65 protein-coding genes and 5 tRNA genes (1 of these 70 cut by a window edge) are annotated in these 57,046 nt (G+C 38.9%); 59 read left to right on the top strand and 11 right to left on the bottom strand.

Annotated elements, in window-relative coordinates:
- Positions 1–132: 132 nt before the first annotated feature.
- From SCALIN_RS16740 to SCALIN_RS16770, 7 genes are all read left to right on the top strand, one after another.
- Positions 133–1,167 (top strand): IS630 family transposase, encoded by a 1,035-nt coding sequence (locus SCALIN_RS16740; RefSeq protein ID WP_096893873.1) that lies wholly within the window; start codon positions 133–135, stop codon positions 1,165–1,167.
- Between the two features lie 313 nt (positions 1,168–1,480).
- Positions 1,481–3,061, top strand: a complete 1,581-nt coding sequence (locus SCALIN_RS16745; protein ID WP_096895611.1) for a B12-binding domain-containing radical SAM protein — start codon at positions 1,481–1,483, stop codon at positions 3,059–3,061.
- A 143-nt stretch (positions 3,062–3,204) separates the two neighbouring features.
- Positions 3,205–4,803, top strand: a complete 1,599-nt coding sequence (locus SCALIN_RS16750; RefSeq protein ID WP_096895612.1) for a B12-binding domain-containing radical SAM protein — start codon at positions 3,205–3,207, stop codon at positions 4,801–4,803.
- Between the two features lie 72 nt (positions 4,804–4,875).
- Positions 4,876–5,151, top strand: coding sequence for an acyl carrier protein (locus SCALIN_RS16755; RefSeq protein WP_096895613.1), 276 nt, complete (start codon positions 4,876–4,878; stop codon positions 5,149–5,151).
- An 18-nt stretch (positions 5,152–5,169) separates the two neighbouring features.
- Positions 5,170–6,165 carry an ABC transporter substrate-binding protein gene (locus SCALIN_RS16760; protein ID WP_096895614.1) on the top strand — a complete coding sequence of 332 codons (996 nt, stop codon included), beginning with the start codon at positions 5,170–5,172 and terminating at the stop codon, positions 6,163–6,165.
- Positions 6,166–6,177: 12 nt separating this feature from the next.
- Complete coding sequence (locus tag SCALIN_RS16765; RefSeq protein WP_096895615.1) at positions 6,178–6,633, top strand: acyl-CoA thioesterase; 456 nt, start codon at positions 6,178–6,180, stop codon at positions 6,631–6,633.
- Positions 6,630–8,264: an AMP-binding protein gene (locus SCALIN_RS16770; protein ID WP_162532379.1), complete on the top strand. Its 1,635-nt coding sequence runs from the start codon at positions 6,630–6,632 to the stop codon at positions 8,262–8,264. Before SCALIN_RS16765 ends, SCALIN_RS16770 begins: the two co-directional genes overlap by 4 nt.
- Before the next feature lie 119 nt (positions 8,265–8,383).
- Here SCALIN_RS16770 and SCALIN_RS16775 read toward each other — a convergent pair whose 3' ends face one another.
- Both SCALIN_RS16775 and SCALIN_RS16780 read right to left on the bottom strand, forming a co-directional pair.
- Positions 8,384–9,727, bottom strand: a complete 1,344-nt coding sequence (locus tag SCALIN_RS16775; RefSeq protein ID WP_096895617.1) for a B12-binding domain-containing radical SAM protein — start codon at positions 9,725–9,727, stop codon at positions 8,384–8,386.
- A 260-nt stretch (positions 9,728–9,987) separates the two neighbouring features.
- Positions 9,988–10,686 (bottom strand): DUF445 domain-containing protein, encoded by a 699-nt coding sequence (locus tag SCALIN_RS16780; protein ID WP_096895618.1) that lies wholly within the window; start codon positions 10,684–10,686, stop codon positions 9,988–9,990.
- A 228-nt stretch (positions 10,687–10,914) separates the two neighbouring features.
- Between SCALIN_RS16780 and SCALIN_RS16785 the strand changes: the two genes are divergently transcribed.
- Entirely contained in the window at positions 10,915–11,481 is a 567-nt protein-coding gene (locus tag SCALIN_RS16785; RefSeq protein WP_162532381.1) for a Maf family protein, read from the top strand.
- 38 nt (positions 11,482–11,519) lie between these two features.
- On the opposite strand, the gene SCALIN_RS16790 is transcribed toward SCALIN_RS16785, so the two are convergent.
- The 5 genes from SCALIN_RS16790 to thiE form a co-directional block, all read right to left on the bottom strand.
- Positions 11,520–11,783, bottom strand: coding sequence for a hypothetical protein (locus tag SCALIN_RS16790; protein WP_096895620.1), 264 nt, complete (start codon positions 11,781–11,783; stop codon positions 11,520–11,522).
- Positions 11,784–11,847: 64 nt separating this feature from the next.
- Positions 11,848–13,095, bottom strand: a complete 1,248-nt coding sequence (locus SCALIN_RS16795; RefSeq protein WP_203415548.1) for a cation:proton antiporter domain-containing protein — start codon at positions 13,093–13,095, stop codon at positions 11,848–11,850.
- Between the two features lie 21 nt (positions 13,096–13,116).
- On the bottom strand, positions 13,117–13,650 hold the full coding sequence (locus SCALIN_RS16800) for a hypothetical protein (protein ID WP_096895622.1): 534 nt from the start codon (positions 13,648–13,650) through the stop codon (positions 13,117–13,119).
- 166 nt (positions 13,651–13,816) lie between these two features.
- Positions 13,817–15,436 (bottom strand): murein biosynthesis integral membrane protein MurJ, encoded by a 1,620-nt coding sequence (gene murJ / locus SCALIN_RS16805; protein WP_096895623.1) that lies wholly within the window; start codon positions 15,434–15,436, stop codon positions 13,817–13,819.
- Between the two features lie 10 nt (positions 15,437–15,446).
- Entirely contained in the window at positions 15,447–16,091 is a 645-nt protein-coding gene (thiE, locus tag SCALIN_RS16810; protein WP_096895624.1) for a thiamine phosphate synthase, read from the bottom strand.
- A gap of 163 nt (positions 16,092–16,254) precedes the next feature.
- On the opposite strand from thiE, the gene purF reads away from it, so the two are divergent.
- Together purF and purM are read left to right on the top strand one after the other, a co-directional pair.
- Positions 16,255–17,670, top strand: a complete 1,416-nt coding sequence (gene purF / locus SCALIN_RS16815) for an amidophosphoribosyltransferase (RefSeq protein WP_096895625.1) — start codon at positions 16,255–16,257, stop codon at positions 17,668–17,670.
- Positions 17,667–18,734 (top strand): phosphoribosylformylglycinamidine cyclo-ligase, encoded by a 1,068-nt coding sequence (gene purM / locus SCALIN_RS16820; protein ID WP_420885441.1) that lies wholly within the window; start codon positions 17,667–17,669, stop codon positions 18,732–18,734. The genes purF and purM overlap by 4 nt, the downstream gene beginning before the upstream one ends.
- Before the next feature lie 131 nt (positions 18,735–18,865).
- Here the strand turns inward: purM and SCALIN_RS16825 are convergent, their stop codons facing one another.
- Positions 18,866–19,612 carry a CDP-alcohol phosphatidyltransferase family protein gene (locus tag SCALIN_RS16825; RefSeq protein WP_162532382.1) on the bottom strand — a complete coding sequence of 249 codons (747 nt, stop codon included), beginning with the start codon at positions 19,610–19,612 and terminating at the stop codon, positions 18,866–18,868.
- Between the two features lie 313 nt (positions 19,613–19,925).
- Here SCALIN_RS16825 and SCALIN_RS16830 point away from each other — a divergent pair, with 313 nt between their 5' ends.
- Positions 19,926–20,573 carry an endonuclease III domain-containing protein gene (locus SCALIN_RS16830; RefSeq protein WP_203415541.1) on the top strand — a complete coding sequence of 216 codons (648 nt, stop codon included), beginning with the start codon at positions 19,926–19,928 and terminating at the stop codon, positions 20,571–20,573.
- Between the two features lie 78 nt (positions 20,574–20,651).
- Here the strand turns inward: SCALIN_RS16830 and SCALIN_RS16835 are convergent, their stop codons facing one another.
- The 3 genes from SCALIN_RS16835 to SCALIN_RS16845 all read right to left on the bottom strand — a co-directional run bounded on the left by SCALIN_RS16835 (position 20,652) and on the right by SCALIN_RS16845 (position 23,959).
- Positions 20,652–21,554, bottom strand: coding sequence for a phosphoribosylaminoimidazolesuccinocarboxamide synthase (locus SCALIN_RS16835; RefSeq protein WP_096895628.1), 903 nt, complete (start codon positions 21,552–21,554; stop codon positions 20,652–20,654).
- Between the two features lie 21 nt (positions 21,555–21,575).
- Positions 21,576–22,403: a J domain-containing protein gene (locus tag SCALIN_RS16840; protein ID WP_162532383.1), complete on the bottom strand. Its 828-nt coding sequence runs from the start codon at positions 22,401–22,403 to the stop codon at positions 21,576–21,578.
- 299 nt (positions 22,404–22,702) lie between these two features.
- Entirely contained in the window at positions 22,703–23,959 is a 1,257-nt protein-coding gene (locus SCALIN_RS16845; RefSeq protein ID WP_096895630.1) for an ABC transporter permease, read from the bottom strand.
- A gap of 203 nt (positions 23,960–24,162) precedes the next feature.
- Here SCALIN_RS16845 and aroC point away from each other — a divergent pair, with 203 nt between their 5' ends.
- The 48 genes from aroC to rpsK all read left to right on the top strand — a co-directional run.
- Entirely contained in the window at positions 24,163–25,293 is a 1,131-nt protein-coding gene (gene aroC, locus SCALIN_RS16850; protein ID WP_096895631.1) for a chorismate synthase, read from the top strand.
- Positions 25,294–25,357: 64 nt separating this feature from the next.
- Positions 25,358–25,429 (top strand) — tRNA-Thr (locus tag SCALIN_RS16855).
- Between the two features lie 55 nt (positions 25,430–25,484).
- Positions 25,485–25,566, top strand: a tRNA-Tyr gene (locus tag SCALIN_RS16860).
- Positions 25,567–25,766: 200 nt separating this feature from the next.
- Positions 25,767–25,837, top strand: a tRNA-Gly gene (locus SCALIN_RS16865).
- Between the two features lie 183 nt (positions 25,838–26,020).
- Positions 26,021–26,092, top strand: a tRNA-Thr gene (locus SCALIN_RS16870).
- A 101-nt stretch (positions 26,093–26,193) separates the two neighbouring features.
- Positions 26,194–27,396: an elongation factor Tu gene (tuf, locus tag SCALIN_RS16875; protein WP_096895632.1), complete on the top strand. Its 1,203-nt coding sequence runs from the start codon at positions 26,194–26,196 to the stop codon at positions 27,394–27,396.
- A gap of 21 nt (positions 27,397–27,417) precedes the next feature.
- Entirely contained in the window at positions 27,418–27,567 is a 150-nt protein-coding gene (gene rpmG, locus SCALIN_RS16880) for a 50S ribosomal protein L33 (protein WP_096895633.1), read from the top strand.
- Positions 27,568–27,575: 8 nt separating this feature from the next.
- Positions 27,576–27,653 (top strand) — tRNA-Trp (locus SCALIN_RS16885).
- Between the two features lie 33 nt (positions 27,654–27,686).
- Positions 27,687–28,145: a preprotein translocase subunit SecE gene (gene secE, locus SCALIN_RS22870; RefSeq protein WP_203415542.1), complete on the top strand. Its 459-nt coding sequence runs from the start codon at positions 27,687–27,689 to the stop codon at positions 28,143–28,145.
- 181 nt (positions 28,146–28,326) lie between these two features.
- The gene (gene nusG / locus SCALIN_RS16895; protein WP_096895634.1) at positions 28,327–28,875 is read left to right on the top strand and encodes a transcription termination/antitermination protein NusG; all 549 of its coding nucleotides are present in this window, start codon (positions 28,327–28,329) and stop codon (positions 28,873–28,875) included.
- A 28-nt stretch (positions 28,876–28,903) separates the two neighbouring features.
- Complete coding sequence (gene rplK, locus SCALIN_RS16900) at positions 28,904–29,329, top strand: 50S ribosomal protein L11 (RefSeq protein ID WP_096895635.1); 426 nt, start codon at positions 28,904–28,906, stop codon at positions 29,327–29,329.
- Positions 29,330–29,359: 30 nt separating this feature from the next.
- Positions 29,360–30,049, top strand: coding sequence for a 50S ribosomal protein L1 (rplA, locus tag SCALIN_RS16905; protein ID WP_096895636.1), 690 nt, complete (start codon positions 29,360–29,362; stop codon positions 30,047–30,049).
- A 29-nt stretch (positions 30,050–30,078) separates the two neighbouring features.
- Positions 30,079–30,600, top strand: a complete 522-nt coding sequence (gene rplJ, locus SCALIN_RS16910) for a 50S ribosomal protein L10 (protein WP_096895637.1) — start codon at positions 30,079–30,081, stop codon at positions 30,598–30,600.
- Positions 30,601–30,636: 36 nt separating this feature from the next.
- Positions 30,637–31,056 carry a 50S ribosomal protein L7/L12 gene (gene rplL / locus SCALIN_RS16915; protein WP_096895638.1) on the top strand — a complete coding sequence of 140 codons (420 nt, stop codon included), beginning with the start codon at positions 30,637–30,639 and terminating at the stop codon, positions 31,054–31,056.
- Between the two features lie 45 nt (positions 31,057–31,101).
- Positions 31,102–34,779: a DNA-directed RNA polymerase subunit beta gene (rpoB, locus tag SCALIN_RS16920; protein WP_096895744.1), complete on the top strand. Its 3,678-nt coding sequence runs from the start codon at positions 31,102–31,104 to the stop codon at positions 34,777–34,779.
- A gap of 91 nt (positions 34,780–34,870) precedes the next feature.
- Entirely contained in the window at positions 34,871–38,989 is a 4,119-nt protein-coding gene (rpoC, locus tag SCALIN_RS16925) for a DNA-directed RNA polymerase subunit beta' (RefSeq protein ID WP_096895639.1), read from the top strand.
- A 16-nt stretch (positions 38,990–39,005) separates the two neighbouring features.
- On the top strand, positions 39,006–39,377 hold the full coding sequence (rpsL, locus tag SCALIN_RS16930) for a 30S ribosomal protein S12 (RefSeq protein WP_096895640.1): 372 nt from the start codon (positions 39,006–39,008) through the stop codon (positions 39,375–39,377).
- A gap of 42 nt (positions 39,378–39,419) precedes the next feature.
- On the top strand, positions 39,420–39,893 hold the full coding sequence (rpsG, locus tag SCALIN_RS16935) for a 30S ribosomal protein S7 (RefSeq protein WP_096895641.1): 474 nt from the start codon (positions 39,420–39,422) through the stop codon (positions 39,891–39,893).
- An 18-nt stretch (positions 39,894–39,911) separates the two neighbouring features.
- Complete coding sequence (gene fusA / locus SCALIN_RS16940; RefSeq protein ID WP_096895642.1) at positions 39,912–41,975, top strand: elongation factor G; 2,064 nt, start codon at positions 39,912–39,914, stop codon at positions 41,973–41,975.
- A gap of 41 nt (positions 41,976–42,016) precedes the next feature.
- Positions 42,017–43,219 carry an elongation factor Tu gene (gene tuf / locus SCALIN_RS16945; RefSeq protein WP_096895643.1) on the top strand — a complete coding sequence of 401 codons (1,203 nt, stop codon included), beginning with the start codon at positions 42,017–42,019 and terminating at the stop codon, positions 43,217–43,219.
- A gap of 15 nt (positions 43,220–43,234) precedes the next feature.
- The gene (rpsJ, locus tag SCALIN_RS16950; protein ID WP_096895644.1) at positions 43,235–43,552 is read left to right on the top strand and encodes a 30S ribosomal protein S10; all 318 of its coding nucleotides are present in this window, start codon (positions 43,235–43,237) and stop codon (positions 43,550–43,552) included.
- Between the two features lie 55 nt (positions 43,553–43,607).
- Positions 43,608–44,243, top strand: a complete 636-nt coding sequence (gene rplC / locus SCALIN_RS16955; RefSeq protein ID WP_096895645.1) for a 50S ribosomal protein L3 — start codon at positions 43,608–43,610, stop codon at positions 44,241–44,243.
- Positions 44,240–44,857 (top strand): 50S ribosomal protein L4, encoded by a 618-nt coding sequence (gene rplD / locus SCALIN_RS16960; RefSeq protein WP_230406646.1) that lies wholly within the window; start codon positions 44,240–44,242, stop codon positions 44,855–44,857. The genes rplC and rplD overlap by 4 nt, the downstream gene beginning before the upstream one ends.
- 32 nt (positions 44,858–44,889) lie before the next feature.
- Complete coding sequence (locus SCALIN_RS16965; protein WP_096895646.1) at positions 44,890–45,171, top strand: 50S ribosomal protein L23; 282 nt, start codon at positions 44,890–44,892, stop codon at positions 45,169–45,171.
- A 31-nt stretch (positions 45,172–45,202) separates the two neighbouring features.
- Positions 45,203–46,039, top strand: coding sequence for a 50S ribosomal protein L2 (rplB, locus tag SCALIN_RS16970; RefSeq protein WP_096895647.1), 837 nt, complete (start codon positions 45,203–45,205; stop codon positions 46,037–46,039).
- A 38-nt stretch (positions 46,040–46,077) separates the two neighbouring features.
- Positions 46,078–46,347, top strand: a complete 270-nt coding sequence (rpsS, locus tag SCALIN_RS16975) for a 30S ribosomal protein S19 (protein ID WP_096895648.1) — start codon at positions 46,078–46,080, stop codon at positions 46,345–46,347.
- 44 nt (positions 46,348–46,391) lie between these two features.
- Entirely contained in the window at positions 46,392–46,730 is a 339-nt protein-coding gene (gene rplV / locus SCALIN_RS16980; protein WP_096895649.1) for a 50S ribosomal protein L22, read from the top strand.
- 79 nt (positions 46,731–46,809) lie between these two features.
- A complete protein-coding gene (rpsC, locus tag SCALIN_RS16985; protein WP_096895650.1) occupies positions 46,810–47,481 on the top strand; it encodes a 30S ribosomal protein S3 in 672 nt (223 codons plus the stop codon).
- Positions 47,456–47,875, top strand: coding sequence for a 50S ribosomal protein L16 (gene rplP / locus SCALIN_RS16990; protein ID WP_096895651.1), 420 nt, complete (start codon positions 47,456–47,458; stop codon positions 47,873–47,875). The genes rpsC and rplP overlap by 26 nt, the downstream gene beginning before the upstream one ends.
- On the top strand, positions 47,872–48,096 hold the full coding sequence (gene rpmC / locus SCALIN_RS16995; protein WP_096895652.1) for a 50S ribosomal protein L29: 225 nt from the start codon (positions 47,872–47,874) through the stop codon (positions 48,094–48,096). Before rplP ends, rpmC begins: the two co-directional genes overlap by 4 nt.
- Positions 48,097–48,105: 9 nt before the next feature.
- Positions 48,106–48,363: a 30S ribosomal protein S17 gene (rpsQ, locus tag SCALIN_RS17000; protein ID WP_096895653.1), complete on the top strand. Its 258-nt coding sequence runs from the start codon at positions 48,106–48,108 to the stop codon at positions 48,361–48,363.
- 19 nt (positions 48,364–48,382) lie between these two features.
- A complete protein-coding gene (gene rplN / locus SCALIN_RS17005) occupies positions 48,383–48,751 on the top strand; it encodes a 50S ribosomal protein L14 (RefSeq protein WP_096895654.1) in 369 nt (122 codons plus the stop codon).
- 33 nt (positions 48,752–48,784) lie between these two features.
- Positions 48,785–49,120, top strand: a complete 336-nt coding sequence (gene rplX / locus SCALIN_RS17010) for a 50S ribosomal protein L24 (protein ID WP_096895655.1) — start codon at positions 48,785–48,787, stop codon at positions 49,118–49,120.
- 28 nt (positions 49,121–49,148) lie between these two features.
- Positions 49,149–49,688 carry a 50S ribosomal protein L5 gene (rplE, locus tag SCALIN_RS17015; RefSeq protein WP_096895656.1) on the top strand — a complete coding sequence of 180 codons (540 nt, stop codon included), beginning with the start codon at positions 49,149–49,151 and terminating at the stop codon, positions 49,686–49,688.
- 52 nt (positions 49,689–49,740) lie between these two features.
- Positions 49,741–49,926: a type Z 30S ribosomal protein S14 gene (locus SCALIN_RS17020; RefSeq protein ID WP_096895657.1), complete on the top strand. Its 186-nt coding sequence runs from the start codon at positions 49,741–49,743 to the stop codon at positions 49,924–49,926.
- Positions 49,927–49,972: 46 nt separating this feature from the next.
- Positions 49,973–50,371: a 30S ribosomal protein S8 gene (rpsH, locus tag SCALIN_RS17025; RefSeq protein WP_096895658.1), complete on the top strand. Its 399-nt coding sequence runs from the start codon at positions 49,973–49,975 to the stop codon at positions 50,369–50,371.
- A 79-nt stretch (positions 50,372–50,450) separates the two neighbouring features.
- Positions 50,451–51,011: a 50S ribosomal protein L6 gene (gene rplF / locus SCALIN_RS17030; protein WP_096895659.1), complete on the top strand. Its 561-nt coding sequence runs from the start codon at positions 50,451–50,453 to the stop codon at positions 51,009–51,011.
- Between the two features lie 32 nt (positions 51,012–51,043).
- Positions 51,044–51,412, top strand: coding sequence for a 50S ribosomal protein L18 (gene rplR / locus SCALIN_RS17035; protein ID WP_320410427.1), 369 nt, complete (start codon positions 51,044–51,046; stop codon positions 51,410–51,412).
- Positions 51,413–51,453: 41 nt separating this feature from the next.
- Positions 51,454–51,939 carry a 30S ribosomal protein S5 gene (gene rpsE / locus SCALIN_RS17040; RefSeq protein WP_096895660.1) on the top strand — a complete coding sequence of 162 codons (486 nt, stop codon included), beginning with the start codon at positions 51,454–51,456 and terminating at the stop codon, positions 51,937–51,939.
- Positions 51,936–52,379, top strand: coding sequence for a 50S ribosomal protein L15 (gene rplO, locus SCALIN_RS17045; RefSeq protein ID WP_096895661.1), 444 nt, complete (start codon positions 51,936–51,938; stop codon positions 52,377–52,379). The genes rpsE and rplO overlap by 4 nt, the downstream gene beginning before the upstream one ends.
- A complete protein-coding gene (gene secY / locus SCALIN_RS17050; RefSeq protein WP_096895662.1) occupies positions 52,376–53,758 on the top strand; it encodes a preprotein translocase subunit SecY in 1,383 nt (460 codons plus the stop codon). The genes rplO and secY overlap by 4 nt, the downstream gene beginning before the upstream one ends.
- Complete coding sequence (locus tag SCALIN_RS17055; protein ID WP_096895663.1) at positions 53,755–54,426, top strand: adenylate kinase; 672 nt, start codon at positions 53,755–53,757, stop codon at positions 54,424–54,426. The genes secY and SCALIN_RS17055 overlap by 4 nt, the downstream gene beginning before the upstream one ends.
- A 6-nt stretch (positions 54,427–54,432) precedes the next feature.
- On the top strand, positions 54,433–55,185 hold the full coding sequence (map, locus tag SCALIN_RS17060; protein WP_096895747.1) for a type I methionyl aminopeptidase: 753 nt from the start codon (positions 54,433–54,435) through the stop codon (positions 55,183–55,185).
- A gap of 48 nt (positions 55,186–55,233) precedes the next feature.
- Positions 55,234–55,452, top strand: coding sequence for a translation initiation factor IF-1 (infA, locus tag SCALIN_RS17065; protein ID WP_096895664.1), 219 nt, complete (start codon positions 55,234–55,236; stop codon positions 55,450–55,452).
- 14 nt (positions 55,453–55,466) lie between these two features.
- Positions 55,467–55,583 carry a 50S ribosomal protein L36 gene (gene rpmJ / locus SCALIN_RS17070; RefSeq protein WP_096895748.1) on the top strand — a complete coding sequence of 39 codons (117 nt, stop codon included), beginning with the start codon at positions 55,467–55,469 and terminating at the stop codon, positions 55,581–55,583.
- Between the two features lie 60 nt (positions 55,584–55,643).
- Positions 55,644–56,030, top strand: coding sequence for a 30S ribosomal protein S13 (gene rpsM, locus SCALIN_RS17075; RefSeq protein WP_096895665.1), 387 nt, complete (start codon positions 55,644–55,646; stop codon positions 56,028–56,030).
- A gap of 18 nt (positions 56,031–56,048) precedes the next feature.
- Positions 56,049–56,885: a class I SAM-dependent methyltransferase gene (locus SCALIN_RS17080; RefSeq protein WP_096895666.1), complete on the top strand. Its 837-nt coding sequence runs from the start codon at positions 56,049–56,051 to the stop codon at positions 56,883–56,885.
- A 50-nt stretch (positions 56,886–56,935) separates the two neighbouring features.
- Positions 56,936–57,046, top strand: partial view of a 30S ribosomal protein S11 gene (rpsK, locus tag SCALIN_RS17085; RefSeq protein WP_096895667.1) — the beginning only. 264 nt of this gene lie beyond the right edge of the window; the window shows 111 of its 375 coding nt (coding positions 1–111); it begins with the start codon at positions 56,936–56,938; its stop codon lies off the right edge, out of view.

Raw genomic sequence — 57,046 nt, forward strand, 5'->3', positions numbered from 1 at the left:
CCATTGAGGGGTACTCATAAGATCATTATGCATTTATCCAGTGGATTGCGCAGTTTTTTCGTAATGTACTGGACAAGATTAACCGGCAATTAAATACATTGAAATTTTCTCTGGATATGTTATAATTGCTGCATGGAAAATATCGATGCACGAAAACTTTCAACAGAAACCCAGCAACAGATACGTAACCAATCAATTCGACTCAGAAAGTCTGGAAAAACTTACAGAGAAATATCAGAGATTACCGGTATTCATCTAAATACTATTGCCAGATGGTGTAAAGCTTATCAGCGTAAAGGTGCTAAAGCTATTCAAATTAAGAGAAGGGGTAGACGAGTGGGTAACTGCCGAACATTGACCCCGGAGCGAGAAAGAGAAATCCAGAAAATTATTTATGAGAAGTGTCCTGATCAGCTTAAATTTTCTTTTGCATTGTGGACTCGTAAAGCAGTTCAGCAGTTAATCAAACAACTCTGTTGCTTTGATATGCCGGTACGAACTGTAGGTGAATATTTAAAACGATGGGGTTTTACGCCTCAAAAGCCATTACGCAGAGCTTACAAGCAGAATTCTAAAGCCGTTAATGAATGGCTGGATAAAGAGTATCCTGCAATTGCACAAAAAGCTAAAAAAGAAAAAGCAGAAATCCACTGGGGAGATGAAACGGGACTTTGTAATGACAGTTATCACGGCAGAAGCTATGCACCACGAGGGCAAACACCCGCGATTCGCCTTCACCCCAGGTGCAAACGGGTGAATTTGATTTCTACAGTTACGAATCAAGGCAAGGTAAGATTTATGGTATATAAGGATAAAATGAATTCTAGTACTCTTATAAAATTTATGAAACGCCTTATCAAAGATTCAACAAGAAAGATATTTCTGGTTCTTGATAATTTAAAGGTTCATCATAGTCACATTGTAAGGAATTGGCGACAAAAGCATAAAGAGCAAATAGAGGTTTTCTTTTTACCCTCTTACTCCCCGGAGTTAAATCCAGATGAGTATTTAAATTGTGATTTAAAAGCAGGTGTACATTCCAAAACGCCTGCAAGAACAAAAGAGCAACTCAAGAATAAGGCAATATCTCATCTGAGAAAACTTCAAAAGTCTCCGGGCAGAGTAAGGAAATACTTTAAACATCCAAAAATTGCGTATGCTGCATAGTCAATCTATTTAATTGCCGGGTTAATAAGTGTAATGTTTGTATTATTACGAAACTTTCGAGAGAATTATTCTGTGTTGCATGTTTAGCGTTGACACAACTCCCCTTTCAAACTATACAATTCGCTTAAAATTGGTTTTTCATAAAGTTAAAGTAAAAATGAATCTGCCTGTTCCGTATTAATCTTCATTTTTACTTTGGTATTTCTATGGCTATATGGTATTTTTTACTCAAATATTAAACATAGATATACTTGACAAGAATGGGAGAAAATGAGAAACTTCTTTTTGGATTGTTATTCTTTCTAAATATTACATGAATTCTGATATTAAAAACAGTTTATTAGTTAATCCTCTTTATACCCCTGTTTCATTTTCCAACCACTACAAAACCTGTAAGATGTTTGGGGCTCGCTATCTAACCCCTCCTCTTGGGTTAATTACCGTAGCATCATTATTACCTGATAACTGGAATGTGAGACTTATTGATTGTAATGTCAGTTCACTTACTACTGCGGATATCGAATGGTCAGACATTGTATTCAGTAGTGGAATGGTGACACAGCAAGATGATCATCTTGCGCTAATTAAACAAGTTAAAGATCTCAATAAGTTTCACGTAATTGGTGGCCCTGATCCTACTGCCCGTCCGGATGTATATGAAAACTGCGATTCTTTAGTCCTTGGAGAAGCGGAAGTCAGTCTGCCTTTATTCCTGAAAGATTATTTTTATTCTACTCCAGAATCTATTTACAAATCTTCTAACCTACAGGCAGATATGAAGAAGAGCCCCGCACCAAGATTCGATCTTCTAGAATTTGAAAGATACTTGTATTTGAACATTCAGACTTCAAGAGGCTGTCCTTTTTCATGTGAATATTGCAATATCTCAATGTTAAATGGAGTTGGACATCGGGCAAAAAGTATTAAACAGGTTTTGTTAGAGCTTCAACAAATATATGATTTGGGATATAGGGGGGTTATGCACGTGGTAGACAGCAATTTTATTGGAAATGAGCAACATGCCAAGGAAATCCTTTTGGGACTTAAAGATTGGCAGGATGCGAGACGCAGGCCTTACCTGTTTAGTACAGATGTTTCTATAAATCTTGCGGATGATAAGGAATTGCTTATAATGATGCGTGAAGCCGGTTTTAATAGCGTAAATATTGGAATAGAAACGCCCAATAGAAAGACATTACTCTCTTCGTACAAAAAGGTTAACGTAAATCGCTCTATGCCTCAAAATATTCGTGAAATTTATAAAAACGGAATAAGTGTTATACCTTATTACGTTTTAGGATTTGATAATGACGATAAAGATGCTTTTGTAGAGATTATGGATTGTATAGAAAAATCAGATACACCTCTTAATTATATAAGACTTTTAGTGGCTATTCCGGAAACAGCTCTTGCCGAGAGACTAAAGAAGGAGGGACGTCTGCATAAAAATTTTGATGTCTTTCCTGAGAATGGAGATGTTCTGGATTACTTCTTGAACTTTGAAACACTTAGACCAAGGGAAGAGATTCTGGAAGAGTATATGAGTTTATTTAAAAAAGTGTATAGCCCTGCCAATTTCTTCAGGAGGTTGAGAAATTCAGTGACAATGTTAGGATTTTTTCAGAAGGCCCCCAGGTTGCCTAAGAAAAAGATGTTCCTTTTTCTCAAAGGAGCTATACAAATGTTTGCTATTTCTGGCATTCTTTCCTCTTACAAGTACGAGTACTGGAAGACTCTTTTCTATTGCTCTTTTGTAAACTACAGGGCATTGCCTTATACGATTGGGCTTATAGCGTGTTACCATCAAATAAAATTATTCGAGAGTTTAATGTCAGAACGATTTAATAATGAAATTTTTCTTTTAAAAAAGGAAATGAAAAGTCTTGCTAATTGACTATTAATAATCAATATCAATGTACAAGGTAAGCGTAAAATATTATCATCTCTACAAGCAGGAGAAGCCCGATAGAAAATTTATTATTTACTACTATATACGATCCAACACCCCTGCTTGATAGATGGGCGGCGACAGATCAGATGGCATATCGACTCACACGTGGCCAGGGTATTTTTACCCTTCAGGAACATGCCCACTCTTATCCATTACATATTCTTGCACAGAACATAGACAACCCTTCGGTTGTTCTTGAATGGCCTAGTTTGGATGGGTTAATAAATGAGTTGAAAAGTGGGAACTATGATTATGTTTGTATTACTTTCATGACCAGGGATTTAAACAAACTTCGTGAGATGTCTGAGCTTATCAGGGAATATTCTCCAGAATCAAAAATAGTTATAGGTGGTTATGGTGTTGTCTGTATGGTTGACGAAGTGGAAAAAGAGTTTGAAGATACTTATGATTATATTTGCCGTGAAGAAGGTATCTTGTATATGCGTAACTTGTTAAAAGAAAAAACAGATGCACCTGTCTGTTGCCGTTTACCGCAGGGAGGCAGCACTATTCCCTGGCTTTCCGCTCGTTCACGAGGAAATATAGGAGCCTTGCTTGCCGGTTTAGGTTGTACAAATCGTTGCCCTTTCTGTATTACAAGCTTTTATACAAAAGGCAACTATGTCCCGGTAATGAATGTTGATCAACTTTACAAGGGTATGGTTAAGTATTGGGAAACAAATCCATTTACGATCTCTGTAAATATATATGGCGAGAATTTTCTGGATTATAAGGAAGACGTTAAAAAGTTGGGACGACTGATTAGGGATGATAATAAATTTGGTCTCAAGAGGCTCAATTATTTTACTTTTGGTACTGTCAACGCCATCAGCAAATTTGACCCTGAAGAGTTACTATTAAATGGTTTGGATACGGTATGGATTGGTGTAGAATCACTCTATGCTAACCTGGAAAAGCTTAATGGATACGATGTGAAAAAAGTGTTTCAAGGCATGAACGAGATTGGAATCAAGACTATTGGCTCATGGATGTGTGGCCTTGAAACTCAAGATCAAAATAACATAGCAAATGATGAAGATTATCTCATCTCGCTTAATCCATCATTTCAACAAATATCTATCTTGACAGACGAGACAAGTATGCCCTGGGTAAACAAAAACAATCAAAACAGTGGAAGATCGTATCCCTGGGAAAACTTCCATTTATATGGCAAAACATTTGAACCAAAAAATTTTTCTTATGAACAGTTACTGGATAGGATTGAAAACGTTTATGACAAGATGTATAAAGTGAATGGGCCCTCAATAATGCGTATGTTGAAAACTAACATGAACGGTTACAAATTCTGTAAAAAATCCAAACATACACTTTTGAAAAATGACAAAGCTAGTTTTTTTCGACAGAGGGTTAACGCCTATTCGTCACTATTAAAGGCATGTATGGAATTTGCGCCAAGTGAGCGTGTAAAGAATTTGTTAGCAGAATTGGAGTCTGAAATTGTTGAACACTTTGGGCCTTTTACCATTAGGCAAAAAGAGTTTAATGAGCTTATATTACGAAAAGCAGTACGAGAACAGAAGGTGAGAGAAAACGATGAACATTCAATTAAAGCAGATGATTTTCGCCGTTATGTTTATCCCTCAGGATCAAAAAACCGTTTTAGGAAAAAGCCTTATACGGTTGCCTATCCTGATCTTAAATTAACCGCTCCATCTCTCGTTTAGTGGATAGAGTATGGAAAATTAATATATCATTAAAAGAACAGTTCCAGCCAGTCATTAGAAAGGAAAGCACATTTGGACAAGTCTGAAATATGCGATAAAATTTACAGGGTATTACGAGAAGTTAATCCAAATCTGGAGCAGTCGAAGATTTCGGAAGAAGCATCTTTTTTTGACTATGACATTGACTCGCTTAAACTTATAGAGCTAGGCCTGCGAATTGAGTCAGAATTCGATCAAGAGTTAAACCTTGACGACTGGGTAGACTGGGAATCACAAAAGGAAAACAGTGCTTTTTCTATTTCTTCTTTCATTGAGTATGTTCAGAATACCGTTGATAGAGAAAAGTAGTTTTATGTGTAAAGAAACATGAATAATATAAGGGTTGTCAGTTCATATCTTGAAGAACAGAGGAGTGTGGCTTATGCGGATTTTGTCGGTAAGAAATGGATTAAAGGGTTTGTTTCTACCTTAATCAAAAATGGATATAGTTTAAACGATTTTGATTTTCAATTTATTGAATTGCCTGACTCTATAAATGATACAGAAACTTTATTTCAAGAATTTGTTAATGATAATGTTCAATTAATTATATGTGCGGGTAATGATTCTGTTTACCGTCTGGCAGCAATTAATAGAACAATCCCAATGCTATATTTTGGAACACACCCGGAAAATAACGGATTGGAAATTATAGATAAGCAAAACATTTCGGGTGTCAGATTAAACCTGCCGTTAATATGGAGCTTGAAAAATTTTTCAATATTAAAGAGATTACTCCCTGATTTAGAGGAAATCTATATACCAATTTATCTGTTATCGGAGTTTGATACTCCTAACGTCCGGGTAAATCATGAACTCTTTCGCGCCCAAAAGAAAGGTTTTTGGATTCCCGGGCATTCAAGCTATATCGGTTATAAAAGCATACATTTCCTGTCAGAAAGTTTAGGCTGTCGATATTACGAATGTCCATATATTACACGGGATGAATTAGAAACATGCCTTGGTCAGATCAATCCTGAAAAAACCGCCCTGATTGGGTTTAACGATACTACGTTATTAAAAGGAGGAGTCGATCTGGTTCTAAATAATACGCGTAGAAATGGGATTCCAGTTTTTTGGGTAAACAATTTTTCAATAGTTAAAGCTGGAGGAGTAGCGGATTTCTCCAGTGATTTTGAAAGAGTGGGAAAACTGATTGGTTCGATGAGTTTACAATTATTACGTGATAATATCCCAATTGAAAAGATAATGTTTAGAGAAGATCCGGCTGAAAAATTTAGCCTAAACCTGAAAACCTGTAGGGAGATGTCTATTCACGTTTCTCAGGAAATTTTAGATAGTTTTCATGTGATTGAGGAATAAGGATTAAATTGAATGGATACAATGCTGGGCTACCACGAAACACCTGTTCGTGTTCAATTCAAAGACATTGACCGATATGGCCAGCTTTGGCATGGCCATGCCGCTTCTTATTTCGAGATTGGACGCGTGGATATTGTTAGAAAATTTGATTTATCTGTATCTGCCCTATTAAAAGAAAAGGTTATGGCGCCAATAATTGAATTGTCGTGTGAATATAAAAGCCCTGCTTTTGATGACGAGTTGCTTATCGTTCAAACAACGTTATTAAAACCCGAGAAACCCTTGCCATACTTAACATTCCATTATCATATTGTAAAAAACGGTAATGATATAATATTAACCGGCAAAACGAAGCAGGTTATTGTACGAAATGATGGACAAATACGTTTTCGTATACCCTCAACAATCCAGGAAAGGCTTGAAAGGATTTGGGAATATCTTGCGGAGCAGAAAAGTTGGAAAGAGTGAAGACTGAGAACAAGTTACTCTACCAATTTAATGAGCTTGCCCAGAGTCATCCGGATGACCTTGCGGTTCGCTTTTACAACTCCTCCACAAACATTCAGGAAGTTACTTATGGGTGGCTATATAGAGAAGCTGCCAGAGTATCAAATACATTGACAAATAAATATAGATTGCCTTCCGGGGAGGGAGTAGGAATATTTTTAGAAACATCTCTCAGTGCTATTTCGTCAATCTATGGTATATGGCTTGCGCATGGTGTTATCGTTTCCCTTCCTCTTCCAACTCGAAAAAATGATTTAGATTATTACCTGTTCAGATTAAGAACAATAATAAACCAGACTAATCTCCGTTTTATTATTGCCGGTAATGTAAGTGAGCGGATGTTAAGTAAACTGGACGTTAAGGTGACGGTAATTCAAAGTGACCAGATGGTCAAAAAAAACAAAATATTGGTAAATAACAATTATATAAATAATAGCGATGAAGTATCACTGATTCAATACACTTCAGGAAGTACATCATCTCCAAAGGGCGTCCGGCTTTCCCATAATGCTGTTGCCAATAATGTTGAAAGTATCAAAGAATGTTTGGACTTAAATAATAAATCAAAAGCATTAGGCTGGTTGCCATTGTCCCATGACATGGGGTTAATAGGAACAGTGTTATTACCTGTATATTCAAAGTGCGAGGTGACACTTTTCCCCCCAATGAGATTTATCTTGAACCCGAAAATATGGGTGCAGCTTCTTTCTAAATATAAAATTACCGTTACCATCGGGCCAAATTTTGCTTACAATTTATGCGCGCGTAAGTTTCCTGAAGAGCTTCTTTCAACGATTGATCTTCGTTCATTGCAACATTGTTTGGTAGGTTCGGAGCCTGTCAAAAGTAAAACCTTGGAAGATTTTATCCATAAGTTTAAAAAAGCAGGATTAAGGGCCGAGTCATTGAAACCGTGTTATGGGTTAGCAGAAAATGTTGTTGCCGTGTCAATATTTAAACAAGAGTGTGCTTTTATAGAAGAACCCCACCCAGGCAGTAACGGAAATGGAAACCGAAATCAATTTGTATCAATGGGAAAGCCCCTGCAGGGTATCTTAGTGGCAATTATGGATAATTCAGGTAAGCTACTTTCAGATAACCAGCTTGGTGAAATTGCTATTAAGGGCCATAGTCTTATGAGTGGATATGTTGGAAAAAACCCTGAATATACATTTACTAAAGACGGCTGGTACCTGACTGGTGATCTTGGATGGAAGATCAACGGACAACTCTATATTGCGGGAAGAAAAAGTGATGTAATAATTCGTAGCGGTGTCAATTATTATGCTCATGATATTGAAAACGAGTTAAATGATCTGGAAGGCTTACGACAGGGAGGTATTGTCTGTTTTGGTGTAACAGATGATGAGATCGGAACAGAGCGAATAATTATATGGGTTGAAATTCATTTGTCCAGAAAAGCAGGTAAATATGAGTTAGAAAATGAAATAAACAATCGCGTGTTTAAACGTTTTGGCTTTAAACCAGATAGAATTGAAATTTTCCATAAACGTGTTATACCAAAAACATCCAGTGGGAAAATTAGAAGGTTTCATTGTAAAGATATTTATTTGAAAAACCAACGTACATAGATTTTGTTAAAAAATACCAATTTAGGCGTGTCTGGACTCAACATCTGCATAGTTTGTCAACCCGGCAGGTTTTCATACAATGAGATAAGGAGTAAATTTTTCTTCTATACGTAAAATTCTTATAAAATTCTGTCACTTCCTCCTGAGTAGGGATGCTCTAACGTCATAACTTTTTTTCGTGAATACAGCTGAGAAATAAGGCTAAGCAAAAAAGCATCCACTGGTTTTTTGGAAATCGAGACATTGCGGAATATACGAATTGCAATGTTGACAAGTGAAAAATATTTTTCATAACACTTCCAATAGACCAGCCTCAGTTCTTCTGGGCTATACCCATTGGGTTCAAAAACAACATTGCTCATATCATACAGTGACCAATCATTGTTCAATATCCTTCCCTCTTTTTCCATTTCAGCGTACGTATCAGTTCCTGGAAGAGGAGTCAGAATAGAAAAAAGGGCTAGCCCCGCCTTGATTTTATCAAGAAACTCTAAAGTAACCTGGAATTGATCAAGAGGGTCTTCGTCAAAGCCAATAATGATAGCAGCCATAGGTACAATTCCAGCCCCTCGGAGTTGTCTGAAAAGTTCTTCATAATCATCAACATTGTTGAAGTCTTTGCGAGCTGATTTCAGGCTACGACGATTGATAGATTCTATGCCAATATACAATCCCGTACATCCAGCGTGAGCGGCCAATCCTATAAGTTCCGGATTCTTCAAAATTCTTGTGCTAACCTGTGAAAGCCATTGAATGTTATAGGGCTTCAGAGCCTTGAATAGCTCCTTACAGTAATCTGGATTGACCGTAATATTATCATCAACAAAAAAGAAAAAATTATTTGGAGCAGCTTCAATTTCTGCTAATACATTAGAAATTGGTTTTAACCTGAAAGTTTTTCCAAAATATTTTGTGACGGAGCAGAACTTGCATCCATATGGACAACCTCGTGTTGTAAATAGAGGTACTACGGGTTTCCCTCCCTGTCCATAGATTTTCATATTCATGTTGTTCCATTTGGGAATTACCAATGTTTGTAGGTCTGGTGGGGCAGTATCCTGATATAGTTTCTGAAGCTTACCCATTTCAACATCTTGCAAGATTTTGGCCCATATATTTTCCGCTTCTCCCACAACCACAGCATCTGAATGTTGTAAAACTTCCTGTGGAAGTACTGTCGCATGCATTCCTCCAATCATAACCTTAACACCCATCTCTCGAAACGTCTGTGCAATTTGATAAGCCCTTAAGCTTTGATTAGTAAGAGCGGTAATTGCAACCAAATCATAATTACTTGAAAACGGGATTTCCTCTACCAAATCATTAACTACAGTAACTTTGTGCCTGTCCGGCGTTAGACTATTTAAAATAGCCAATGACAAAGGTGGAAATAATGCCCTTTTGTATTTGACAGGCTTATTGTTTTTATCAAGCTTGGTCGGAAATATCATCAAAATATTCATCACTTAACCATCCTGCCTATATGTTGGTATTTATAAGTTAAAATATAATTGTAGGAGTAATATTTTTTACTACTCTTAATTGATTTTTTTTTACAAAAATTTGAATATGGTAGTAGCACAAAAAGAATGCCTAATTTTTACCTTAAAAGCATAGGGGGGCTTTAAACACCTAAACAACAAAGAAATAAACAATAGTTAAACCAGTATCGATAGTGAATTGTTATAAATCAATAGCATTTACCGGTAGTAACACCTTTTCATCACAATAATAAAGTGCTGAGAAAACCGATAAATGCTCCAAATACTCCTCCCCAGACGACCAGCCAGCCAAGGTGCTGGCGAATCATATCTTCAATAATACTCTTTACATGCTTTGGTGTCAGTTCGTCCAGCCTGGTATCTACCATATCTCCTATCTTGGACTTGAATGTCTTAAAATCCGTTTCCCGCTGTAGGACTGAAGATATATCAATATTTTGTAATATACCGGATATCCGCTTTTCGAATTCTTTTTTAAACGGGTCTCTCAGAGGTTCAAGAGCTTCTGTCCCTCCAAACATATCCAACATGCCGCCAAAGGGAGAAGCTTTGACTACCGATATAAAACCATCAAACATCTTGTCAAGGTCTATCTTGCCCATAACCAGATCCGGATCTATCTCATGAGGCAATGCTTCCTTAGAAACTTTGGCAAAATTCTCTTCCGTAAAAAAATTTTCCATAATTAAAGAACGGATACCTGCCTTAAATTCCTCAAACCTCAATGTGATTATGCCGGAACCGTAAAACCCCGGAATCTTTTCAAATAACATATGAACTGCAAGCCAGTTAGTCAGTGCACCTGAAAGCGCGAACAAACCGGATAAAAAAAGTGCCTGCTTACCGGTAAACTCAGGGCATGCATAAGTACCCCCGCACACGGCAGCGGCTATTAAATTGGTTAATAAACTTTTATTCATCATTGTCCTCAATTCATTTTCATAAAATGCAAAGTAAAAGCTTTACAAATATACCGTCTACTTAAAAGGTTGTAAAGATACAAAAACGTGTTTGATCAAATACAAAAAACATCATTGCCAGCGCAGTTGTTTGAATATAAAATTACTACTTCTTTACAAGTAAATAGTTTTGTTAAATAACTATAGTCCTGAAGGGGCGAGAAAAACTGAAAAAATTGATTTATGAACATGAGAAATATATGTCTTGCATCTTCCTCACCGAGAAGGCAACAAATTTTAAAAGAGATGGGGTTGGATTTTATAGTCTGCTATCCTGAGAAATATAAAGAAATAATTTGTGGTTTAGATCCGGAGGTACTGGTCTGTCATAATGCTCTTGGTAAAGCAAAAGAAGTAGGAGAAAAGTATAAAGGTTTAATCATAATCGGTTGTGATACCATAGTGGTATTTAATAATGAAATTTTTGGAAAGCCATTAACTCCTGATAATGCAAATGCAATGCTAACGAAACTGAGTGGTAATTATCATACGGTTATTTCCGGTTTGGCGGTCATTGATATACAAAAAAACAGAAAATTAGTTGGATACGATAAAACGGAAGTTAAGTTTAAAGATGTGTCAGAAAAAGAGATAAATGATTATGTTGCATCAGGTGAGCCTCTGGATAAAGCAGGAGCGTATGGAATACAGGGGTCCGGCGGGGTGTTTGTTAAAAGTATTAAGGGTTGTTTCTCAAATGTGGTTGGTCTGCCAAAAGAGCTGCTGAAAAAATTTCTTGAGGAACTCACAAATTAAGAGAGCCTTAAGGCTCCAATTCGAACAAGAGGGTGTCTTTAACTGCAAGTAGAAACAGTAATACCGTGTTCTTCCAGAAACACCTTTGTCTTGCTGCAGACGGGGGCTGATGTTTTTAAGCTTACTTTTGCATCTGTGACATGATGTGTGATTTTGTTTGCCTTTGCCAGTATGCCTTCACTGTCTTTCATGATAATGCGACTTTTACGTTGAATGACAATGTCAAACTGATTGATACCTGTCTGTTTTAATTTTGTAGAAGGAGGTAAACCATACAGTTTTGGATCAATAAACTTGTTCATTTTATGAATAATAGAGTTTTTGAAAAAGTTAAAAAAGAATTACAACTTTAGCTCAATTCAAACTCTAGGCACTTTCAAATTTCCTTGACGTTGCCAGTCGTTCAATTGTCAAGCCCTGCACAAGTATAGAAAATACTACAATAATGTAAGTGATGGTTAATAGCGCTTCTCTTTCCGGTCCAGTTGGAATGGAAAGGGCAAGTGCAACTGAGATGCCTCCTCGTAAACCTCCCCATGTCATGATTTTTACGGCATCAGGGCTGAAATCCCTTACACGTCGCATGAAGGTGACAGGTATGCCGACACTAATGAAACGCGCAAACAGCACAACCGGTATCATCGCGAGGCCGGCGATTAAATATCTTTCCTTAATAGTAAGGACTAATACCTCCAGGCCAATTAGCAGAAAAAGGACGGCATTTAATATTTCGTCCATTAGTTCCCAGAAGGAATCCAGGTGTTTCCTGGTCTCTTCACTCATGGCAAAAAGACGTCCTCTGTTGCCGATAAACATCCCGGCAACTACCATGGCAATCGGGCCGGAGACGTGAATGGCGCGTGCGAGAGAGTAACCGCCCATGACCAGTGCTAAAGTCAGAAGTACTTCAACCTGATAATTGTCTAAACTCTTCAGCATCAGGTAAGTCAGCCAGCCAATGAGGAGTCCGAAAAATATCCCACCTATTGCTTCTTCAATAAACAGGAACATTATGTGTTCGGCTGTGACGTCATGACCCCCTGCGGCAATACCAGTAATAACCAGAAACACAACAACGGCGACACCATCATTAAAAAGACTTTCACCAGTAATTTTAGTCTCAAGGCTCTTAGGTACTCCCGCTTTATTAAGAATTCCAATTACAGCTATTGGATCAGTTGGTGCTATAAGACTTCCAAATAACAAGCAGTAAATAAATGGTAATTTGATGCCAACTATTAAGAAAACAACCCAGGCAGAACCGCCCACGATTAAAGTGCTAAATATCACACCGAATGTTGCCAGTGTGCTGATGATCCATTTGTGTTTGGCCAGGTCGTCTAGATTTACATGTAAGGCCCCGGAGAACAGGAGGAAGCTTAGCATGCCGTGCATCAGGGTTTTGTTGAAATCGATTCCTTCCAGAGTTACCGTTGCTCTGTTCTGAATGCCTTCAAAGCCACAATGGCCCAGTATTACCAGGCTCACAGAGATAAACATTGCGATCAGCATTATCCCGATAGTAGTCGGTAACTTGATAAATCGGAAATTTAGATAACTGAAAATCGCTGCCAGGCTTAAGAGCAGGGCGGAAAGATCAAGGATTTCGATAATTTACTCCATGTTTATTAGATATCACATATTTATTTCTTTTGGCTTAAGCCACATTTCATACATTGGTATAGATATAAATGCAACAAAGCAAATACCGAGAAGAAAATATGATGCAATTATGGATATTGAAAACACGTCTGATGTGAATCTTACCAGCAATGGGCCTGAAAGGTTCATTATTATTCCTGTGAAGGCAGTGCCATAAATCGTTATTTTTATCCAGTCACGTATCTGTGTCATGGAAAGTATGCGAGACATTACGAATATGATCAGTGGAATTGTAAACGCGTGTACATGAGTTATATCCAGGAGTTCTCTATACGATTTAGGGAAGTAAAATCCCTCCTGTAAAAGAGTCTCGTCGTACTCGTAATTTTCTTTATTCTCAGATTCTTCTTCATCACCACAGTAATGACGCACGGTGTATCCGGTGGTAAAATTTGTCCTTTCGTGAAAGCCTACACATGAGATGTAAAATGCAAACCCCATGAGTAAAAGGAAAAAAGTTACAGATAATTTGTTACTCGTTGGAGATTTTGAAAGACCTCTGGCCATTTTTTATAAGATTTTCCTGATTATTTAATACGTTAAATTGCAAAAAATAGTAATAAGGATTATATACAAATAGCTTACTAAAAAGAAGAATAAAAATATTCAGATATGGGCAGGGTTCTTGTGAGAGTGCCATGGACAAGCTTATTTGACCCTGTCTTCAACCGTACTATTCTTTTTTTCTCCTGAACGAAGCGTAGAGATACCTTAATTCTTCTGATTTAAGTAGAAGTGATACGGTAAAAAATGTTATGAGCGCAGAAGCTAATGGAATAAGGAGCCGCATGAGTTTTATCATAAGTTTGCCATTACTGTCTGGCATTGCCTTCAGCATTATCCAACATGTGACGTACATCAGAAAGGTTGCAATTAATGTCTTGAAAGCTGATGTGATGATCTGTTTGTGTCCGGTAATATTGAGTTTCTTATGGAGCAGGATAAACATGATTATTATCTGAATTGTTGCGCTGATTGCTGTTGCCAGTGCAAGTCCACCTTCATGAAGAAACCAGATTAGAGTTAGATTGAGAACGAGGTTCAGGCTCACCATACTCGCGCCGACTTTTACCGGTGTTTTTGTGTCCTGAATAGAGTAGAAAGCCCTTATAATTACGTGAGAGGCTGAGTATGCCCATACGCCAATAGAGTAGAAGAGTATAACTGTAGCGGTTCTAAAGGTTGATTCTGCCGTAAAAGCGTTTCTTTCGTAAAATAACTCAACAAGCGGCCTTCGTAATAATATTAAGCCTGCAGATGCTGGTATTCCAATAAATAATACAACCCTTACCGCCTGATTAAATGTGTTGGTGAAATTTGTCCAATCTTTTCGGGCGGCATATGTAGAAAAGAACGGAAATACTGCAGTTGCCATTGCAATTCCAAAGACGCCCAGGGGAAATTGAATCAACCTGTCACCATAATATAACACTGACGCAGCGCCTGTTTCCAGCGGATATGGTATTGTCATTCCCGCAAAAGAGAAACTCTCATTACCTCCAGGATGTTTCGCAAATGCAATTGCAATAAAACTGTCCATGAGTACATTGATCTGGACAACTGCCAGGCCGAATATAATGGGAAGCATCAGTGCCATGATACGTTTGAGGCCTGGATGTGAAAAGCTGAATGAAGGTTTGAAAGTTATTCCCTCTTTTTTTAAAACAGGTATCTGCATTGCCAATTGGACCATACCTCCGATGAGAATTGCTGCCGCAAGCCCAAAAATCTTTTTCTCCAATGTATTTCCGAAAATGGGAGTAAGTAAGAATACCCCCATTATCCAGCAGATGTTCAGCATGACAGGAGCAAGAGCAGGCGTAAGGAAGTGTTTGAGCGAATTCAGGACTGCCATTGCAAGCGCAACCATACAAATAAAAAGTACGTATGGGAAGGTTATAAGCAGCAGATTTAATACTAAATCCCATTTGTGATTCAGGGATACGACTGAGGGTACAACGGAGAATGATATCTCTGCCAGTACAACCAGGCTTCCAAGGATTATAAACAGCAATGTTCCTGTTATATTTACTAGTTCCCATGCATCTTTTCTGTCTTTGGTTTCAAGATATTCTGTAAATACGGGAATAAAGGCGGCACTCAATGCACCTTCACCAAAAAGCCGCCTGAAGAGATTCGGTATCTTGAAGGCCACTACAAAGGCGTCCCAGGCCAGACTGGTGCCGAAATAGCTTGCGCATATTATGTCTCGTGCCAGTCCCAATGCCCTACTCATCAGTGTGCATAGGCTGACTGTCTTCGCAGATTTTAGGAAACTTTCTTTTTTTTGCATAGCATATAAATTAACTCTCTTCAGTTGTTAATTTATTATTAAATTGCTTTGTAGTTGAAAGGATATCTTGTGCACATATAATTGCAGAACAAATTGCTACTCTTGGTGCTCCGGCTTTTAGTACTTCATTGAGGTTCTCCAGGGTTATGGCACCTATGGCAATAATTGGGATATTTACTGCTCCCGAGATTTTTGGAATAGCGTCAATTCCTATTGATGGTTCATACTCTTTTGTCTTAGTTGGATAGATCGGGCCAATTGCAATATAATCTGCGCCATCTTTTTGTGCTTGCATTGCTTGTATAATGCTATGTGTAGATACTCCGATAATTTTTTCATGGCCAATAATGTCTCGTGCTTCTGAGACACTCATATCCTGTTGGCCTAAATGAACACCATCTGCATCAATTTCCCTGGCAACATGTACGCGGTCATTGATAATCAATAAAGTCCCGCTTTTAGCAGTGATTTCACGTACTTCTCGGGCAAGAGATATGAAATCACTATCAGATACTATCTTTTCACGCAATTGAATGGCATCCGCTCCACCATCTATGACAAGTCTTACAGTTTCTTTAATCGGTTTTGCCGCAATATTACTGCTTATTAATACATATAGCCTGGTTTTGTGAAGAAAGTCTCTCTTTGTAGTCATATATTATTGGATTCTACAATGTTCCATTCTAAGGGAAAGAAGTAAGATTCTTAACATAATAGTCCATGCACTTCAAGTTTTATCTAATTTGATTTGACACGTTATGTTGTCTTGCTATAATCCACTTTGAATAACTATTAGCCTTCTCAAGAAGAGATTTACCTTGGCAAAAGCACGAGAATATTGTGGTTTATTTGGGATTTTTGATTGCGATGATGCAGCAGAGAAGGTTTATTATGGCCTTTATTCTTTACAACATCGTGGTGAAGAGAGTGCTGGCATTGCGTCTACTGATGGTAAGCACGTAATTTATCATAAAAACTTTGGGTTGGTAAGTGATGTTTTCTCGCCTGAGAGTTTACAAAAAATAAAAAACCCACATGCCATTGGTCATGTTCGTTATTCTACATTTGGATCAAGTGATAGTATCGACAATGTGCAGCCAATGGTAGTATTGTATGCCAAGGGTGAAGTTGCTATTGCGCACAATGGTCAACTGCTGGGTGCCGGTAAGCTGAGATATGATTACGAACTGCATGGTTCAATCTTTCACACAACTTCTGATACAGAAGTTATTGTTCATTTAATGGCGAAACCAAGTCATTTGGAAAAACCAAATCTTTCTCATGTATTAAATCATTTAAGAGGCGCCTTTTCTCTCCTGTTCCTGACAAAAGATGAAATGGTAGGAGTACGTGACCCAAACGGCTTTCGACCCCTTTCAATAGGAAAACTGAACGGTAGTTATGTCTTGTCTTCTGAAACCTGCGCTCTGAACCAGATTGGTGCTGAATTTATAAGAGATGTTAAACCCGGAGAAGTGGTTTATATTAACAAGGATGGTATTAAAAGTGAAATATTTTGTTCACCAAGGCGAATTCGTCCGGCGTATTGTATATTTGAGTTAATCTATTTTGCCCGTCCTGATAGTAATGTTTTTGGAGAAAACGTCCACTTATTCCGGAAACAGCTTGGGGTAAAACTTGCAAAAGAGTTTCCTGTGGATGCTGATGTTGTGATTGCTGTGCCAGAGGGGGGAAATTCAGCCGCAATGGGTTTTTCGGAAGAGTCGGGTATACCACTGGATCGTGGGTTCATAAGGAATCACTATGTTGGAAGGACATTTATACAACCTGAGCAGGGAAACCGGCATAAGAAGGTTGAGCTTAAACTTAATGCGGTTGCGGAAGTTGTTAGAGGCAAAAGGGTTGTAGTGGTAGATGACTCTATTGTACGTGGGACTACATCAAAGTCGAGGATTAAGCTTTTGCGGAAGGCGGGTGCTACTGAGGTGCATTTGAGGATCAGCTGTCCTCCACATCGTTTCCCCTGTTACTACGGAATTGATTTTCAGAGCAAGGATGAACTTATTGCTGCCAACCACACAATTGAAGAAATAATTGATTTTTTAAAAGCGGATAGTTTGGGTTATCTGAGCCAGGAAGGGATGTTGGGTTGTGCGGCTTCTCCGCGTAATCATTATTGTACAGCATGTTTTTCCGGAAACTATCCTGTGACTGATAAAAAAATTGCTAAGAAAATACGTAAAAAAAGACCAAAAAATAAAATTACGGTATAGAAATGGCAGGATATAGTTATAAAGATGCGGGAGTCGATATTAAAGCTAAGGGTAAGTTTACCTCTGAGATTTATGGGCAGTTACACAGGACTTTTGGCCCGAGGGTTATAGAAAATCCAGGTGGTTTTGCCGGCCTGTTTTCGTTAAATCATAACTCGAAACTGTTCTCAAAAAATTACAAACAACCCGTGTTAGTAGCGTCTACAGATGGTGTAGGGACGAAACTGAAAATTGCCTTTATGATGGATCGGCACGATACGATAGGCATAGATTTGGTTGCTATGTGTGTTAATGATATTTTGGTGCTGGGAGCTGAACCTCTCTTTTTTTTAGATTATATGGCCAGTAGCAGGATGATTCCCGGTAAAATGAAGGATGTCCTTCACGGTATTTCTTATGGATGTTGTGAAGCGGAATGTGCTCTCCTGGGAGGCGAAACACCGGAAATGCCAGGGTTTTACCATGATGGCGAGTACGATTTAGCTGGATTCGCAGTCGGAGTTGTAGAAAAAAATAAGATTATAAATGGGAAGGGTATAGTTGCAGGTGATATAGTGATCGGTTTGAGATCAAACGGGCTTCATAGTAACGGTTTTTCTTTGGTGCGAAAAGTTCTATTTGAAAAAGCAAAACTGGATGTAAATAGTAAGATTAAAACGATAGATGGGACTATAGGCGATGAACTTCTTAAACCGACCAGAATATATGTTAAGTCGATTAGGGCTCTTTTACGTCATTATCAAACGAAAAAAGTTGTTAAGGGTATGGCGCATATTACTGGAGGTGGTTTGATAGAGAATATCCCCCGTGTTTTACCGGAAGGGTGCTCGGTACGGATCAAAAAATGTACTTGGCCTGTTCCGGAGATTTTTGGAGAAATACAGAAACGGGGAAAAATAGATGAGGATGAGATGTACAATGTTCTTAACATGGGAATAGGAATGGTGTTAATTGTATCAAAGCATTATGTATCCTCTATAATGAAAAAGCTAAAACTGATTAAAGAAGATTCATTTATTATAGGAAAGGTTATAAAAGGTAATAAAAAGGTTGAAATAATGTAGTTTAGGGTTTAGCGTACAAATGTTGATGTTTTTCTCTTAAGCAGGTGTTCCTGTTAGCCGATAAGTGAATGAGAGTTATCCTGAATTGTAAAACCTGAAAATACGGCTATAATTAATCTCTTAAATTTGGCTTAAGTGATATGAATCGCTCTTCTCCTGTGTATGCCATGTTTGCCGAGGCCGATAAGAATGTATACACAAAAACCGAGTGCCAGCATAATACTTGGGTAAAGAATGAAGAACACAAGGAGCGTGAAGAAAAGAACAGATGTGATTAATAAAGAAACCGGATCGCGTTTGCTACCTACAAGATCGATAATCCTTATGTACGGGACCTTGCTCAACATTAACATTCCTAAGATAAAGATAACACATGGAAGGCATGTAGAAACAGCTTGAATGTTAAGTGTGGTTTTGAGATATGAATCTAGCAAAATCAGTGAGGCAGCGGTTCCGCCAGCAAGTGTAGAAGGCAGGCCCGTAAAATATTTACTTCGTGTTTTGCCGGAAGAGTTACTCTTTTCTGATTCAAATTCGAATTTTGCTAACCTGATTGCTGCGCTCAAGGTATAAAAGAAACATACAAACCAGATAGCAATGGGCGCATCGAAAGCTCCCTGTTTGCCGATCAGGAATGCTGGAACAAACCCGAAGGTAATCATGTCTGCAAGAGTGTCTAAGTGAGCGCCCCAGGTAATTGTCGTTTTTGTTAATCGGGCAACTTGACCATCAAGTCCGTCGAATATCATGGCCAGGATAACAAGCCATGCTGCGTAAGCCTGCTCGTTATTCATGATAAATACAATTGCGCCAAAACCACAGGCGAGGTTGCCTATACTAACAATCGTAGGCGAATAATTTTTTAATTGGTTCATCATTTTTTGAAAATATCGTAGATCTTTCATGGCTAAATATTTATACAACAAAAATTATGCCGATTCAATAGATTTATTAAAAAAGTAGACAGGTGTTTGTATAAGTCATAATTATTCAATGCATTATCTCTGTTTTTTTATTTTCTTGCATTTTGATTATTCATAAACAAATAAATTGCAAATGCAGTAAAATTACTGCAACGAACTAAAACAATACTGCATTTGAAAGAAAAATTCACTACCTGGGTGAGCCGGAACATATATAGTACGATATCTGTTTGTGTCAATCCGTGTCTTGTTATGAGAGGAGGAAACATTGGAAAAAATAGATGACATAGTGTCTGTTCTTAAACGAGAAAACAAAAAATATGTTGTTCCTATTGTTACGATAGTTTCGATGACAAAAGGTCCATTTGCGGTGCTTGTTTCATGTCTTCTCAGTTTAAGGACTAAAGATAAAGTTACTGGTGACGCCTCAAGCAGGCTGTTTGGCCTTGCAGATAATCCTGAAAAGATGCTTGATTTAAGTATAAAGAGTATTGAAAAGGCTATTTATCCTGTCGGGTTTTATAAAACGAAAGCAAAGAGAATAAAAGAGATATGTAAGGTCTTGCTTGATGATTATGGAGGTGTAGTTCCTGATGAAATTGATGAACTCTTAAAACTGAATGGTGTTGGTAGAAAAACCGCAAACCTTGTGGTTACTTTGGGTTATGGTAAATTGGGGATATGTGTAGATACGCATGTACACAGGATTTCGAACAGACTTGGCCTGGTAAAAACAAAAACCCCGGAACAGACAGAATTCGCTCTAAGAAAGACATTGCCCCAAAAATACTGGCTAATCTACAATGATCTCTTGGTAACATACGGCCAGAATCTCTGTGTGCCGATTTCACCTTGGTGCAGCAAATGTAAGATATTCAAATATTGCAAAAGGGTTGGTGTAGAGAAATGCAGATAAAAATGAATAAGCTCCCATGAGATCATTTCTCTGTAATAGGGGGGTAGTTTATTCAAAATGTTATTCTTGTGTGTGAAGTTATTCTGGTATCTTTTCTCCAGTGAGTTTTGCATATGCCTCAAGATATTTTTCGGATGTAATCCGGATTACCTCTTCGGGGAGTGAAGGTGGTGAGGATTGTTTGTCCCATCCTGATTGTTCCAGATGGTCTCTGACAAATTGTTTATCAAAAGATGGTTGTGGTTTTCCGGGCGAATAGCTTTCAAGTGGCCAGAAACGTGAAGAGTCTGGAGTCAAGACTTCATCGATCAGGATTATTTTATCTTCATATTTGCCCCATTCAAATTTAGTATCACTGATTATTATTCCTTTTGTCAGGGCATATTCACTTGCTTTTTTGTATATCGCAATACTTTTTTGTCTTACTTCTTCTGAGAGTTCTCTGCCCGCAATCTTAACGGCTTCTTCGAAAGAGATATTTTCGTCGTGCCCGGATTCTGCTTTTGTTGATGGTGTAAAGATAGGTTCAGGCAACTTGTCACTCTCTTTCAAGTTGTCAGGTAGTTTCATCTTGCAGACAGTTCCGTTCTCTTTATACTCCTTCCAGCCGGAACCGGCAAGATAGCCTCTAACTATACATTCAATGGGAATCACTTCAACTTTCTTTACGAGCATGGAGCGCCCTCTAAGCATCTCCATGTCCTCCTTGATTATTTTATCAATTTCGTCTATTGAAGTTGTGATTAAGTGATTTTCCGTTAACTCTCTTGTAAAGTTGAACCAGAACTCTGACATGAGTGTAAGGACCTTGCCTTTATTTGGAATACCATTTGGCAGGATATAGTCAAAGGCTGAAATTCTATCAGTTGCTACAAGCAAGAGATTATTATCAATCTCAAATATTTCTCTAACCTTCCCTTTATTGTGCAGCTTTAAGTAAGGTATGTCTGTTTTTAATAAAACCGTATTGTGAGATGCCATTATTTTCTGTAGTAGTAAAAATTAAATGAAATAGTGTTCTTGCGAAAAATGTTTATTTAGTTTATTTTTTAACGTTTGAGTGCCTTTTAGATTTGGGCAAAATGACATTGCCGTATTGAAACTTGTCAATGCATTATCCCATTCACCTGAAGTTGCATAAATATCAGCAATTTTTTTGTATACGAAGGCTTTTTCGTTTTTACTTACTTTCAAATTTATAACTCTTGTCAGGTAAGTTATTGCCTTATCCGGCGGTACAAGTTTAGCGAGCTTTTTACAAGACAGGCGAATAATCCTGTCTTTGATTTCCTCCAGTAAAAGCTTACGTGCGGGATTGCCATCTTCATTCTGATAAACATACTCATACAACTCAAAGGCCATCTCATAATTCCCCTGTTCTTCGTACTCTTCAGCAAGGAGAAATTTGCAATCAAGATAATCCTTTATATCTAAAAAATTCAGTAGTTTAAAGTTTTTGTTTTCTTCTTTTAAACGTTCATAGTTTCTGACTGCCTGGTGTCCATTTTTATTTAGGAGGTCATTTAAGACAATTTTTGCCTGGGCCTTCAAATCATATTTGTTCTTCTCTCTTTCTACTTCAACTCTTTCATTGTAGTAAAAATCTCTAATATTTTCATTTTGCAGGAGATTATCGTAATGGACTCTTTTCTCCGAGTCGGTCAGGGTTTTATAAGCTTTGATCAGTAATTTGATTTTATCTTCCGAAGAGAAACCGTTTGTCTTGTTTTTGTCCGGATGGTATTTCTTTACAAGTTTTCTAAATGAGTTTTTGATTTCATCTCTATCTGAACCCTCCCGTACATGTAAAACTTGATAGTAGTTAATCAATGCGGTGTTACCTCTTTTCTGTTCTATATAGAAAGCTTTATGCTGATTGCATCCTCATTTAAGCATAAAAGCCTGAGTGCAAAACAAATTGAGAAAATTTCTAGTTCAACTCATACTATCATCCGTATACTTGCAAGTCAAACTTTTTGAATTTGCCAGAAGTTAATAATACGGATGGTTTAACTTAAGTGGCTTTATAATATAGCCTTATACTTTTATTGTGATTTCAGTAGATGTTTTTCGGTTTAATAAAGGCTAGTCAGGAGGGAGAAGAACAGGTGTGGTCAGGCCTCATTATACTACTCATACCTAAGTGTCTCGATCGGGTCTAAACGTGCGGCTTTCAGTGCCGGATATATGCTGAATAAAACACCGCATGCAACAGAGAAGGAGATAATAATAACTATACTCTTGATGTCAACAACGGTTGGTATTTCGTTAAAATAATAAACTTCAGGCGGAAATGGTCTCCAGCCAGAAAGATTGTATACTGTTTTCTCGATCCAATTAATTCTATTTATAAACGCAAGTCCAACCCCTGTCCCTATTGCAGAGCCGAAGAGGCCAATAAACAGGCCATTCATAAGGAAAATAAGCATTATGCCTTTGGTTGTTGCTCCTAACGCTTTAAGGATACCAATATCTTTTGATTTTTCAAATACGATCATTGTTAAGATTGCGAGTATGTTGAACCCTGCTACGATAATAATAAAAAACAGGATAAAAGCCATAACACGTTTTTCAAGAGCGACAGCTTTCAGGAAAGTACCACGTACTTCTTCCCATGTCTGAATGTAATAACCAGGTCCAAGTTCCCTTTGAAGCTGTTCTCGCACTATCGGTGCATTTTTATAATCATCCAGTCTGACACTTATTCCTGTAGCGGAGTCCTTTGTCCCGGCTAAGTCCTGTGCGATTTCTAGTGGAATATAAACATAGTTTTTGTCAACGTCATACATGCCGGATTTAAATTTTCCCGAAAGAATAAACGGTTTAACGTTGATCTTATCCCACCCCTTTATTGATACTAATACAATTTTTTCTCCATTCGGTACGAAGCTTTCAGGGTTGGTTTCAGGATCGCCTTCTCTGATACGAAGTAGTTCAATGCCACCAAAAGCACTGGGAGTTTCTCTCTCTCCATGAACAGCTAGTAAGTCTTGAGGTTTGTTGCCAAACTGTTTTATGTAGTTTTCAAAATCTCCTACTTTTGCTTCCGCAACAGGGTCTATTCCTTTAAAATAGGTGAATTCCTTTGCGCCTCTTACGTTGAGTAATGCGGGTCCTTCAATATACGGGGCACACGCATTAACATGTTCAAGAGACTCTACTTTTTTAAGGACCTCTTTGTAATTGTCTAAGCCGTAGATACCTCTTTTTTGAACAATAAGATGTGCTAAAGTACCTCTTATTTTTGAGCGTAATTCTTTATCAAAACCGCTCATTACAGATAATACTACTACTAAAGTCATCACTCCTACGGCAACACCAGCAACCGCAAAAAAGGTAATTTTCTTTCTTCGAAGATATCTCAGGCTTACAAATAATTTGTACATTTTAATTAATTCAATAATTTGTGTGTTTGAAAAATACTATCATAAGCGTATGGGTATTAGCAATTAAAAATCCGTGTATGCGGTCGCAGTCCACTTCTGTTTTGTGCTGAAACAAAGTGATATTTAAAAAAAGCTTGAAGAAGTTATATTTAAATATAGAATAGCCGAATTATCTAATATTTAAAAGGTTTTTAGGGTTTTTAATGCTGACTTTTACTACAGCTGGTGAATCGCATGGGAAGTGTCTGGTTGTGATAGTAAATGGATTTCCTGCGGGGGTCCGTTTGGATGAATCCGCTATAAATCAGGATTTGAGAAGGCGCCAGGGCGGTTACGGTAGAGGCGGAAGGATGAAGATTGAAAGTGACTGTGTGTCCGTTTTGTCTGGAATAAGGAAAAATATAACTATTGGAAGCCCTATTTGTTTTAAAATAGAGAATAAAGATTACAAAATAGATAAATTGCCAGATGTTACAAGGCCAAGGCCGGGGCATGCCGATTTGCCGGGGGCTATTAAGTTTGGCCACAGGGATGTTAGGAATATCCTTGAAAGGGCAAGCGCTAGAGAAACTGCAGCTAGAGTTGCTGCGGGGTCTTTAGCAAAAATATTGCTCGCTAATTTTGAAATCAATGTTTTGGGCTATGTCAAAAGTATCGGTGGTATAAATTCCAAAAAAACAATTAAAAACCCGGAAGAAATATATAAGGCTAGGAATAAAAGTAAGGTCTATTGCCTGGATAAAGCGGCTGAATCGAAAATGATTGAAAAAATCAAGAAGGCAAAGGCGGATGGCGATTCTCTTGGGGGTGTTATAGAAATAATTGCTTTTGGGGTTCCAGCTGGACTGGGGAGCCACGTACAATGGAATCTGCGATTAGATGGGGTCCTGGCTGGTGCTTTGATGTCTATACAGGCGATAAAAGGAGTAGAAATCGGCCTTGGGTTTGGTTTTTCTAAAAAATTTGGTTCTCAGGTGCATGATGAGATATTTTATTGCGAAGAAGAAGGTGTTTTTAACCGGACAACTAATAATGCCGGTGGAATCGAAGGTGGCATTACGAATGGTGAGGTTTTAATCGCAAGAGCTGCGATGAAGCCCATTCCAACCCTCATGAAGCCATTGAGGTCTGTGGATATTGTTACAAAGAAGCCGGTAGATGCATCAACTGAGCGTTCTGATGTTTGTGCAGTGCCTGCTGTTTCTGTTGTTGGCGAGTCTGTTGTAGCTTTTGAAATAGCCAGGTGTTTCATGGAAAAATTTGGCGGTGATAGTCTCGGTGAAGTAACCAGGAATTATAAGGGCTATTTAGAGCAGTCCTGTCGTATAATTTAATAATAAATTATGTAGTTTTATCTTGAAAAAATAAAATATTCTGATAACATTCAAAGGCTTCGTGGCTAGCGTAGCTCAACGGCAGAGCAGCTGATTTGTAATCAGCAGGTTGCGGGTTCGAATCCCACCGCTAGCTCATACTTATTCTGCATAGAATAAATTCTTGAGTTTGGGGTTTATCTGAATATTGTGGGGAGGTACCCGAGTGGCCAAAGGGGACAGACTGTAAATCTGTTGGCATAGCCTTCGGAGGTTCGAATCCTCCTCTCCCCATTTTTTATTAGGTTTATCTGATCTTTTGGTGTGATAGTAAAGTGCTGGTTGTGGGCAAATGTTTTAAATGTTGGCTCTAAAGTTGTTTTTTGTTTTCAAGAAATCATCACTGGGGTGTCCCAATTCAAAGGAAAAATACAGGAACATGGATCATTTTGTTTCTGCATACCTAATTGTAAGCGATAGTTCAGGCTGGATAAGCGGGCGTAGCTTAATGGTAAAGCCCTAGCCTTCCAAGCTAGCCATGCGGGTTCGATTCCCGCCGCCCGCTCTTATTTAAAGCAGGCAAGGTAGATTCTATAATTATCAATCATTATGCGTCTTTTGTTCTGTTATTGTGAGGATTGATATTTTTTTTATATTATTAAAAAAAGTTTTTGACATCTACTGTATTTGTGTTAAACTAAAATGCTTTCCGCTATATCCTAAATCTTTTGGCAGTTTTGCGTTACATGCTGCTGTGGCTCAGGGGTAGAGCACGTCCTTGGTAAGGACGAGGTCATGGGTTCAAATCCCATCAGCAGCTATCATTCGTGCGAGTGGATTCCGTAAATAAAAAATGTCTTTTGCGTTGTTAATATATAGTTGAATTTACAGTAAATTTGAAATTTGTAGGAGTTGAGTGTTATGGCCAAGGAAGTATTTGAAAGGACTAAGCCACATGTAAATGTTGGCACGATAGGTCATGTGGACCATGGTAAGACTACGTTGACGTCGGTGATTACAAATACAATGGCGGTGAGTGGGCAAGCCAAGGCGAGGGCCTTTGATTCAATAGACAATGCGCCGGAGGAGAGGGAGAGGGGTATAACGATAGCGATAGCGCATGTTGAATATGAGACAGAGAAGAGGCATTATGCTCATGTTGATTGTCCTGGCCATGCTGATTATGTAAAGAATATGATAACCGGTGCTGCTCAGATGGATGGTGCGATATTGGTGGTGAGTGCGCCGGATGGTCCTATGCCTCAGACGCGAGAGCACATCTTCCTTGCGAGGCAGGTGGGTGTTCCCAGGATAGTTGTATTTATGAATAAGATGGACCAGTTGGAAGATCCCGAGTTGGTGGAGTTGGTAGAGATGGAGATTCGGGAGTTGTTGAGTAAATATGAGTTTCCGGGGGATGATATTCCTGTGATCAAGGGTTCGGCGATAAAGGCCGCAGAATGTGGCTGTGCGAAGACGGAGTGTGAGCATTGTGGTCCAATACAGCAGTTGATGGATGCGTTGGATAGTTACATACCGGATCCGGTTAGTGAGATGGACAAACCTTTTTTGATGTCAATGGAAGATGTGTTTAGTATAAAAGGTCGAGGGACCGTGGGCACAGGCCGAATGGAACGGGGAATATTAAAGGTTGGAGACGAGGTAGATATCGTTGGTATGGTCAAGGAGATAAGCAAGACGATGGTAACCGGGGTTGAGATGTTTAATAAGACTCTTGAAGAGGGTATGGCTGGTGACAATGTTGGCGTGTTGCTGAGAGGGGTTGAGAAGGATGATTTGGAGCGAGGTCAGGTGTTGGCGAAACCAGGCAGTATAACACCGCATACCAAGTTTGAGGCGGAGGCATATATATTGACGAAAGAAGAGGGTGGCAGGCATACGCCTTTTTTTAATGGATACAGGCCTCAGTTTTATTTCAGGACAACGGATGTAACAGGAGTGGCGACTTTATTGGGTGGTGCGGAGATGGTGATGCCCGGTGACAATGCTAATTTGCAGATAGAGTTGATAACACCGATAGCGATGGATAAGGAGTTGCGGTTTGCCATAAGAGAAGGTGGAAAGACCGTAGGCGCTGGTGTTGTTACTAAAATTATTGAATAATAAAAATAGAATTAAAGTGTAATGGCGAACTATATAACTTTAGCATGTACAGAGTGTAGCAACAGGAATTATAGAACAAGTAAGAAGGTGAAGCAGGTAGAGCGCCTGGAATTAAAAAAGTTCTGTAAATTTTGCAGGACGCATACGCCACATAAAGAGCAAAAAAAATAGAAAGAGAAAGGTCTGTAGCTCTAATCGGCTAGAGCACCGGATTCCAAATCCGGGTGTTGGGGGTTCGAATCCCTCCAGACCTGCCAGAATGTTTTTTTTAGATTTGATGGGTTGAAGTTATGACATTTAACATTTATAGGAAGGGTCTAGGTGTATACGCAAGAAGTGCAGTAGCAGGTCTTTTTGGGCTTGCTGCAATATTTGCGGCATACTCTCTATATGGGGCAATGATAGACCTTCCGGAGTTGTATGCTGGCTCAAGGGTGCCAATATTAGGAATTAGCTTGACGTGGGGTGGGGTAGGGGCATGTTCCCTTTTTGTTGTCTGTTGTATGCTTATCTGTGTTTTTACTACCGGTTTCGAGGTGGGGCTTAAAGGGTTGGATAATAAGTCCAAAAAGGCGGTTGAGTTTTTTATAGAAACACAAACAGAGCTTCAAAAGGTTTCGTGGCCAGCTAGAAGCGAATTAATCGGGTCTACAATTGTTGTTATTGTCTGCTTGGTTGTCTTGGGGGTTTATGTTTTCTGTGTTGACTGGGTAGTTTCGACTTTTATGAAGGCTATAGATATATTGTAAAGATGTTGTTGTGTTCAGGGCTGAAAGCGTTAAGTTTTTGTGTTGGGTTCATGTCTATTCTAACATCATTAATTAATTCCAAATTAGCTGTGTAGTGCCAACCGTTTTTCTGCTGCGTGTGTTATAGCAATATTTGGTTGTATTGTATTTTAGTTTTGGATAAGCCTTTTGATATTGGATTATGGCAAAAAAGTGGTTTGTTCTTCGTGTTCAAAGCAACAAAGAAGATAAGGTCAAAGGTGATCTGGAAAAACGGATTAAGATGCAGGGGATTGAAGGTCTTATACCGCAGATATTAGTTCCGAGTGAAAAGGTGTCTGAGATTAAAGGCGGTAAGAAGAGGGTTGCTGAAAGAAAGATGTATCCTGGCTATGTAATGGCAGAAATAGAGGTTGATGAAAAAGGGGAGATTCCGGAAAATGTTTGGTATATGATTCGTGATGTGCCAGGCGCAGGGGATCTTATCGGTGGCGATACCAGGCCGATAGCAATGGAGAGTAGCGAGGTTGAGCGATTATTGAAAGAGGCGGAACGGGCGGAAGAAAAGCCGAAAGCGAAAATAGAGTTTCACATTGGGGATCGTGTGCGGGTTAAAGAGGGTCCTTTTGAGAATTATGAAGGGGTGGTTGAAGAGGTTTTGCCTACTAGTGGGTGTTTGAAGCTGATGCTTACGATATTTGGTAGGCCAACTCCTGTGGAGTTGGAATACTGGCAGGTAGAAGCCTTATAGATGTTTTTTTGGTAATAGGAGTTTTTTAATGGCAAAAGAAGCTGACGCTAAGATAAAATTACAAATTCCTGGAGGGCAGGCAACGCCAGCTCCTCCGGTTGGTCCGGCTTTAGGACAGCATGGGGTTAATATAGGCCAGTTTGTAACTCAGTTTAACGAGAAGACTAAAGATTCCCAGGGGATGATATTGCCTGTTGAAATCTCTGTTTTCAGGGATAAGTCTTTTACTTTTATTATTAAGTCGCCTCCTGCTGCTGTATTGCTCAAGAAAGCGGCAGGTATAGCAAAGGGCTCTTCTGAGCCTAACAAGGAAAAGATTGGCAAGGTTACTAAGGCCCAGATTGAAGAGATTGCAAAAATAAAGCTACAGGATCTTAACGTGAATAAACTTGATATGGCCGGAAAGGTTATTGAAGGTACTGCTCAGTCTATGGGTATAAAGGTAGAAGATTAGAATTATTTTGAATTGTGAAGGAAATTAATAATGAAGTTTAGAAGCAAGCGATATGTTGAATCTGGCAAACTGGTTGACAAGTCAAAGGAATACGGGGTAAAAGAGGCAGTGTCGATCGTAAAGGCGTGTAAGCAGGCTAAGTTCGATGAGATGGTTGATATTGTTATGAAGCTGGGCGTGGATCCTAAGCACTCAGATCAATTAGTTCGTGGGTCGTTCTCGTTGCCGAAGGGAATTGGTAAAGAGGTAAGAGTGGTTGTTTTCGCTAGCGGAGAGGATAAGTTAGGGCTGGCGAGAACGGCAGGTGCCGTAGAGGCTGGTAGTGATGATTTGCTTAAAAAAGTTGAAGGGGGTTGGCTGGATTTCGATGTGGCAATTGCTACGCCTGATATGATGGGAAAAGTAGGTAAGCTGGGTAGGGTTCTGGGGCCGCAGGGTAAGATGCCATCTCCAAAATCCGGTACTGTAACTAACGATATTCTTAATGCAGTAAAGGAGTTTAAGGAGGGGAAGATTGAGTATAGGACAGACGCTGGTGGAAATGTTCATGTTCCGGTGGGCAAAGTCTCCTTTCATGATGAAGATTTGATTGAGAATATCGAATCGTTTATAAAGCATATTGTGGGCAATAGGCCACCTGCGGCAAAAGGTACTTTTGTGCAGAAAATATCAATTTCGTCTTCTATGGGTCCAGGTGTAAGGGTTGCTCTGGCAGCATAGTTAAACTATTTATTAAAAAGTAATAAAAAATGTCTAAAGCATTAAAAAAATTAATTGTTGAAGAACTTGTAACTGATTATAGAGATAAGAAAAACTTCGTTTTGGTGAATTTTAAGGGAATAGATGCTCAGCAGACTAATGTACTCAAGAGGGATTTGAGTGATAAAAATATCAATTCGAGGGTTGTAAAAAATTCTCTAGCTGCCATTGCTTTCGAAGAAATAGGTATTTCCGGGCTGGGTAAGATGCTTGAGTTGCCAACGGTTGTTGCGACAAATGAAGACGATCCGGTAGAGTTGGCTAAAACATTAAAAGGATACTCTGAGGAGATATCGGGGTTTGACATTGTAGGTGGATGTGTGGATGGTGAGTTGATGTCGATTGAAGATATTGGTACCTTGGCGTCTATTCCGTCTAGAGAAGTAGTTCTAACGCAAATAGTGTTTGCAATAAATGCCCCTGCCGTTCAACTGGCAAACGTGTTCAATGCCACGGCTAATAATCTTTGTCAGGTCTTGCGCGCGATAAAGGAAAAAAAGAGTGAAGTTTAACATATAATAAAGATTGAAAGGTAAAAGGAGGAAACTATGACAACAGATACAGAATTGGAGAAGGCTGAGTATACTGAAAAAATTACCCAGGTGCTAGATCTGGTTGAGGGAATGAGTTTGCTTGAGGCTTCTCAATTAGTGAAGGCATTTGAGGAAAAATTTGGAGTTTCTGCTTCTGCTGCAATGGCTGTTCCTGTTGCGGGTATGGCGCCAGCTGCGGGTGATGCGGCTGCTGCAGAAGAAAAAAGTGAATTTGATGTTGTGCTGAAAGAGGTTGGCGCAAACAAAATTCAGGTTATTAAGGCAGTTCGTGCGGAAACTGCGCTTGGGTTAAAAGAGGCAAAGGCATTGGTGGATGCTGCTCCTAAACCGATAAAAGAGGGTGTTGCAAAAGATGACGCAGAGAAGATTAAGAAGGCCTTAGAAGATGCAGGTGCAGTTGTTGAGCTTGTGTAAGCCGTTTTTTTGAAATATACGTATCTAGAAAAAAGTATGAAAAAGATGAAAATAAGGAATTATGGTAAGGTTGCAGATGTGATCGAGTTTCCTGATTTAATTAGGACACAGACTAAATCATATTCTTCTTTCCTGCAGGAAGATGTTCTTCCGCACAAGCGTAAAGATTACGGACTGGAAGCTATTTTACGTGAGACTTTTCCGATTAAAAACTATGACGAAACGGTTGCTCTGGAGTATTTGAAATACGAAGTAGGAAAGCCTAGATACACTCCGGATGAGTGTAGGAAGTTGAAGTTGATTTACGGTAAGCCTCTTCGGGTATGGTTAAGGCTGAATATGGAGGAGCCAGTAGAGGAGGCCGTTTACCTTGGAGAAATTCCTGTGATGATTGGCGGCGGTGAGTTCATAATAAATGGAACAGAGAGGGTTATAGTAACTCAGCTTCATAGGTCGCCAGGTGTTGATTTTGTTGAGGAGTTACAGGCGGAAAAGAGGCTGCATTCCTGTAGAATTATTCCGGAAAGAGGAAGTTGGATTGAGATGGAAGTTGGTAAAAAAGGCTTATTGACCACAAGGGTGGATCAAAGTGGTAAATTTCCTGCGACTTGTTTTCTCAGGGCTATGTCGGAAAAATACTCAAAGGATGAAGATATTATCAGGCTTTTTTATGAAACGGAAACTGTTGATATTAAAGATTCGGCTTCAATAAGTGCGCTAAAAGAAAAATACATAGTGGGTCGGTTGATAAATCCGGAAACAGGTGAGATTATATTGGAAGCAGGTCGGCAAATAACGGAGGATATGGTTAGCGTAATATCAAGTTCAAATCTAAAGAAGATTGAAGTTATTACAAAAATGGATGATCCGTTGGTGCTTAATACCTTGGAAACTGATTATACAGAGTCACATGAAGATGCGTTATTAAAAGTGTATACGAGGTTTAGACCTGGAAATCCTCAGCAGTTAGATAAGGCAAGGCAGCTGTTTCATGATAAATTTTTTGATTCTAAAAGATACAAGCTTGGACTCGTTGGGCGTTTCAGGTTGAACAGAAAGCTGGGACAAGAGGTGTCTATAAATGAGATGACATTGAAGCCTGAAGATTATATAAATTCTATAAAATACATAACTACACTTAGAAAAGATGAAGGAAGTATAGATGATATAGACCATCTTGGCAATAGACGTCTTCGGACCATTGATGAGTTGTTTGGGGAGGAGTTGCGTAAAGGTTTTCTGAAGCTTAGAAGGACGGTGCAGGAAAGAATGAATATTAAAGACCATGATCAGTTGACACCAAGAATACTCATAAACTCCAGGACAATATTCTCAGCGATAGAATATTTTTTCAGTCGTGGTGAGCTCTCTCAGGTTTTAGATCAAACAAATCCTCTGGCACAGCTTACACATGAACGGCGTCTTAGCGCCTTAGGGCCAGGTGGTCTGAATAGAAAGAGGGCTGGCTTTGAAGTTAGAGATGTTCATATTTCTCATTATGGTCGTATCTGCCCTATTGAGACGCCGGAGGGAACAAATATTGGCTTGATTGCATCATTAAGTATATATGCGTCAACGGACGATTATGGTTTTTTGATATCACCTTACTTAAAGATTAAAAATGGTAAATTGACGAAGGAAATCGTATATCTGCGTGCTGATGAAGAAGAGGGTAAGGCACTTGCGCCTGCTGATACAGCAGCATATTTTGAAGATAATGCTTTAAGTACTGAACTGCTGGCACGATTTAGTGGAGATTTCAAACTTGTCAATGTAAAGGATGTAGATTACATGGATGTATCTCCGAAGCAGTTGGTAGGCGTATCTACCAGTTTGATCCCGTTTCTTGAACATAGTGATGCTAATAGGGCGCTTATGGGATCGAATATGCAGAGGCAGGCTGTGCCGCTATTGTGTACGGAGCCGCCTCTTATTGCTACAGGTATGGAAAAAGTTGTTGCGCAGAACTCCAGTATGGTTGTGCGTGCAGAAAACGCGGGTACGATTACTAAAGTAGAGGGTGAACAGATAATTATAAATGAAAATGATGTATATAATTTAAGAAAATATGTTGGTTTGAATGAGGGCACATGTTTGAATCAGAAGCCTATTGTGGTAGAGGGACAAAAGGTTAAGAAAAATGAGATAATAGCGGACGGAGCCGCCACTTGTAACGGTGAATTAAGCCTGGGTAAGAATGTGCTTGTAGCTTTTATGACATGGGATGGCTATAATTTTGAGGATGCTATTGTAGTCAGCGAAAGTTTGCTTAAGAGGGACAGCTATACGTCAATACATAGGGATGAGTTTGAAGTTGAGATCAGGGAGACGACGCTTGGTAGGGAAGAATTTACCAGAGATATACCTAATGTATCAGAAAAGGCTCTCAGTAATTTAGATGAGAATGGTATTATTCGTATTGGGACACATGTTAAACAGGGAGATATACTTGTGGGGAAAATTGCTCCGAAGAGCAGAAGTGAATTGTCCCCGGAAGAGAAACTGCTGTATGCGATTTTTGGTAGAGCAGGAGAAGACGTTAAGAATGTTTCTCTGGAAGTGCCTTCTGGAGTTGAAGGTATTGTAATAAATACGCAGCTGTTTTCTCGTAAGGCTAACCTTTCGGATGAAAAAAAGAAGAAAATTGCGAGTGAGGCGATCAATGTAGAAGAAAAATTTGATAATGCGATATCAAAAGAGTTTGTCACTATGATCGGGGAGTTGGAGCAAGTCTTTGGTGGCGTTCTTGTAAATTTGGAAACTGGCAGCCAATTAATGCTGTCAAATGCAACTGATGTTGCACAAATTCTAGAACTGCAAGATCAATTTGACGTTCGGGCATATGACCCAGGTAGTAATAAAAAAAATAGTGACAAGGCGCTGAATATATGCGATGAATACAATGGTCGAATTGAATCATTGCGGGAAGATAAAAACTCGAAGATTAGCCAATTAAAAAGAGGTGATGAGTTACCAAGTGGTGTGTTGGAAGTAGCAAAGATTTCAATTGCAACGAAAAGAAAACTGTCTGTAGGCGATAAAATGGCGGGAAGACATGGTAACAAAGGAGTTATTGCTAAAATACTGCCTGTGGAAGATATGCCGTGCTTAGATGATGGAACGCCGGTTGAAATGATATTGAACCCATTAGGTGTTCCTTCCAGGATGAACGTTGGGCAGATATTGGAAACACACTTGGGGTGGGCGGCAAAAAAATTAGATTTCCAGGCGGTTACCCCAATTTTCGATGGAGCCAAGGAATCAGAGGTAAGAGATACCTTAATAGAGGCAGGGCTTCCGGAGGACGGTAAAACTGTTTTATTTAACGGGCGCACTGGAGAACCATTTGAGCAGATGGTGGCAGTTGGCTATATGTACATGCTGAAATTGCATCACCTGGTTGACGAGAAGGTACATGCCAGGGCAACGGGTCCATATTCACTGATAACGCAGCAACCTCTAGGGGGAAAGGCAAGATTTGGTGGGCAAAGATTTGGAGAGATGGAAGTGTGGGCATTAGAAGCTTACGGTGCAGCTTACAATCTACAGGAGCTTTTAACGGTAAAAAGTGACGATGTAGAAGGGCGTACAAGGATTTATGAGTCGATGGTAAAGGGAAAAAATACACTGGAAGCAGGAACTCCTGCTTCGTTTGAAGTGCTTTCAAAGGAGGTTGAGGGGCTTGGGCTCTCTTTGACACTGGAGAAAGAAGAAGTATTATAATCATATTATGATGTGGTTGTGGAGTAGCCGTTAAGCGAGAGTCTGAACTTTTTAATTCTGCCTGTTATTTTTATTGATATAAGGATAGGTTATGACAGCTGGTACATATGAAAAAATAAATGAGTATAGCTCTGTAAAAATATCCCTGGCATCAACTGAGGATGTTAAGAGTAGGTCATATGGTGAGGTAAAAAAACCGGAAACAATAAATTATCGTACATATCGTGCAGAGAAGGACGGTTTGTTTTGTGAAAGAATTTTTGGACCTGAGCGTAATTGGGAATGCTTCTGTGGGAAATATAAAGGGATAAAGCATAAAGGTGTTGTATGCGATAGGTGCGGGGTTAAAGTTACTCATTCTCGTGTAAGAAGGAAAAGGATGGGCCACATAGGATTGGCGGCACCGGTAGTACATATATGGTTTTTTAAGGCAATGCCTTCGAGAATAGGAACGCTATTAGGTATGAAAACTAATGTCTTGGAGAGGATAATTTATTTCCAGGGCTATGTTGTTATAGATGCTGGGACTACACCTCTTAAAGAATATCAATTGTTGACGGTAGATGAGTTTGCGGAAGCTCAGGAAAAATATGGAGTAGGTAGTTTTAGTGCAGATATGGGGGCCGAGGCAATACGGACCATACTTAGAAATCTCGATTTAGAGAAAACATCAAAGGATCTCAGGATAGCACTTAAAGAAACAAAATCAAAACAAAGAACAAAGGATATAATAAAACGGCTTGCTATTGTTGAATCTTTTAAAGATTCTGGAAATGAACCAGAGTGGATGGTAATGGATGCAGTGCCTGTGATTCCTCCTGATTTAAGGCCTTTGGTATTGTTGGAGAGTGGGGACTTTGCAAGTTCTGATCTTAATGATCTTTACAGACGAATAATAAACCGAAACAATCGGCTTAAAAAACTCATAGATCTTAATGCTCCAGAGGTAATAATACGTAATGAAAAGAGGATGTTGCAGCAGGCGGTGGATGCCCTGTTTGATAATGGGAGGGGAAAGCGTCCTATTTTAGGGAGCAATAGCCGGCCTTTAAAGTCTCTTACTGATATGATTAAGGGAAAGCAAGGGCGTTTTAGGGAAAATCTGCTGGGTAAAAGAGTTGATTATTCGGCACGTTCTGTAATAGTTGTAGGTCCGGAACAAAAGCTAAGTCAATGTGGTATTCCTAAAAAAATTGCATTGGAACTGTTTCAACCATTTATCATTAGACGTTTAAGAGAAATCGGGTTGGCAGATACGATAAAAAGTGCAAAAAAAATGTTGGTGAGACAGGATGAAGAAGTATGGGACATCCTCGACGATGTGGTAAGAAAACATCTTGTTTTGCTTAATAGAGCTCCTACATTACACCGTATGGGAATACAGGCATTTGAGCCGATTCTTGTAGAAGGGAATGCAATTAAGCTTCATCCTTTAGTCTGTCGTGGTTTTAATGCTGACTTTGATGGAGATCAAATGGCAGTTCACTTGCCTCTTTCTGTTGAGGCACAGATTGAAGCAAGAACGTTGATGTTGTCGACTAACAATATTTTTTCTCCTGCGTCCGGTGAACCTGTGATTACTCCTTCACAGGATATTGTTCTGGGTATATATTATCTAACCACTATGATAGGTAGTAAAGAAAGCGAAGAAAAACTAAAAAGTTTTAGTCATTATGATGAAGTGTTAATGGCTTATGCGTTGAATAAAGTCAGAGTTCATACTCAAATCAAACTCAGGTTGGACAATGGTAAAATTGTCAGAAATGAAGCTGGAGAGCTGGTTCAGAAAGGGTTATGTGCAACTACTGTTGGTCGCGTTGTTTTTAATGAGACGCTGCCTCCTGAGATGCCGTTTTATAACTATCCTCTTGACCATCAGTCAATAAAAAGTGTAATCCAGGATTGTTATAAAATACTTGGGAAAAAAGCAACTATCGACCTGCTAGACAAAGTAAAAGAGATCGGATTTAAGGAGTGTACAAAGGCTGGTCTCTCCCTTTCAATAATGGATTTAAGAATGCCTAAGAAGAAGTCTCAAATATTGGAGAAGACCCAGAAAGAGGTTGAAAAGACACAGAAATTATACCATAGAGGTATAATAACGGAGGGTGAGAGGTATAATCAGGTAATTGATACTTGGACATATGCGGGAGAAATGGTAGCAGAAGAGATGCTTGATGAACTTAAAAACGATATAAGAGATGGGAAACCGTATGTGAACCCGGTTTATTTAATGTCTGCATCTGGTGCCAGGGGCAGCACGCAGCAGTTAAGGCAGCTTGCGGGTATGAGGGGCCTGATGGCGAAACCTTCGGGAAAGATAATAGAGATGCCAATTAAAGCAAACTTTCGCGAGGGATTAAGTGTATTAGAGTATTTCAGTTCAACTCATGGTGCGAGGAAAGGCTTGGCAGATACTGCTTTGAAAACAGCAGATTCTGGGTATTTAACCAGGAAACTAGCGGATGTAGCACAAAACGTTATCATAACCCGTTATGATTGTGGGACAGTTAATGGGATTAGTAAGAGTGCGGTATATAGAGGGGATCGTGTAGAGGTTCCTCTTTACAGAATAATAACAGGAAGAGTTTCCTTGAACAATATTGTTGATTTAATTAAAGACGAAGAAATTGTAAAGGAAAATGAGCTAATTACTGAAGAGAAAGCAAAGAGAATTGAAGCGCTGGGATATGAAAAGATTCGTGTGCGTTCTCCATTAACGTGTGAAGTTGCGCAGGGCATGTGTGTCAAATGTTTTGGTATGGATCTCTCTAAAGGCAAAATGATAGAAGAGGGTACAGCAGCAGGAATAATTGCTGCTGAGTCTATCGGGGAGCCTGGTACTCAGCTAACGATGAAAACATTTCATATTGGTGGAACTGCGACACGCTCAATTGAGGAGTCAGAGATTAAGGTCAGGAGGGCGGGTAGGGTCAACTATAGCGATGGTCTGAATGTGGTAGAGAATCCGGACGGCGAAAATATTACTCTCAGCGGTAATGGAGAAATTTATATTGTTAACGATAAAGGTCGTCAGATTGAAAAGCATGTTGTGCCGCTTGGTGCATCGATTCTGGTAAAAGATAACGAAAAAATAGCAGTGAATCGAGCAATTGTCAAATGGGATCCTCATATGACTCCAATTCTGGCTGAGATGTCGGGAAAGGCCCGTTTTGAAGATATAATAGAAAATAAAACGATGCGGAAAGAATATGACTCTGTAACGCGTATTAAAAGAAAAGTGATTGTAGAGCATAAAGGTGACCTTCATCCTCAAATAATTATTGAGGACAGTACCGGGAAGATTCAGGGGCTTTACCCGATACCGGAAAAAGCGCATATCGAAGTAGAAGAGAATACAAAGGTTGTTGCTGGAACACTTCTTGCCAAGACACCCAGGGAGATTACAAGGACGGAAGATATTACTGGTGGATTGCCACGAGTATCAGAGATTTTTGAGGCAAGAAGACCAAAGGATCCTGCAGTGATGAGTGAGATAGATGGTACGGTTGAACTTGGTGAAAAGAAGAGGGGTAAAAGGACAATAATAGTAAAAGGTGAATCAGGAATGGAGGTAGACCATCTTGTACCTCGTGGTAAGCACTTGCGGGTTCATAGGGGAGATCGTGTAAAAGCGGGAGATGCATTAGTTGAAGGTCCTCTTGTTCTTCAAGATATTTTGAGGATATGTGGTGAAGAGGAGTTGCAGCAGTATACGTTAAAAGAGGTTCAAAATGTTTACCGCTCGCAGAATGTGCCAATCGATGATAAGCATGTTGAGATAATTATTGCGCAAATGTTAAGAAAAGTGGAGGTAAGCGAACCCAATGATACGGATTTGTTGCCGGGAACAGTTCTTGATAAATTTAAATTTAAAGCAATAAATATGGAAGTTACGCAAAAAGGAGGCAAGCCTGCCGCAGCAGAGCCACTGTTGTTGGGAATTACCAAGGCGTCCGTTCAATCTGAAAGCTTTATTTCTGCTGCATCATTCCAGGAAACAACTAAGGTGCTGACTAAGGCTGCTTTGGAAGGGAGCAGGGACAAGCTTGTGGGGTTAAAGGAAAATGTGATTCTTGGGCATTTGGTTCCAACTGGCACAGGGTATAAACCGTACCACAAGATGCTTATGAAGAAAGATGAAATAGAAACAACAACAGATGATAAAATAGAAGAGAAGGGTGAGTTGTTGTCAACATTGTCCAATTGAGATAGGGGAATAACAAATGCCTACCATAAATCAGTTAGTAAGAAAAGGTAGAAAAAAAATAAAAAGTAAAAGTAAAAGCCTTGATTTGGAAAGATGTCCACAAAAGAAAGGCGTTTGCCTTCAGGTCATGACGCGGACACCAAAAAAACCAAACTCTGCTTTAAGGAAAGTGGCCCGCGTTAGATTGACTAACGGAAAGGAAGTTACGGCTTATATTCCGGGTGAAGGTCACAACCTGCAGGAACATTCTATCGTGTTGCTGAGGGGTGGGAGAGTGCGAGACCTGCCGGGTGTAAAATATCATATAATAAGAGGTAGATTGGACACGGCTGGTGTAGAAGGTAGAAAGCGTGGTAGGTCTAAATATGGGTCTAAGAGTCCTAAATAATTTCTGAATTAATTTGTTAAATAGTGAAGTGGGAGGCAATACATGGCGCTGGAATATAGAAGTACAGAATCTTTTCTTAAGCCTGACGTACGTTTTGGAAGTATGTTAGTAACTAAGTTTATTAATAACTTAATGCATAAAGGAAAGAAGAGTGTTGCGGAGAAGCTGTTTTATAAAGCCATGGATGTGATAAAAACTAGATTTGAAGATAAAGAACCGCTAGAGATATTTGAAACAGCTGTTGGTAATGTGAAGCCGTTGGTTGAAGTGAAATCAAAGCGTGTTGGTGGAGCCACTTATCAGGTGCCGATTGAGGTGTCAAAAAAGAGACAGATGTCACTGTCGATAAGGTGGATTCTCGCTGCAATGCGAAGCAAAAAGGGTAAGGCGACATATCTAAAACTTGCAGATGAGCTTACTGACGCATATAAAAAGCAAGGTGTATCAATTACAAAAAGGGAAAATACACACAAAATGGCGGAAGCAAACAAGGCTTTTGCTCATTTTGCATGGTAGTGTTTAATTGAGTATATTATGGGAAAAGATAAACTAACTAACCTTAGAAATATTGGAATTGCCGCTCACATAGATGCGGGGAAAACAACAACTACGGAACGTATACTCTTCTATACCGGAAAGAATTTTAAATTGGGTGAGGTTCACGAAGGTACTGCAACCATGGACTGGATGGAGGAGGAACAAAAACGTGGTATTACTATTACGTCCGCCGCAACCACATGTTTCTGGAATGATTATCAGATAAACGTAATAGATACTCCGGGACACGTAGATTTTACCATCGAAGTTGAAAGATCTCTGAGGGTTCTTGACGGTGCAATATGTGTTTTTTGTGGCGTTGGGGGTGTTGAAGCGCAAACTGAGACCGTGTGGAGACAAGCTAATAAATATAAAGTACCACGGATCTGTTTCGTTAATAAAATGGATAGAATGGGTGCTGATTTTATAAAAGTATTTAATGATATCAAAGAAAAATTAAACAAGAACATTGTTCCAATACAACTTCCCGTTGGTAAAGAAAAAAACTTTGATGGTATGGTTGATTTAATAAAAATGAAGGCTATAATAACTACCCGTGATGATGACAAATCTGGCTCAGAGTTTGAAGAGCGTGAAATACCTGAGAATTTGTTGGAGGATGCAAAGGTATATAGAGAAATGATGCTGGAGGGCATTGCTGACAAGGTAGATTGGTTTATGGACAAATATTTAAGTGAGAATGCCTTCAGTGAAGAAGAAATTATGAGTGCTTTGCGTGAAGGGACTATAAAGTATGGTTTAATGCCGGTATTGTGTGGGTCAGCTTTTAAAAACAGGGGAGTTCAGCAGCTGCTTGATGCAGTGTGTAGTTATTTACCATCACCTTTGGATATTCCTCCTGTAAAAGGTATAAATGTAAAAGATGATTCTGACACAGAAATGAAGCCTGCTGTAGACGAGCATTTAAGCGCTCTCGCTTTCAAGATAGCATCAGACAAACATGGGGATCTAACATATTTACGTGTTTATTCCGGTACGCTTACATCAGGTCAAAGGCTTTATAATCCAAGGGCAAGAAAGAAAGAACTGGCAAGTCGTCTCTACAGTATGCATGCGGATAAACGTGAGCAACTGGAGAGTGCTTCGGCAGGTGATATTGTGGCAGTAGTGGGGTTTAAAGATACTGGTACGGGAGATACGATATGTGAAGAAGCTCATCCTGTAATTCTGGAGAAAATAGAATTCCCGGAAACAGTTATCTCTATGGCGATAGAGCCTAAGACAGAAGCAGAAAAAGAGAAATTGGCCCTTGTTCTGGCTAAATTGGCTAAAGAGGATCCCACTTTTAAGGTCCATACTGATAATGAAACAAGCCAATTGATTATTTCTGGAATGGGTGAGTTGCATCTTGAGGTCTTAAAAAACAGGATGCTGAGTGAATATAAAGTGAATGCAAATGTTGGGGCTCCTCGGGTTTCATATAGAGAAACAATAGGTCGAGAAGCAGAGATAGACGAAAAATTTGTAAAGCAGACAGGTGGGCGTGGACAATACGCACGTATAGAAATTAAGCTTGAACCGCATAAAGGAGAAAAGTCAGTTGAATTTGTAGACCTGATAAAAGGCGGTGCTATTACTAAGCCTTATATAAAATCTATAGAAAAGGGTATCATAGACACGGCAAAGAGTGGTGTGTCTGGTGGTTATCCTCTTGTAGATATAAAAGTGACGTTGTTGGATGGAGATATGCACACTGTTGATTCGTCAGAGTTTGCCTTTTATAATGTTGCGGGTATTGCCTTGAGGAAGGCAGTAGAGAAGGCAAAGTCTATATTGCTAGAGCCAATAATGAAAATAGAGGTAACAGTTCCTGAGAGTTATCTTGGTGATGTTCTTGGCGATTTTAATAGTAGAAGAGCTATAGTCGACGAGATGGTTAATGATGGAGATCTAAGGATAGTTAAAGGCAAGATACCGCTAGCTGAAACGTTTGGATATTCGAGCGTTATTAGGTCGATTACTCAAGGCAGGGGAACGTATACTATGGAGCCTTGCGAGTATAAACCGGCACCGGCTAAAGTTTTTAGCAATGTAACATAATTTTAGATAATTAATAAGCTGTTTTAGGAGGTGAAAGAGGTATGGCGAAGGAAGTATTTGAAAGGACTAAGCCACATGTAAATGTTGGCACGATAGGTCATGTGGACCATGGTAAGACTACGTTGACGTCGGTGATTACAAATACAATGGCGGCGAGTGGGCAAGCCAAGGCGAGGGCCTTTGATTCAATAGACAATGCGCCGGAGGAGAGGGAGAGGGGTATAACGATAGCGATAGCGCATGTTGAATATGAGACAGAGAAGAGGCATTATGCTCATGTTGATTGTCCTGGCCATGCTGATTATGTAAAGAATATGATAACCGGTGCTGCTCAGATGGATGGTGCAATATTGGTGGTGAGTGCGCCGGATGGTCCTATGCCTCAGACGCGAGAGCACATATTGCTTGCGAGGCAGGTGGGTGTTCCGAGGATAGTTGTATTTATGAATAAGATGGACCAGTTGGAAGATCCCGAGCTGGTGGAGTTGGTAGAGATGGAGATTCGGGAGTTGTTGTGTAAATATGAGTTTCCGGGTGACGATATACCTGTGATCAAGGGCTCTGCGATAAAGGCTGCAGAATGTGCCTGTGGGAAGAGGGAGTGTGAGCATTGTGGTCGTATACACGAGTTGATGGATGCGCTTGATAGTTATATACCTGATCCGGTTCGTGAGACGGACAAACCGTTTTTGATGTCAATAGAAGATGTGTTTAGTATAAAGGGTCGAGGGACTGTGGGCACAGGCCGAATGGAACGTGGTGTGTTAAAGGTTGGAGACGAGGTAGATATCGTTGGTATGGTCAAGGAGATAAGAAAGACGACTTGTACAGGGGTTGAGATGTTTAATAAGACTCTTGAAGAGGGTATGGCTGGTGACAATGTTGGCGTGTTGCTGAGAGGGGTTGAGAAGGATGATTTGGAGCGAGGTCAGGTGTTGGCGAAACCAGGCAGTATAACACCGCATACCAAGTTTGAGGCGGAGGCATATATATTGACGAAAGAAGAGGGTGGCAGGCATACGCCTTTTTTTAATGGATACAGGCCTCAGTTTTATTTCAGGACAACGGATGTAACAGGAGTGGCGACGTTATTGGGTGGTGCGGAGATGGTGATGCCCGGTGACAATGCTAATTTGCAGATAGAGTTGATAACGCCGATAGCGATGGATAAGGAGTTGCGGTTTGCCATAAGAGAAGGTGGAAAGACCGTAGGCGCTGGTGTTGTTACTAAAATTATTGAATAAATAGAATATTAAGCCATGGGAAACAATATAGATTATAAAATCAGGATTAGGATGGAAGCTTACGATCATAGGATACTCGATCAATCTGCTGCGGAAATAATGGATACTGCCAAACGCACGGGAGCAAAAGTGTCTGGCCCGATTCCTTTGCCAACCCGTATGGAGAGGTATACGGTTCTTCGCTCACCGCATGTGGATAAAAAGTCCAGAGAACAATTTGAAATTAGAACTCACAAGCGGCTGATAGATATCATTGAGCCAACTCCGAAAACAGTTGATGCATTGAATAAACTTAATATGCCTGCTGGGATCGAGATAAAGATAAAAGCATAGGGCTTTGTTGAGTTTTAAAGAAAGAATTTTTGGTAAAATTTTATAGGTGCTTTATATGATTGCAGGATTACTCGGAAAAAAATTAGGTATGACTCAGATTTTTAGTAAGGAGGGCGGGTTGATACCGGTAACGTTATTGCAGGCAGGTCCTTGTGATCTCTTGCAAATAAAAACCAATGAAAATGATGGATATTCAGCCTTACAGCTTGGATTTGATGAGAGGAAGAAAAAGAGGTCTTCGAAAGCAGAGATAGGGCATTGTTCAAAGGTAAAGACAGGGGTGAAAAGATTAATAAGGGAGTTTCGTACCGATACAATAGGTGAAGAATATAAGCAAGGACAGGCTCTGACAGTTGCTGTTTTTGATGATGTGAAGTCGATAGATGTTACTGGTACCAGTAAAGGTAAAGGCTTTGCGGGTGCTATGAAGAGGTGGGGTTTTCGTGGAGGTCCAGCTACACACGGGTGTACTACGCCAAGGAGTGCTGGTTCCGTTGGTGCTGGTACAAGCCCAGGACATGTGCATAAAGGTAAAAAGATGGCGGGGAGAATGGGTGGTAAGAGAATTACAGTGAAAAACCTGAATGTAATAAAGGTAGATACGGATAGGAATCTTCTTGTAGTTAAAGGGGCGGTGCCTGGTCCAAATGGTGGATATATAATTATACGAAAGAGTAGAAGCGAATTATGATAAAAGTGCCAGTTTTTGATAGTGATGGAAATTCTTTGGAAGATGCGTCTTTTTCAGAAGAAAGTTTTGGTGGTAAGGTGCGTATGGGGCTATTGAGAGATGTGGTTATTATGCACGAGGCAAATCATAGGAGGGGGACGGCATCGACTAAAACTCGTGGAGAAGTCAAGGGTGGTGGTAAGAAGCCGTGGAAGCAGAAACATACGGGCAGAGCAAGGGTAGGTGATATTCGTTCTCCGATATGGAAAGGTGGTGGAGTTGTTTTCGGGCCTAGACCAAGAGATTACTCTTTTTCTATGCATCGTAAGGCTAAAAAGGTTGCTTTGCAATCTGCGATTTTGTCTAAATTGAAAGATAATGAAGTGGTATTGGTTGATAAGCTTGAATTGGATTCGCCAAGTACAAAGAAAATGGCAAATTTATTAAAAAGTTTGGAAATCAGAGAAGGTTGTCTTCTCGTGATTCGAGAGTTCGATGAAACGATTTGGAAATCTACCAGAAATATTTATAACGTGAAGGTCAGGGTTTCTTCTGACTTGAATGCGTATGATGTGGTAAAATACAAGAAACTGCTAGTGGTTAAAGATGTTTTAGATAATCTGAAATTTGAATAAATTAATCGAAGGTAAATTAAGAAAATATTATTATGGATTATTATCAGATAGTTAAAAAGCCTTTGTCTTCAGAAAAAAGTGTGGGAGATAGAGAATCGTCAAATTCATATCACTTTGAGGTAGATAAAAAGGCAAATAAAATCCAGGTGAAAGAGGCGATAGAGAAGCTGTTTGAAGTAAATGTTTTAACTGTTCGTACTTTAAACAGAATTGGAAAGACAAGGAAATATAGAAATAAAATATACAAAACAAGTGGGTGGAAAAAGGCAATAGTGACTTTGAAAGAAGGAGACCGGATTGACCTTGGTTACTAAAAAGTTATGAAAATTTGAAAGTGTGATATAAATGGGAATAAAACGATACAAACCTACGACTAATGGAAGGCGGCTTGGAACTGTCTCTGATTTTTCAGAGATAACAAGAGTTGCTCCTGAGAAAAAATTATTGCTTCCTGTTAATAAAAAGGGGGGAAGAAATAATGAGGGTAAAATTACCGTCAGGCATCGAGGTGGTGGGAGCAAGAGAAAGTATAGAATTGTTGACTTTAAAAGAGATAAGCATGGGGTTCCGGCTAAAGTTGCCACGATAGAGTACGACCCTAATCGTTCTGCCAACATCGCATTGCTGCATTATCTCGATGGCGAAAAACGTTATATATTGGCACCTGTTGGTTTGGTTGTTGGAAATCAAGTAATATCTGGTGAAAAAGTAGAGCTTCAAACGGGGAATAGTATGCCTCTAAAAAATATTCATTTGGGGATAGAAGTTCACAATATTGAATTAAGGCCTGGAGAGGGTGGAAAAATTGTTAAATCAGCAGGAAGTGTTGCTCGTGTTTTAGCTAAAGATGGTAAATACGTACAAATAGTGCTTCCTTCCGGTGAAGTCAGAAAGATTTTCCATGAATGTAGAGCTACTGTGGGTCGTGTTGGTAATACCGATCATATGGGCAATAGACTTGGAAAGGCTGGTAGGAGCAGATGGAAAGGGCGCAGGCCGCATGTAAGAGGTACGGCAATGAATCCTGTAGCACATCCTCTGGGTGGTGGTGAGGGTAGGAGCCACGGTGGTAGGCATCCATGTTCTCCGACAGGCGTTTTGGCAAAGGGTGGAAAGACAAGAAAGAGGAAGGCTACAAGTAATAAATTCATAGTAAGAAAAAGAAAGTCTAGGCGTAATTAATTCTAGTTAATATTAATTTATAAAAAAGAGTTTAAATTATGGGACGTTCAGTTAAAAAAGGCCCTTATGTAGATAGTAAATTACTTAAGAAAGTATTAAAGCAGAGGGATTCTGGTGTTAAAGACCCAATACGTACATGGTCTCGAAGTTGTATAATTATTCCGGAATTTGTGTCGCATACATTTATGGTACATAATGGTAAGATTTTCCAAAAACTGTTTATTATGGAAGATATGGTTGGACACAAACTTGGAGAATTTGCACCAACGAGGACTTATAGGGGTCATGGTGGAACAAAGAAGAAGTAAAAGTTTTAACGTAGATTGAATTTATATAATAATTAAATATTAAAATGAATTTTAAAGCAAGCTGTAGATATGTTAAGATGTCTCCGACAAAAACTAGATATGTTGTTGATCTAATAAGGGGAAAGTCAGTAAATCATGCTTTAGAGGCATTGAGATTGACAAATAAAAGGGCGTCTTTCTTTGTCGATAAAACGCTGAGGGCGGCAATTGCAGGTGCCAGTGAAAACCAGAGTATAGATATTGATTCTTTGTATGTAAAAGAAGTATATGTAGACGGTGGTCCGGCACGTAAATGGTTTAGGCCAAGGGCAAGAGGCGTTTCGTCAATGATAAAAAAACGTACAAGTCATATATCTCTGGTATTGTCTGACGAGAAGGAATAGGTATAGGTTCTTTGTTTGCAGAAGAGGCTTGTATTTATATAATTTCATTTTTTCTGAATTATAGTTTAGAAAGGCAAAAATGGGTCAAAAAGTTTGTCCAATAGGATTCAGGCTGGGAATAACAGAAAGCTGGCGTTCGCGGTGGTATGCAGATAAGAAGAAATTTGGCAAATTGCTTGTCGAAGATCAAAGAATAAGAAAATACATTAAAAAAAATTACCGTTTCACAGGAATTCCGAAAGTAGAAATTGAAAGAACGCGCGACGAAGGTGCTAAGATTATTATCTATTCTACAAGGCCTGGTTTAATTATTGGTCGTAAAGGCTCTGAAATTGAAAAATTAAAAAACGGTATTGAAAAAATAGTTGAGAAAAGTGTAGAGATCAAGGTTCAGGAAGTTGACAAACCGGAGTTGGAGGCTCAGTTGGTAGCGGAGAACATCGCTGAACAATTACAAAAAAGAGCAGCTTTTAGAAGAACAATAAAAAAAGCTATAGATGGGACAATAGGACTGGGTGCGAAAGGTATAAAAGTTCAGGTTTCAGGGCGTTTAGCCGGGGCTGAGATAGCTAGAACGGAAGGTGCTACCAAAGGAAGTATCCCTTTACATACGTTAAGGGCAAATATTGATTATGGATTTGCAGAATCTATGACTACTTATGGTACGATCGGTGTTAAAGTATGGATATATAAAGGGTTGGTTGATTTGGAAAAAGGAGTAAATTATGCGGTTGATGCCAAAAAGAGTTAAATTTAGAAAGACTCAAAGGGGAAAAATAAAAGGTAATGCTACAAGGGGAAACACTGTATGTTTTGGTGAGTTTGGTTTGCAGGCTATTGAACAGGGCTGGATTACAGCTCAACATATTGAGGCAGGTAGGGTTGCAGCTACACAATATATTTCAAGGGAAGGGAAATTAGTTATAAGAATATTCCCTCACAAACCGGTTACTGCAAAACCTATTGAAACCAGGATGGGCAAGGGTAAAGGTGAGCCTGATAAATGGGTAGCTGTTGTTAAACCGGGTACTATTCTATATGAGCTGGGAGGCGTGACAGAGGAGATGGCAAGACAAGCGTTTAATAGAATTGCTTACAAGATGCCAGTGAGGGTTGTTTTTGTTAAGAGGAGAGTGGCGATTTGAAGGCGAGTGAGATTAGAGAAAAATCGCATCAGGAAATGCTGGATGAGCTTGAGGCTTGCAAAAGAGAGTTGTTAAACTTCAGGTTTCAATGGCAAGCGGGCGAAATACGTAATTCGGCACAATACAAACAGATAAGAAAAGATATTGCAAGATTAAAGACCGTTTTGAGGGAAGTAGAATTAAGAAATAATACAGATCATACTAAGAAGAAAGAGGAATAAGAGTACATAATGGAAACTGAAAATAATAAAAAACACCGGAAGGCTGTAATAGGTGTAGTTTCAAGTAACAAGATGTTAAAAACGATTACGGTAAAAGCAGAAAGGCGTGTAAAGCATCCCAAATACGGAAAATATGTTAAAAGAGTAACTGTTTACAAGGCGCATGATGAAGAAAACAAAGCGGTTAACGGAGATAGGGTGGAGATTGTAGAGTCACGGCCAATAAGTAAGGATAAGCGCTGGCGATTAGTACGTATTGTGAAATAAATATAAGGAAGTTGATAAAATGATAATGGAACAAACCATGTTAGATGTTGCCGATAACTCGGGAGCAAAAATGGCAAAATGTATTAAGGTGCTTGGAGGATCAAGACGTGTTTATGCATCAGTTGGTGATATCATTGTGGTTGCGGTAAAGAAAGCTATTCCAAATGGTGTTGTAAAAAAGGGTGATGTTGCTAAAGGTGTGATTGTTAGGACTAAGAAAAATATAAGACGTGAGGATGGTTCTTATTTAAAGTTTGATAGAAATGCGATTGTGATTGTAGATGATGATGGAAGCCCAAAGGGTACCAGAATATTTGGTGCCGTTGCCAGGGAGTTAAGGCAAAAAAATTTCATGAGAATTATTTCATTAGCTCCTGAAGTAGTTTAAATATAATAATATGAAAGGGATTTTTTAAAAGATATGCATGTAAGAAGAAATGATATTATACAGGTTACTGCTGGTGATGACGCTGGAAAAACTGGTAAAATATTGAATGTTATGACAAAGCAGAACCGTGTTGTTGTAGAAGGTGTAAATTACATCCAAAAGCACGTAAAGCGTAGCGAGAAAAACCCTCAGGGGGGTCGTGTGCAAAAGGAGGCTCCTATATCAGCATCTAATGTGTTGTTAATATGTCAAAATAAAAATTGTGAGAAAAATGGGAAGGGTGTGCGAACCGGAAGCAAGTTTCTTGAGAATGGTGATAAGATCAGGGTTTGTTATAAATGTGGAAGCGAGATTGTTGCTTCCGAGTAAAATTTAAAAAACAGAAATATAAAAAAGAATGGCGCGATTAATAGAAAAATACAAAGAGGAAATTGTACCTAAGTTGATGGAAAAGTACAGTTTGAAGAACAAGCTGGAAGTACCAAAACTAGAGAAAATTGTTATAAATATGGGCGTTGGGAGGGCAAAAGAAAATAAAAAGCTTCTTCAGGATGCGATGAAGCATCTTGCAATACTTTCATGTCAGAAACCTTGTATGACTAGGGCTCGTAAGGATATTGCCGGTTTTAAGTTGAGAAAGGGTGATCCTGTTGGATGTAAAGTTACACTTCGTGATGTAATGGCATATGAATTTATGGATCGGTTGATAAGCATTGTTTTACCAAGAATTAAAGATTTTCGTGGCCTTTCGGCTAAGTCATTTGATGGTAGAGGCTGCTACACTTTGGGTATAAGCGAATTAGCAGTATTTCCAGAGATAGATATCGACGATATTGAATTTGTTCAGGGTATGGATATTACCTTTGTGGTATCTGTTAAGTCAGATGAACAGTCACGTGAAATGTTGAGGCTATTTGGAATGCCTTTTAGATCATAATTTTTTTGATAATTTTAAATTAATAATAGATTTATAAACACACGGAGTATATATGGCAAGAAAAGCATTGATAGTAAAATCTAAGAGGGAACCAAAATACAAAACTCGAAGGTATAATAGGTGCCAGCTTTGTGGGAGGCCAAGGGCATATTACAGAAAATTTCAAATATGTAGGTTGTGCTTCAGGGGCCTTGCTTCCAAAGGTGAGATTCCTGGTGTGAAGAAGGCAAGTTGGTAGAGTAAGAAATAAAAGATTTTTTAAAAGTGCATAGGGGTTTACTAAAATGAGTATGACTGATCCGGTTGCAGACATGTTGACGAGAATACGTAATGGTATTATGGTTGGTAGAGAAGCAGTAAATATTCCATCATCACGTATTAAGATAGGTATAGCAAAAGTTTTGAAAGAGGAAGGTTTTATAAACGATTTTAAGGAAATTCCTGACGAAAAACAAGGCGTGCTGAGGGTATATCTGAAATACGGGCAATTAAACCAGAAAGTAATTAGCTATATAAAAAGAGAAAGTAAGCCAGGCAAGAGAATATATAAGGGTGTTGAAGATATCGGTAAGGTTCTTAATGGTATTGGAATATCAATATTTTCGACTTCAAAGGGAATTTTGAGCAATAAAGAGTGTAGAGCACAGAATATAGGCGGAGAGCATATTTGTACAGTGTGGTAAATAAGATTATTAATTGCTTTTTTTAGACACGGAGTTAACTTTACTAAATTTATTAATTTTTAGCAATACAGAAAGACATATGTCACGAATAGGAAAAAAACCCATCGCGATACCAGACGGTGTCAGAATAAAGTGTGATAAAGATACTGTAACAATTGAAGGTCCTAAAGGAAAAATAGTGCAACCCATTCATTCGCTGATGAAAATTGAGGTAGATGAAGGGGCGAAACTTTTCAGCGTAGTACGTCCTTCTGAAGAGAGGCAGTGTAAAGAACTCCATGGTTTGACGCGTACGCTTTTGGCAAATAATGTTATTGGTGTTACAAATGGTTTTTCTAAGAGTCTGGAGATAATAGGATTAGGTTACAATATAAAAATGCAGGGCCAGGAACTAGTGTTACAATTAGGGTTTTCACATCCTATAAAAGTAAAAATTCCTGAGGATATAAATATTGAGATTCAAAACCAGACAAATCCAGGCAAATTTACGGTTGCTGGTATTGATAAGCAACAAGTTGGTCAGTTTGCGGCAAATATTAGGCGTTTACGTCCACCTGAACCATACAAGGGGAAGGGTGTGAAATATGCTGACGAGATTATCCGCAGAAAGGCAGGCAAAGCGGTGGCTTCTTCATCGTAGTTTTAGCATTCTTTTTATTAAAAAACAAGTCTATGGATATTATTAAGAAAAAAAACAAACAGCGACTAAGACGTCGTAAAGGAATAAGAAAAAAAATCCTTGGTCATAAAGAACGGCCGAGATTGAGTGTGTTCAGAAGCTCAAAGAATATTTATTGTCAATTAATAGATGACACTACCGGCAGGACACTGGCTAGCGCCTCAACATTGGAAAAAGATATTAAAGGTAAGGCTCCATATGGTGGAAATGTAAAGGCTGCGGAACTGGTAGGCCAGAAAATAGCCGAGGAAGCAACAAGACTGGGAATTACAAAAATAGTCTTTGATAGAGGTGGATACAAATATCATGGTAGGGTTAAGGCTTTAGCTGATAGCGCAAGAAATAATAGTCTTGTTTACTAAAGTGGTCATAAAGAAATATTGTAAATAATAGGGGGGTTCTTTTGGCGTATAAAAAAGATACTGATCAATTAGAAGAGACAGTTGTAAAAATCAATAGATGTACTAATGTGACAAAAGGTGGGAAAAGTATGAGCTTTAGCGCGTTAGTAGTTGTTGGTGATAAAAATGGGACTGTTGGATATGGTTTTGGTAAAGCAAGGGAAGTTCCAAATGCGGTTGGAAAGGCAGTAAAAGATGCGAATAGATATACATATTCAATTCCTGTTATAAATGGAACTATTCCGCACGAAGTGTGGGGATGTTATAAAACTGCAAAGGTGTTTATGAAACCGGCGGCACCCGGTACTGGAATTAAAGCGGGAACTTCGGCGAGATCAGTGCTGGAAGCTGTAGGCATTACTGATATTTTAACAAAATGTTATGGAACGAGAAATCCTTTGAATGTGGTTAAGGCTACAGCTGAGGGGCTTAAGTCGTTAAGAACCAAGCAGGAAATCGAATTATTGAGAGGTGTAAAGATAGAATGAATTTGATAGATGCTAAAAAAACATTCCAAAAAGCAAAGAAAAGAAAACGTGTTGGACGTGGACCGGGATCGGGTCACGGCAAAACAAGTTGTAAGGGATTTAAAGGACAAAAATCACGTTCAGGTGGCAATCTGAGAACAATATTTGAAGGTGGTCAGATGCCTCTGTTCCGTAGGATTCCGAAAAGAGGTTTTAATAATCCGTTTAAAAAGAAGTATATAATACTAAACGTTAAGGATTTTGAAAATTTTGATTCTGGTACTCGTGTTGATTTGAGCAAACTAAAAGATTGTGGTATGATAAAGAACATAAAATATGATTTAAAAGTTCTCGGTGAAGGAGTACTGACTAAATCACTTACTGTCGCAGCGCACAAATTTAGTGGAGCGGCAATTAATAAGATTAAAGAAGCGGGAGGAGAAGCAGAAACACTATCATGATAGAGAAGTTTACTAATATGTTTAAAATTCCTGAGTTGAGGAATAAGTTACTGATAACTCTTGGGTTGCTGGCTGTGTGTAGGTTAGGAGTATTTATTCCTATGCCGGGTATCGATACGACAGTATTAAAGACCTATTTTCAACAGTTTACACAATCAGGTGTCGGACAGTTATTGGGAATGGTTGATTTATTTGCTGGTGGGGCGATGAGTTCGGGAGCAATATTTGGATTGGGAATTATGCCTTATATCAGCGCCTCAATTATTTTTCAACTACTAGTAGGTGTTGTTCCATTTCTTGAAAGATTACAAAAAGAAGGCGATGCCGGTAGAAAAAAGATAAATCAATATACACGGTTGACCACTGTAGGTTTATGCCTTTTTCAGGCTTTTATAATGATACGTACTCTGTACGCAATTGAGATTAACGGTGTATCTGTTGTGCCTATACATATTCAGGGTGTACAGTTTCAGCTTATGGCAGCTGTTCTCTTGACAACAGGGACTGTGTTATTAATGTGGATAGGAGAGCAGATTGACGCGCATGGTATAGGTAGTGGTATCTCTTTAATAATCATGATTGGTATTATTGATAGGTTGCCATGGGCATTTAGTCAGATCTTGCAAAACTTTACTTTCTCGGTTGCTCCTGCTGAGCATGAGATAGGTATAGCGAAATTACTTTTGCTGATAGGTATGTTCCTTGCGATAATAGCTGGAGTTGTATATATTACTCAAGGGCAGAGGCGTATTCCTGTACAGCAGGCCAAACATACAAGGGGTAGAAAAGTATATGGCGGTCAGAAACATTTTCTTCCTCTTAAAGTAAATCAAGCTGGAGTAATGCCGATAATATTTGCACAATCTCTTCTGATTTTTCCTGCAGCTATAACTAAAGGATTACAGGTCAGATTTGAACCAGGGACATTTTGGTTCTGGATTACATCTAGAGTAACGGAAGCATTTCAAGGTGGCTTTGTATATGTGGTTATGTATATAGTACTAATTGCTTTCTTTTGTTATTTTTGGACAGCAATACAATTTAACCCCAAGGAGATGTCAAATAATATGAGAGACTATGGTAGCTTTATTCCCGGTATAAGACCTGGTCATCGTACAGCCGACTATCTCGAAGGTGTTATGAGCAGAATTACACTAGCAGGAGCTGCATTTTTGTCTTTGATTGCAATCTTGCCGATGATTATAGCTGGCGGGTTTGAGTTAAACAGGGCTGTTGCCAGTTTTTATGGTGGAACCGGTCTTTTGATTGTCGTTGGCGTAGCTCTTGATTTGGTTCAAAAGATAGAATCTCACTTGATTATGAGGCATTATGATGGCTTTCTGGGAGGAGGCAATAAAGTAAGAGGCAGAAGGGCTTGAGGCTTATATTTCATGGTCCTCCTGGTGTCGGTAAAGGAACACAGGCAGAAAGGATTAGCATAGCGGAAAATTTAAATCACGTTTCATCCGGTGATCTTTTACGGACTGCGGTCGATGCCAAAACAGAGATAGGGCTTAAAGCAAGAGAATATATCGAGAACGGTTTGTTAGTTCCGGACGAGCTGATAGTAAATATAGTTGCAGAAAAGATAAATTCAGCAGAGTGTAAAAATGGATTTATTTTAGATGGGTTTCCTAGAAATCTGTCACAGGCTAAAGTTCTTGATAGTACCCTTGAAAAAGTAGAAAAAAAAATAGATAGAGTTTTCAGCTTTACAGCTTCTGAAGAAGTTATCATTACACGTATCGCAGGTAGGAGAATCTGTAAATCATGTGGAGCGCAATATCACGAGTTATTCAGTCCTCCCTTAAAAGAGAATGTGTGTGATAAATGTAGCTCTAAGCTGTATCAGCGCAAAGATGATTATCCGGAAACAATAAAAGTAAGACTAAAAGTATATAAAGAGCAGACTGAAACATTGATTGATTACTATAATCAAAAAGGGATATTGATAGAAGTAAATTGTAATGGAGGAAAAAAAGAAATTCAGCAAAATATCCTTACCGGGTTACATTCTATGTCTGAAAAAGAGAGGGATACGGAATAGAGTGTGGTGATAAAACGCAAATCTGATCGAGAAATTGAAATTATGCGTAGCGCAGGGAGGATAGTTGCAGGCGCACTTGCAATGGCGAGGGAAATTGCAAAGGAAAATGTATCTACAGAAGATTTAAATACGCGGTTGGAAAGGTATGTTTTGCAAAAAGGTGGGATACCCGTATTCAAGGGTTATAGAGGGTACCCCAAAAGTATATGTACATCTGTTAACGAGGAAATAGTTCACGGAATTCCAGATCAGAGAAAACTCCGTATTGGTGATATACTTAGCGTAGATATAGGGGTTGAATTTAATAAATATGTTGCAGATGCAGCGATAACTATTCCAATTGGAGAGATTTCTGAAGAAGCGAGGTCTTTATTACAAGTATGTGAAGAATCGTTAAATAAGGCTATTGAAAAAGTAAGTGCAAACAACAAATTATCAGAAATTTCCAGATCAATACAAGAATATGTCGAGAGTAAAGGCCTCTCTGTAATACGGGATTATACCGGGCATGGAATTGGAAGGCAGATGCACGAAGATCCGCAAATCCCAAACTTTGTTAGCAAAGAGTTGTTAAGGGCCGATGAAATACTTTTACAGGGAATGGCGTTAGCAATAGAACCTATGATATGTGTAGGTAAATATGATACGGAAGTTCTAAAAAATAAATGGACAGTTGTAACAAAAGATAGAAAACTTTCAGCACATTTTGAACATACAGTTGTAGTTACAGAAAATGGGGCTGAAATACTTACTATTTAGAGAAAGTGTATCTTGCTTTTATAAGAAAGTAGATGCTAAAGTTTATCTATGGCCAAAGAAGAACCTATAAGAGTAGAAGCAGTGGTAAAAGAGGCATTACCTAATGCAAAATTTCGTGTTGGGCTGGAAAATGGTCATGAAGTGCTTGCTCATGTGTCTGGAAAAATGAGAATGCATTTTATTCGTATTCTTCCAGGTGACAAGGTTACTATAGAAATGTCACCGTATGACCTTAGCAAAGGAAGAATCATTTATCGTCAGGGTTGATAGGGGAAAGAGCTATGAAAGTTAAGGCATCTGTAAAAAGAATTTGTGAAAATTGCAAAGTAATAAAACGTAAAAATGTTGTGCGGGTTATATGTACTAATCCAAGGCATAAACAGAGGCAAGGTAAGTGATATACAGCGTTAATTCTTTGTGACCTAAGATGATTTATTATTTTGAAAGGATTATATTAAATGCCAAGAATTGCAGGAGTTGATATCCCTGGAGACAAAAGGATAGTTATTTCATTAACTTACATTTATGGTATAAGTAAACATATATCGCAAAAAGCATTAAAAGCTCTTGGAATGGATGAGAATATTCGAGCAAAGGATATTTCTGAGGACGAACTGAGCACCCTTGGTGTATATCTGGATAAGAACTTTGCTATTGAAGGTCAATTGAGAAGGCAGGAATCACAGAATATAACAAGATTAAAGAATATTGGCTGTTACAGAGGATTGCGCCATAGACTTGGATTACCTGCGAGAGGGCAGAGAACTAAAACTAATGCGCGTACACGAAAGGGGAAGAAGAGGACAGTATCAGTGAAGAAGGGTGTTAAGGATATGAAGGGATAACATATATCTTCAACAAAAATGAAAATTATTAATAAAGCGGAAATCGTTGATCTTTTAGAGCAGGAAAAGAGTTTATCAGGTCCACTTGGATTCAGGCATAGTAACGGATTATTGAAAAAAGGTATGAACAAGAAGATTAATGAAATTGCCGGATTTTCTGAACAAATCCTGAAGATGATTAGAAAGTTTGGCAAGAAAAAAGAGATTGTTTTTCTTGAGTGTTCATGTGGTAAATCATATCTTTCATTTGTGTTAAGTTATATTTTTGAAAGAGAATCTAATACAATACCATATTTCTTTGGTGTAGATACAAATAGAGGTCTTATCCAAAAATGTGAAGAGACCAGGGATGTAATGGGTTATAATAATATGGTCTTTAATCATGGAAGAACGATTGATTTTTCTGCAGATAGAAAAATTGATATGGTTATTGCTCTACATGCGTGTAATACTGCTACTGACGAAGCAATCGCAAAAGGTATCAAGGTTGGTGCAAAGTATATTATGGTGGTGCCATGTTGTCAGGGACAATTACGCTCTCAGATTAAGAACCACCATCCGCTGACCAGTGTAACTCAATTTGGTTTGCTGCGAAGTAAATTTGCGGATATATTGACAGATGCCTTGAGATCACAATTTCTTATGGGGAATGGGTATTATGTTGAACTCTTAGAAATAGTACCTCCAAAATTAACACCGAAGAACATATTGATATCAGCAAGAAAGATTAAGAATACTAGTAAAAGGAATTTAGAAGAATATTATCAATTAAACAACATATTTAAAACTAACTTTAGCTTACAAGAATATTTCTGTGAACAGCCCTTAAATGATGATCGGGCTTGTGCTTGTTAGCTTTTTTATGAAAAATGGACTTCACTTTTGAAAAAGGCAGGATAATATAAATGGGTAAAAAAAAGGCGAAACGAAGTGTTGCTAAAGCAGTTGTACATGTTAAGGCAACTTTTAATAATACATATATTACGGTAGCTGATATCTATGGTGAAACTTTATGT

The organism is Candidatus Scalindua japonica, from assembly GCF_002443295.1.
Taxonomy (GTDB): Bacteria; Planctomycetota; Brocadiia; order Brocadiales; family Scalinduaceae; genus Scalindua; species Scalindua japonica.

Bases quoted from the DNA above. Each gene is read 5' to 3' on its own strand.
- SCALIN_RS16740 (WP_096893873.1), top strand. From the start codon at position 133: ATGGAAAATATCGATGCACGAAAACTTTCAACAGAAACCCAGCAACAG.
- SCALIN_RS16745 (WP_096895611.1), top strand. From the start codon at position 1,481: ATGAATTCTGATATTAAAAACAGTTTATTAGTTAATCCTCTTTATACC.
- SCALIN_RS16750 (WP_096895612.1), top strand. From the start codon at position 3,205: ATGGCATATCGACTCACACGTGGCCAGGGTATTTTTACCCTTCAGGAA.
- SCALIN_RS16760 (WP_096895614.1), top strand. From the start codon at position 5,170: ATGAATAATATAAGGGTTGTCAGTTCATATCTTGAAGAACAGAGGAGT.
- SCALIN_RS16765 (WP_096895615.1), top strand. From the start codon at position 6,178: ATGGATACAATGCTGGGCTACCACGAAACACCTGTTCGTGTTCAATTC.
- SCALIN_RS16775 (WP_096895617.1), bottom strand. From the start codon at position 9,727: ATGAATATTTTGATGATATTTCCGACCAAGCTTGATAAAAACAATAAG.
- SCALIN_RS16780 (WP_096895618.1), bottom strand. From the start codon at position 10,686: ATGAATAAAAGTTTATTAACCAATTTAATAGCCGCTGCCGTGTGCGGG.
- SCALIN_RS16785 (WP_162532381.1), top strand. From the start codon at position 10,915: ATGAGAAATATATGTCTTGCATCTTCCTCACCGAGAAGGCAACAAATT.
- SCALIN_RS16790 (WP_096895620.1), bottom strand. From the start codon at position 11,783: ATGAACAAGTTTATTGATCCAAAACTGTATGGTTTACCTCCTTCTACA.
- SCALIN_RS16800 (WP_096895622.1), bottom strand. From the start codon at position 13,650: ATGGCCAGAGGTCTTTCAAAATCTCCAACGAGTAACAAATTATCTGTA.
- murJ (WP_096895623.1), bottom strand. From the start codon at position 15,436: ATGCAAAAAAAAGAAAGTTTCCTAAAATCTGCGAAGACAGTCAGCCTA.
- thiE (WP_096895624.1), bottom strand. From the start codon at position 16,091: ATGACTACAAAGAGAGACTTTCTTCACAAAACCAGGCTATATGTATTA.
- SCALIN_RS16825 (WP_162532382.1), bottom strand. From the start codon at position 19,612: ATGATGAACCAATTAAAAAATTATTCGCCTACGATTGTTAGTATAGGC.
- SCALIN_RS16835 (WP_096895628.1), bottom strand. From the start codon at position 21,554: ATGGCATCTCACAATACGGTTTTATTAAAAACAGACATACCTTACTTA.
- SCALIN_RS16845 (WP_096895630.1), bottom strand. From the start codon at position 23,959: ATGTACAAATTATTTGTAAGCCTGAGATATCTTCGAAGAAAGAAAATT.
- aroC (WP_096895631.1), top strand. From the start codon at position 24,163: ATGCTGACTTTTACTACAGCTGGTGAATCGCATGGGAAGTGTCTGGTT.
- tuf (WP_096895632.1), top strand. From the start codon at position 26,194: ATGGCCAAGGAAGTATTTGAAAGGACTAAGCCACATGTAAATGTTGGC.
- rpmG (WP_096895633.1), top strand. From the start codon at position 27,418: ATGGCGAACTATATAACTTTAGCATGTACAGAGTGTAGCAACAGGAAT.
- secE (WP_203415542.1), top strand. From the start codon at position 27,687: ATGACATTTAACATTTATAGGAAGGGTCTAGGTGTATACGCAAGAAGT.
- nusG (WP_096895634.1), top strand. From the start codon at position 28,327: ATGGCAAAAAAGTGGTTTGTTCTTCGTGTTCAAAGCAACAAAGAAGAT.
- rplK (WP_096895635.1), top strand. From the start codon at position 28,904: ATGGCAAAAGAAGCTGACGCTAAGATAAAATTACAAATTCCTGGAGGG.
- rplA (WP_096895636.1), top strand. From the start codon at position 29,360: ATGAAGTTTAGAAGCAAGCGATATGTTGAATCTGGCAAACTGGTTGAC.
- rplJ (WP_096895637.1), top strand. From the start codon at position 30,079: ATGTCTAAAGCATTAAAAAAATTAATTGTTGAAGAACTTGTAACTGAT.
- rplL (WP_096895638.1), top strand. From the start codon at position 30,637: ATGACAACAGATACAGAATTGGAGAAGGCTGAGTATACTGAAAAAATT.
- rpoB (WP_096895744.1), top strand. From the start codon at position 31,102: ATGAAAATAAGGAATTATGGTAAGGTTGCAGATGTGATCGAGTTTCCT.
- rpoC (WP_096895639.1), top strand. From the start codon at position 34,871: ATGACAGCTGGTACATATGAAAAAATAAATGAGTATAGCTCTGTAAAA.
- rpsL (WP_096895640.1), top strand. From the start codon at position 39,006: ATGCCTACCATAAATCAGTTAGTAAGAAAAGGTAGAAAAAAAATAAAA.
- rpsG (WP_096895641.1), top strand. From the start codon at position 39,420: ATGGCGCTGGAATATAGAAGTACAGAATCTTTTCTTAAGCCTGACGTA.
- fusA (WP_096895642.1), top strand. From the start codon at position 39,912: ATGGGAAAAGATAAACTAACTAACCTTAGAAATATTGGAATTGCCGCT.
- tuf (WP_096895643.1), top strand. From the start codon at position 42,017: ATGGCGAAGGAAGTATTTGAAAGGACTAAGCCACATGTAAATGTTGGC.
- rpsJ (WP_096895644.1), top strand. From the start codon at position 43,235: ATGGGAAACAATATAGATTATAAAATCAGGATTAGGATGGAAGCTTAC.
- rplC (WP_096895645.1), top strand. From the start codon at position 43,608: ATGATTGCAGGATTACTCGGAAAAAAATTAGGTATGACTCAGATTTTT.
- rplD (WP_230406646.1), top strand. From the start codon at position 44,240: ATGATAAAAGTGCCAGTTTTTGATAGTGATGGAAATTCTTTGGAAGAT.
- SCALIN_RS16965 (WP_096895646.1), top strand. From the start codon at position 44,890: ATGGATTATTATCAGATAGTTAAAAAGCCTTTGTCTTCAGAAAAAAGT.
- rplB (WP_096895647.1), top strand. From the start codon at position 45,203: ATGGGAATAAAACGATACAAACCTACGACTAATGGAAGGCGGCTTGGA.
- rpsS (WP_096895648.1), top strand. From the start codon at position 46,078: ATGGGACGTTCAGTTAAAAAAGGCCCTTATGTAGATAGTAAATTACTT.
- rplV (WP_096895649.1), top strand. From the start codon at position 46,392: ATGAATTTTAAAGCAAGCTGTAGATATGTTAAGATGTCTCCGACAAAA.
- rpsC (WP_096895650.1), top strand. From the start codon at position 46,810: ATGGGTCAAAAAGTTTGTCCAATAGGATTCAGGCTGGGAATAACAGAA.
- rplP (WP_096895651.1), top strand. From the start codon at position 47,456: ATGCGGTTGATGCCAAAAAGAGTTAAATTTAGAAAGACTCAAAGGGGA.
- rpsQ (WP_096895653.1), top strand. From the start codon at position 48,106: ATGGAAACTGAAAATAATAAAAAACACCGGAAGGCTGTAATAGGTGTA.
- rplN (WP_096895654.1), top strand. From the start codon at position 48,383: ATGATAATGGAACAAACCATGTTAGATGTTGCCGATAACTCGGGAGCA.
- rplX (WP_096895655.1), top strand. From the start codon at position 48,785: ATGCATGTAAGAAGAAATGATATTATACAGGTTACTGCTGGTGATGAC.
- rplE (WP_096895656.1), top strand. From the start codon at position 49,149: ATGGCGCGATTAATAGAAAAATACAAAGAGGAAATTGTACCTAAGTTG.
- SCALIN_RS17020 (WP_096895657.1), top strand. From the start codon at position 49,741: ATGGCAAGAAAAGCATTGATAGTAAAATCTAAGAGGGAACCAAAATAC.
- rpsH (WP_096895658.1), top strand. From the start codon at position 49,973: ATGAGTATGACTGATCCGGTTGCAGACATGTTGACGAGAATACGTAAT.
- rplF (WP_096895659.1), top strand. From the start codon at position 50,451: ATGTCACGAATAGGAAAAAAACCCATCGCGATACCAGACGGTGTCAGA.
- rplR (WP_320410427.1), top strand. From the start codon at position 51,044: ATGGATATTATTAAGAAAAAAAACAAACAGCGACTAAGACGTCGTAAA.
- rplO (WP_096895661.1), top strand. From the start codon at position 51,936: ATGAATTTGATAGATGCTAAAAAAACATTCCAAAAAGCAAAGAAAAGA.
- secY (WP_096895662.1), top strand. From the start codon at position 52,376: ATGATAGAGAAGTTTACTAATATGTTTAAAATTCCTGAGTTGAGGAAT.
- infA (WP_096895664.1), top strand. From the start codon at position 55,234: ATGGCCAAAGAAGAACCTATAAGAGTAGAAGCAGTGGTAAAAGAGGCA.
- rpmJ (WP_096895748.1), top strand. From the start codon at position 55,467: ATGAAAGTTAAGGCATCTGTAAAAAGAATTTGTGAAAATTGCAAAGTA.
- rpsM (WP_096895665.1), top strand. From the start codon at position 55,644: ATGCCAAGAATTGCAGGAGTTGATATCCCTGGAGACAAAAGGATAGTT.
- SCALIN_RS17080 (WP_096895666.1), top strand. From the start codon at position 56,049: ATGAAAATTATTAATAAAGCGGAAATCGTTGATCTTTTAGAGCAGGAA.